The organism is Microcoleus sp. T3_A4 (assembly GCF_036700465.1).
Classification (GTDB): Bacteria; Cyanobacteriota; Cyanobacteriia; order Cyanobacteriales; family Microcoleaceae; genus Microcoleus.
This window is the reverse complement of record NZ_JAUBOY010000035.1, coordinates 1-57,671: the sequence shown is the minus strand read 5'-3', so window position 1 is coordinate 57,671 and position 57,671 is coordinate 1. Positions and strand designations below refer to the sequence as shown.

44 protein-coding genes, 1 other RNA gene and 2 pseudogenes are annotated in these 57,671 nt (G+C 45.9%); 18 read left to right on the top strand and 29 right to left on the bottom strand.

Annotation, left to right across the window (positions count from 1 at the left end; translation table 11 throughout):
- Positions 1–56 precede the first annotated feature (56 nt).
- The 3 genes from dndC to dndB form a co-directional block, all read right to left on the bottom strand.
- On the bottom strand, positions 57–1,772 hold the full coding sequence (dndC, locus tag QUA07_RS20130) for a DNA phosphorothioation system sulfurtransferase DndC (RefSeq protein WP_333328358.1): 1,716 nt from the start codon (positions 1,770–1,772) through the stop codon (positions 57–59).
- Positions 1,773–1,794: 22 nt separating this feature from the next.
- On the bottom strand, positions 1,795–2,763 hold the full coding sequence (locus tag QUA07_RS20125; protein WP_333328355.1) for an HNH endonuclease: 969 nt from the start codon (positions 2,761–2,763) through the stop codon (positions 1,795–1,797).
- A gap of 165 nt (positions 2,764–2,928) precedes the next feature.
- Positions 2,929–4,041: a DNA sulfur modification protein DndB gene (gene dndB, locus QUA07_RS20120; RefSeq protein ID WP_333328352.1), complete on the bottom strand. Its 1,113-nt coding sequence runs from the start codon at positions 4,039–4,041 to the stop codon at positions 2,929–2,931.
- Positions 4,042–4,284: 243 nt separating this feature from the next.
- Here dndB and QUA07_RS20115 point away from each other — a divergent pair, with 243 nt between their 5' ends.
- Positions 4,285–5,877, top strand: coding sequence for a DGQHR domain-containing protein (locus tag QUA07_RS20115; RefSeq protein ID WP_333328349.1), 1,593 nt, complete (start codon positions 4,285–4,287; stop codon positions 5,875–5,877).
- Positions 5,878–6,148: 271 nt separating this feature from the next.
- On the opposite strand, the gene QUA07_RS20110 is transcribed toward QUA07_RS20115, so the two are convergent.
- The gene (locus QUA07_RS20110) at positions 6,149–8,089 is read right to left on the bottom strand and encodes an alpha-amylase family glycosyl hydrolase (protein WP_333328347.1); all 1,941 of its coding nucleotides are present in this window, start codon (positions 8,087–8,089) and stop codon (positions 6,149–6,151) included.
- Positions 8,090–8,146: 57 nt separating this feature from the next.
- Between QUA07_RS20110 and QUA07_RS20105 the strand changes: the two genes are divergently transcribed.
- Entirely contained in the window at positions 8,147–8,401 is a 255-nt protein-coding gene (locus QUA07_RS20105; protein ID WP_333328344.1) for a hypothetical protein, read from the top strand.
- Here the strand turns inward: QUA07_RS20105 and QUA07_RS20100 are convergent.
- The 17 genes from QUA07_RS20100 to QUA07_RS20020 all read right to left on the bottom strand — a co-directional run bounded on the left by QUA07_RS20100 (position 8,345) and on the right by QUA07_RS20020 (position 24,055).
- Positions 8,345–8,923: a hypothetical protein gene (locus QUA07_RS20100; RefSeq protein WP_333328340.1), complete on the bottom strand. Its 579-nt coding sequence runs from the start codon at positions 8,921–8,923 to the stop codon at positions 8,345–8,347. The two genes, QUA07_RS20105 and QUA07_RS20100, sit on opposite strands and share 57 nt — an antisense overlap.
- A 53-nt stretch (positions 8,924–8,976) precedes the next feature.
- Positions 8,977–10,569 (bottom strand): M36 family metallopeptidase, encoded by a 1,593-nt coding sequence (locus QUA07_RS20095; RefSeq protein ID WP_333328337.1) that lies wholly within the window; start codon positions 10,567–10,569, stop codon positions 8,977–8,979.
- Positions 10,570–10,829: 260 nt separating this feature from the next.
- Positions 10,830–11,195: a hypothetical protein gene (locus QUA07_RS20090; RefSeq protein WP_333082408.1), complete on the bottom strand. Its 366-nt coding sequence runs from the start codon at positions 11,193–11,195 to the stop codon at positions 10,830–10,832.
- Between the two features lie 366 nt (positions 11,196–11,561).
- Positions 11,562–13,154 (bottom strand): hypothetical protein, encoded by a 1,593-nt coding sequence (locus QUA07_RS20085; protein WP_333328334.1) that lies wholly within the window; start codon positions 13,152–13,154, stop codon positions 11,562–11,564.
- Between the two features lie 616 nt (positions 13,155–13,770).
- Complete coding sequence (locus QUA07_RS20080; RefSeq protein WP_333328331.1) at positions 13,771–15,222, bottom strand: methyl-accepting chemotaxis protein; 1,452 nt, start codon at positions 15,220–15,222, stop codon at positions 13,771–13,773.
- 319 nt (positions 15,223–15,541) lie between these two features.
- The gene (locus QUA07_RS20075; protein WP_333328329.1) at positions 15,542–16,588 is read right to left on the bottom strand and encodes an endonuclease/exonuclease/phosphatase family protein; all 1,047 of its coding nucleotides are present in this window, start codon (positions 16,586–16,588) and stop codon (positions 15,542–15,544) included.
- A 10-nt stretch (positions 16,589–16,598) separates the two neighbouring features.
- The gene (locus QUA07_RS20070; RefSeq protein ID WP_333082402.1) at positions 16,599–17,069 is read right to left on the bottom strand and encodes a DNA phosphorothioation-associated protein 4; all 471 of its coding nucleotides are present in this window, start codon (positions 17,067–17,069) and stop codon (positions 16,599–16,601) included.
- An 88-nt stretch (positions 17,070–17,157) separates the two neighbouring features.
- Positions 17,158–17,478 carry a nucleoside triphosphate pyrophosphohydrolase gene (locus QUA07_RS20065; RefSeq protein WP_333328326.1) on the bottom strand — a complete coding sequence of 107 codons (321 nt, stop codon included), beginning with the start codon at positions 17,476–17,478 and terminating at the stop codon, positions 17,158–17,160.
- Between the two features lie 12 nt (positions 17,479–17,490).
- The gene (locus tag QUA07_RS20060) at positions 17,491–18,144 is read right to left on the bottom strand and encodes a Uma2 family endonuclease (protein ID WP_333328323.1); all 654 of its coding nucleotides are present in this window, start codon (positions 18,142–18,144) and stop codon (positions 17,491–17,493) included.
- On the bottom strand, positions 18,134–20,197 hold the full coding sequence (locus tag QUA07_RS20055) for an AAA family ATPase (RefSeq protein ID WP_333328320.1): 2,064 nt from the start codon (positions 20,195–20,197) through the stop codon (positions 18,134–18,136). The genes QUA07_RS20060 and QUA07_RS20055 overlap by 11 nt, the downstream gene beginning before the upstream one ends.
- Complete coding sequence (locus tag QUA07_RS20050) at positions 20,194–20,469, bottom strand: hypothetical protein (RefSeq protein ID WP_333328317.1); 276 nt, start codon at positions 20,467–20,469, stop codon at positions 20,194–20,196. Before QUA07_RS20050 ends, QUA07_RS20055 begins: the two co-directional genes overlap by 4 nt.
- 85 nt (positions 20,470–20,554) lie before the next feature.
- Positions 20,555–21,922: a DNA phosphorothioation system restriction enzyme gene (locus QUA07_RS20045; RefSeq protein WP_333328393.1), complete on the bottom strand. Its 1,368-nt coding sequence runs from the start codon at positions 21,920–21,922 to the stop codon at positions 20,555–20,557.
- Between the two features lie 96 nt (positions 21,923–22,018).
- Positions 22,019–22,588, bottom strand: coding sequence for a Uma2 family endonuclease (locus QUA07_RS20040; protein ID WP_333328314.1), 570 nt, complete (start codon positions 22,586–22,588; stop codon positions 22,019–22,021).
- 34 nt (positions 22,589–22,622) lie between these two features.
- On the bottom strand, positions 22,623–23,066 hold the full coding sequence (locus QUA07_RS20035) for a hypothetical protein (RefSeq protein WP_333082395.1): 444 nt from the start codon (positions 23,064–23,066) through the stop codon (positions 22,623–22,625).
- Between the two features lie 198 nt (positions 23,067–23,264).
- Positions 23,265–23,645 (bottom strand): phasin-related domain-containing protein, encoded by a 381-nt coding sequence (locus QUA07_RS20030; RefSeq protein ID WP_333056143.1) that lies wholly within the window; start codon positions 23,643–23,645, stop codon positions 23,265–23,267.
- A gap of 23 nt (positions 23,646–23,668) precedes the next feature.
- Positions 23,669–23,765, bottom strand: an RNA gene (ffs, locus tag QUA07_RS20025) — signal recognition particle sRNA small type.
- 23 nt (positions 23,766–23,788) lie between these two features.
- Positions 23,789–24,055, bottom strand: a complete 267-nt coding sequence (locus tag QUA07_RS20020; RefSeq protein WP_333328310.1) for a YciI family protein — start codon at positions 24,053–24,055, stop codon at positions 23,789–23,791.
- Between the two features lie 120 nt (positions 24,056–24,175).
- Here QUA07_RS20020 and QUA07_RS20015 point away from each other — a divergent pair, with 120 nt between their 5' ends.
- Entirely contained in the window at positions 24,176–24,730 is a 555-nt protein-coding gene (locus tag QUA07_RS20015) for a 2'-5' RNA ligase family protein (protein ID WP_333328307.1), read from the top strand.
- A gap of 134 nt (positions 24,731–24,864) precedes the next feature.
- On the opposite strand, the gene QUA07_RS20010 is transcribed toward QUA07_RS20015, so the two are convergent.
- Positions 24,865–25,551 (bottom strand): ComF family protein, encoded by a 687-nt coding sequence (locus QUA07_RS20010; RefSeq protein ID WP_333328305.1) that lies wholly within the window; start codon positions 25,549–25,551, stop codon positions 24,865–24,867.
- Positions 25,552–25,623: 72 nt separating this feature from the next.
- On the opposite strand from QUA07_RS20010, the gene QUA07_RS20005 reads away from it, so the two are divergent.
- Both QUA07_RS20005 and QUA07_RS20000 read left to right on the top strand, forming a co-directional pair.
- Positions 25,624–28,110, top strand: a complete 2,487-nt coding sequence (locus QUA07_RS20005) for a putative PEP-binding protein (protein ID WP_333328302.1) — start codon at positions 25,624–25,626, stop codon at positions 28,108–28,110.
- A gap of 319 nt (positions 28,111–28,429) precedes the next feature.
- Positions 28,430–28,876: a hypothetical protein gene (locus tag QUA07_RS20000; protein ID WP_333328299.1), complete on the top strand. Its 447-nt coding sequence runs from the start codon at positions 28,430–28,432 to the stop codon at positions 28,874–28,876.
- A 269-nt stretch (positions 28,877–29,145) separates the two neighbouring features.
- On the opposite strand, the gene QUA07_RS19995 is transcribed toward QUA07_RS20000, so the two are convergent.
- Entirely contained in the window at positions 29,146–29,433 is a 288-nt protein-coding gene (locus QUA07_RS19995) for an RNA recognition motif domain-containing protein (RefSeq protein WP_015179076.1), read from the bottom strand.
- Positions 29,434–30,404: 971 nt separating this feature from the next.
- Entirely contained in the window at positions 30,405–30,623 is a 219-nt protein-coding gene (locus QUA07_RS19990) for a hypothetical protein (protein ID WP_333040721.1), read from the bottom strand.
- A gap of 161 nt (positions 30,624–30,784) precedes the next feature.
- On the opposite strand from QUA07_RS19990, the gene egtC reads away from it, so the two are divergent.
- The 3 genes from egtC (at position 30,785) to egtD (ending at position 34,241) form a co-directional block, all read left to right on the top strand.
- A complete protein-coding gene (egtC, locus tag QUA07_RS19985; protein ID WP_333328296.1) occupies positions 30,785–31,573 on the top strand; it encodes an ergothioneine biosynthesis protein EgtC in 789 nt (262 codons plus the stop codon).
- The gene (gene egtB / locus QUA07_RS19980) at positions 31,545–32,816 is read left to right on the top strand and encodes an ergothioneine biosynthesis protein EgtB (RefSeq protein ID WP_333328293.1); all 1,272 of its coding nucleotides are present in this window, start codon (positions 31,545–31,547) and stop codon (positions 32,814–32,816) included. The genes egtC and egtB overlap by 29 nt, the downstream gene beginning before the upstream one ends.
- Positions 32,817–33,197: 381 nt before the next feature.
- Complete coding sequence (gene egtD / locus QUA07_RS19975) at positions 33,198–34,241, top strand: L-histidine N(alpha)-methyltransferase (protein ID WP_333328290.1); 1,044 nt, start codon at positions 33,198–33,200, stop codon at positions 34,239–34,241.
- A 218-nt stretch (positions 34,242–34,459) separates the two neighbouring features.
- On the opposite strand, the gene QUA07_RS19970 is transcribed toward egtD, so the two are convergent.
- On the bottom strand, positions 34,460–35,071 hold the full coding sequence (locus tag QUA07_RS19970) for a hypothetical protein (RefSeq protein ID WP_333328287.1): 612 nt from the start codon (positions 35,069–35,071) through the stop codon (positions 34,460–34,462).
- Between the two features lie 409 nt (positions 35,072–35,480).
- Entirely contained in the window at positions 35,481–35,792 is a 312-nt protein-coding gene (locus QUA07_RS19965) for an RNA-binding protein (protein WP_333082386.1), read from the bottom strand.
- Between the two features lie 942 nt (positions 35,793–36,734).
- Between QUA07_RS19965 and QUA07_RS19960 the strand changes: the two genes are divergently transcribed.
- From QUA07_RS19960 to QUA07_RS30095, 3 genes and pseudogenes are all read left to right on the top strand, one after another.
- The gene (locus QUA07_RS19960; protein WP_333328284.1) at positions 36,735–37,544 is read left to right on the top strand and encodes an SDR family NAD(P)-dependent oxidoreductase; all 810 of its coding nucleotides are present in this window, start codon (positions 36,735–36,737) and stop codon (positions 37,542–37,544) included.
- A gap of 219 nt (positions 37,545–37,763) precedes the next feature.
- Positions 37,764–38,600, top strand: a complete 837-nt coding sequence (locus QUA07_RS19955; protein ID WP_333328281.1) for an MBL fold metallo-hydrolase — start codon at positions 37,764–37,766, stop codon at positions 38,598–38,600.
- Between the two features lie 124 nt (positions 38,601–38,724).
- A pseudogene (locus QUA07_RS30095) lies at positions 38,725–38,865 on the top strand (3,4-dihydroxy-2-butanone-4-phosphate synthase); the annotation flags it as partial.
- Between the two features lie 186 nt (positions 38,866–39,051).
- Here QUA07_RS30095 and QUA07_RS19945 read toward each other — a convergent pair.
- From QUA07_RS19945 to QUA07_RS19935, 3 genes and pseudogenes are all read right to left on the bottom strand, one after another.
- A complete protein-coding gene (locus QUA07_RS19945; RefSeq protein ID WP_333328275.1) occupies positions 39,052–41,208 on the bottom strand; it encodes a caspase family protein in 2,157 nt (718 codons plus the stop codon).
- Between the two features lie 118 nt (positions 41,209–41,326).
- The gene (locus tag QUA07_RS19940) at positions 41,327–45,439 is read right to left on the bottom strand and encodes an nSTAND1 domain-containing NTPase (protein ID WP_333328272.1); all 4,113 of its coding nucleotides are present in this window, start codon (positions 45,437–45,439) and stop codon (positions 41,327–41,329) included.
- Positions 45,440–45,502: 63 nt separating this feature from the next.
- Positions 45,503–45,984, bottom strand: a pseudogene (locus QUA07_RS19935) (DNA-methyltransferase).
- Between the two features lie 242 nt (positions 45,985–46,226).
- Here QUA07_RS19935 and ribBA point away from each other — a divergent pair.
- From ribBA to QUA07_RS19900, 7 genes are all read left to right on the top strand, one after another.
- On the top strand, positions 46,227–47,918 hold the full coding sequence (gene ribBA, locus QUA07_RS19930; protein ID WP_333328269.1) for a bifunctional 3,4-dihydroxy-2-butanone-4-phosphate synthase/GTP cyclohydrolase II: 1,692 nt from the start codon (positions 46,227–46,229) through the stop codon (positions 47,916–47,918).
- Between the two features lie 392 nt (positions 47,919–48,310).
- A complete protein-coding gene (locus QUA07_RS19925; RefSeq protein WP_333328266.1) occupies positions 48,311–48,766 on the top strand; it encodes an HAD domain-containing protein in 456 nt (151 codons plus the stop codon).
- Positions 48,767–48,814: 48 nt separating this feature from the next.
- Positions 48,815–50,254, top strand: coding sequence for a pentapeptide repeat-containing protein (locus tag QUA07_RS19920; protein WP_333328263.1), 1,440 nt, complete (start codon positions 48,815–48,817; stop codon positions 50,252–50,254).
- 98 nt (positions 50,255–50,352) lie between these two features.
- Positions 50,353–52,086 (top strand): ATP-binding protein, encoded by a 1,734-nt coding sequence (locus QUA07_RS19915; protein WP_333328260.1) that lies wholly within the window; start codon positions 50,353–50,355, stop codon positions 52,084–52,086.
- A gap of 878 nt (positions 52,087–52,964) precedes the next feature.
- Complete coding sequence (locus QUA07_RS19910; protein ID WP_333216423.1) at positions 52,965–53,969, top strand: RNA polymerase sigma factor, RpoD/SigA family; 1,005 nt, start codon at positions 52,965–52,967, stop codon at positions 53,967–53,969.
- Positions 53,970–54,357: 388 nt separating this feature from the next.
- Positions 54,358–54,855: a hypothetical protein gene (locus QUA07_RS19905; protein ID WP_333328256.1), complete on the top strand. Its 498-nt coding sequence runs from the start codon at positions 54,358–54,360 to the stop codon at positions 54,853–54,855.
- A gap of 187 nt (positions 54,856–55,042) precedes the next feature.
- Positions 55,043–57,580 carry a CHASE4 domain-containing protein gene (locus tag QUA07_RS19900; protein WP_333328254.1) on the top strand — a complete coding sequence of 846 codons (2,538 nt, stop codon included), beginning with the start codon at positions 55,043–55,045 and terminating at the stop codon, positions 57,578–57,580.
- Positions 57,581–57,671: the final 91 nt, after the last annotated feature.

Sequence of the window (57,671 nt, the reverse complement as noted above, 5' to 3'; positions counted from 1 at the left end):
ATCTCTCGGCGGGGTGGCTGTCAACAAGTTTGGGTTTAACCGCAGGCTAGCGCGTGCTAATCGCTAGGTTTTTCCTCTCCTGAATTGGGCGGTGAAAATTTAATATCCGCCCAAGATAGCTGTCTGCTTTGATTGCTGTTGCTTTCGAGTTCTTCTTTAAGTTTTGCAATATCAACGGTATCGTTTTTGGCGGAACTGTTGGTTTGGGCGATCGCATCTTTGAATTGCTGAATGTTTTCCGTCGGATTGGCTTTAATATCTTCCACCGCTTTTTTTAAATTGCGTTGATAGTGGGCGTTGCCAATCGCTTCTTCCTTCGATCGCGAACTGGTTTCAAAGCATTTGTCCAAATCGGCGTAAATGCCTGTACGGCGGGGTTTTGTGTAGTATTGGCGTTCTGTATCCAGGAGTTTGGCCATCAATTCGAGGTGCATTTTGTCCTCGCTGCAAATCTCTTCGATCGCAGTCCATTCATCGCTACCGAGGAGTTTTCTTTCGGCGGCGGGACGGGAATCTTCAAAAGGTTCGCCCGTGACTTCTTCGTAAATCCGAGGTAAAGAATCGTCGAATTCGTGCTTTTCTTCCAGCCAAATGCGGCGGATTTCGCTAAGTTCTTCTGGGGTAATTAAGGTGATGTCGCGCATTTCTAGGGGTGCGGTTTTGCGGATTTGGGTTTGTGCTTCCAAGACTCGTCTCAGCCAGTGTTCTCGCCAGAATTTGGTGTAGGGCCCTGGGATGGGTTCGACGGAGGTTGTGTCGTCGCCCATGTTGCGTTCAAACAGTTCTACTCTACCGTAAATGCGTCGGAAGTCTCTTTTTGGGCGATCGTCTTTTATGTCTAATTCGTTGCGAATATCGAGGAGAGGCTGCATCCATTCTTTTTCCTCATCGTTTTGAATCATTGCCTCCATAGATTTGTCTTGGCTTACCATTGTGCAAACCCAGCAGCCAAAGCGAGAACTGCCGCAGCTAGGTGTAGACGTATCGACAACTAAAGGACATTCATTGTCTGCTGTTGCGCCTCGATACATGGTAAATAAATCTTTATTGCTATTTTCCCAAGGGTTAGGCCACTGATTCAGATAAATCCAGACTTCATCAGTTCGCCAATCTTCTATCGGACTATAAATTAGGGAATTAGGCAGACTAGGACTCTGATAAAGCAGAGATTTAATGGAACTAGATTTATCATTTAGACGGTCACTCATGCGACCTATTTCATGTTTCTCCATTGAAACAGCGCGTTTAATGCTTTCAGCTTTGCGAGTACCCAATATAAGAATTACTTCTCCATTGATTCTCACCATATCACGAACAAACCGATTAGAAGGAAGGATTTTCAGGCGTTCAGTACACCAGCGAAATCCATGTCTCGGTGCTGGGTAGCCTTTTCCCATCAAGTTGACCCAGAAAGTATCTTTGACATCTGGATAAAGCATATGAGGCTCTATTGGGAGGTGCTGCTTTATAGCCGCAGACTTCATCTGTTTTAATGATTGACGTACCCAAGTAGAAACTATCGGGTTCTCTACCAGTGTATCTGTGGTAATTACATAAATTTTTTTCGTCCTTTTTTCAGGTGGTAATTCTGCTATTGCATACCAGATAAGCTGCACTACCGCAGTGCTGTCTTTCCCACCGGAATATCCTAAAACCCAAGGTAGATCATCTAAACAATATAAATCTCTAATTTCTTGACTTAATTTTTTTATTTCTTCCACTAAGTCCCTAACGGTACGGGGTGGAAAAAGTGGTAGCATTGTTTCTGTCATGTCTTCAACCTCAGTTACTTTATTAAGCTCTAAATACATTCCGCCGATGCCATTCTAGCGATTCAAGTCTTGGTAAATCTTGGTCGGAAGTGGGCAGGAGAATAGTTTCACTATGAAAATCTTTCATACATCTGGCATTGGGGGATGCCTCTTCTAAGTCATGAGCGACGATAATTCTGTAATTATCATCTATAGCAAACCAACCCTGGTCAAAAGCCCAATGATGATTTTTACACAATGATATCCCATTATTAATTTGATTATCATAAAATCTTGAAAACGGCTTAATATGTGAGCCATCTACAATATTCTGAGTTAAACTTCTCATAACTTTCAATCGACAAAATGCACACTTGTAATCATAGGTATGTACTACTGCTTTCCTGAAAAAAGCATTCCTAACAGCAGATTTGGTTAAATAAAATCTCGGTTGTTCGTCCGAAATTCCTGCTGTGGCTGATATTTCTATTTCTGTTTGAGTAACATTTTCAAAGTCTTGATTAACTTGCAAAATCTCTCCCAGAGCGTCCCTATTTAATGAAAACCATTTAGCAATCAGTGTATCTATTAATTCCGCTCTAGAATTTGGGTCTTGGAGTAAATCGAATAATTCATTATCCCAACTACCGTATTCTACAGCTTCTCTTAGCTTGTTAGTTGTTTTAGGCTTTGAACCGTTAAATCCCGATTTCAATGTTTTATGCCAGAATCCATCACCTTCCAAATGCCAAAATGGATAGTACAAACCACGATTGTGAGAGTCAGAACCTAAAATTTCCCAATACTTGTTAAATGTTTTAACCAAGGCGTCCGAAACATAAATTCGATTTTCCCTAATTATTCCTTGAGCAATTAGATCGATGATTGACAATAGTAATATTGGCTTATGATTAGCTTGACCACGTTGGCGTGTGTTATTTACATTAAGAGCTGCAAAACGTTGGCGATAGTATGCTAAATTCTTATTTTTGGACTCTTCTCCTGTAGTCATTTCCTCCTCCAGCTATGATTAAATACAATCAAACCTAAAATTTTACACTCTTTTCAACAAAAAGTTAAGCAGCGCAAGGCACAACCATAACGCAGAAACTAGACAATTAAAGCAGTGTCAGCAGACTAAAAAGTAATTTTATAGCCTAAACAGGAGATAATTATATCACTGTCCGCGTGCCTCTGCGGTTTCCAAACCCAACCGCTTTTTCAAATAATCAGTCATCCAACTAACACTCGCCCTCGACTTAGAAATCCCCCCTTTCAACAAAATCCCTCCCTCCCAATCAGGATTAGAAATCGACCAATCAACCTGCTGCAAAAGGCTCAAACGTTCCTCCCAACTCTCAGGAAAAACCGATCGCAAAGCCGCCCCAACTTCCCCCAAACTCTCAAGCACAACACTGTGACAGTGCACGCAATCCCGGCGCATTTCCCCGGCCGCAACTTGCTTGTGCAGAACTAATTGCCAATCTGGAATAAAACTGCAAACCGCATTCCAATAACTAACCGCCAGTTGTATTTTTTGAGCGAGTTCTTCCTCTTTGTGTTCTTTTTTGGTGCGAGAACCAGAGGGTTTTGCCTGTTCGCTGCGGTGAATATTAGACAGCAAAGCCATGATAGCACGATCGATCGCACTCAGCGTAAACAATTTGTGCGATCGCCCGTTCAAACTCCCCTTCTCCATCTCAGTCAAACACCGGAAAACCTCAACCTGCTTAACAACAGCCTTCACCACAAAAGCGCCATCGTCCCGGTGGTTGTAAAGTAGACTGAGTGACGCCTCCAAAGGAACTTGAAAACCGTTCAAATCAGCAAACATCTGCTGCGATTTTTCCAACCCAATATCGAGAAACAAAATCAGCGCCACCGTCTCATATCCCAACTGCGGATTTTCCCTCAAAGCCATCTCAAAAGCCGCGCGCCGATGCTGTCCGTCATTAATAGTAAACTTAGCATCCATCGGCACTCGCAAGCGACCGATTTTCCGTTCTTCTGCCTCATTTCCCACTGCTTCAAAAGTAATATCCGCATCAATCGAAGCAGCAATAGCCCCACAAGTATAATTTGTAGGATTCTTAACAAAATAATCAGCAATTTCGGGAATCCTAGCTTTGTTAAGCGCCCGTTTCGCCCGCATAGACGGCGGCAAATCTTCAGATTCAAAGGGAAACAATTTCGGCAAAAAACGCACCGGACACATCGACACGTAATATTCGCGGCCCGCTTGAATGCCCCGAATTACCGGCAAAATGTATTCAAAGGAAGGAGTAGACATATTTTAGAATGGGGCATGGGGCATGGGGCATGGGGCATGGGGCATGGGGCATGGGGCATGGGGCATGGGGCATGGGGCATGGGGCATTAATAGCTATTGACTTTTTGCAACTTTTATGATAATGAGGTGGGCAAGGAGGGAATAATTTAAGTATTTCACAATGTTTTTTTAAAAACAAGAGTTGACATAAAATTTAACCCATGATATTTTTGAAAAAATAGCCAAATTATATAAAAACCGCCGATGAATAGCAACCCAGCGGATGACCTCGCTATAAAACTATTAGAAAAAGAAAATAGCGACAGACAGGAAATCGCACTTTTATTAGATAATTATTTAGGAAAGGACGATCGCATTTTCGTACAAAAAACCCAGATGGGAAACAGCGAAGCATACATCGGTTCAGTCACCCTAGAATGGTTAGACTCTCGCGTCCGTTTCGCGTCGCAAATGCCGCTTTTTCGCCAAAAATTCGACCTCCAAACCAACAACATCGTCCGCGACGACGAAACCATTGACGAAATTATCCAGCGTCCCTTAGATTGGTCGCGCCAAGCCACCCTCACTCAATATTTAGCAGCCAGAAAATCGCACAAATTCCCCGCAGTTTTAGTAGTCGTCAGTCCCCCGTGGGTAGACAATCCTCTAGCCGAGGAATGGGATAAAAATGGCGTAGCAACCAAATCAGCGACTGAATTTACATCCTTTGATAAAAACGAGAACTTAGGGCTTTTGAATGTCTCTCAAAAAGTCTCAATTTTTGCCTTAGACGGTCAACATCGGCTGATGGGAGTTCAAGGTTTAATGAGTTTAATTAAAACCGGAATCCTGCAAAGATACAACAAAAATAAAAAACCTGTCGGCGCTGCAATTACTCTGGAAGATTTAGCAGAAGAGTATCAAATCGACCCCGAAACAGTGTATAAATTAGCTCACGAAAAAATCGGGATTGAGTTTATCCCGGCGGCGGTAGCGGGGGAAACGCGACAGCAAGCACAACGGCGCGTGCGATCGATCTTTGTGCACGTTAACCTAATGGCGGTAACGCTGAGTCAGGGCCAGCTAGCATTATTGAACGAGGACAACGGATTTGCGATTTGCGCCCGAAAAATTGCCGTCACCCATCCCTTATTAAAAGAACAAGATGACAGAAACCCCCGCGTCAATTGGGACAGCGCCACAGTCGCAGCAAAATCAACTGTGTTAACCACATTGCAAGCGCTGCAAGATATGTCCGAACGGTATTTAGAATACAAATTCCCCCATTGGAAGCCGGAACGAAAAGGTTTAATTCCCATGCGTCCCGAAGATGAAGAACTAAAAGAGGGAATTGAAGAGTTTAAAAAATTGTTCGATCATTTAGCAACTTTACCCAGCTATCAAAGAATTGAAAGCGGCGAAGAAACGGCAGAATTGCGCCGCTTTAGTTTTGAAAAGCCAGGGGGCGAGGGAAATATTTTGTTCCGTCCAGTCGGTCAAGTTGCTTTAGCTAATGCTTTGGGAATTCTAGTATTTAGAAAGAAACTTTCCCTGAAATCTATTTTCGACAAACTCCGCAGGTACGATGTCGATGAAGGATTTAGCCACATGGACAATCCTGAGTCTGCGTGGTACGGGATTTTGTACGATCCGAACAAAAAGCGAATGCTAGTTTCTGGAAAGGATTTAGCGACGAAGTTAATTGTATATTTGGTGGGGGGAATTCAGGACGATATGGATAGAGCTCATTTGCGGCAAGCGGTGGCGGAAGCGAGAACTTTTGAGGATAAAGCTATTAGTTTTAACGGCAGATTTGTGCAGCCGCAAGAGGTAGGATTGCCGGCAGTGCTGAGTTGATTTTGTTACCGCAGATGCAGGCAGATGTTTTTTCACGATCGGCGATCGACTGCACATAGCTGCGGCAATTTATTGTTTTTTTCGTACTCTAGGGTTTGCGATCGCACGGCGTTGCAAAGTTAATCGAGTCAGTGGAGTTGAAACTGCACTGACTCGATTAACCTTTCGCCCATTCAAGATATGCGATCGCACGGCGTTGCAAAGTTGATTTGCTCAAGATCATGTCACCCACTGGTTGATTGCGACGATCGCACGGCGCCTCAGCTTGACTTTAGGGATGATTCGTCAGAATCAAAAATTCGGATGCGGGAATCGGTTGAATTTCGACATAAGCAATGCCATCTTGTCGCTGCACTGACACCGTTGATCCCACTTTATGAGGACCCGTGTAACCCGGAGTCGCCACTTCAGCGGTATTGAGAATTACCGTCATTGAACTCCCCATCGCGTTGAGATTGGCATCCACCAGAACTCTCGCTCCCCGATCGTCCGTTCCATGACTATTCAGTACACAAACCGCTTCCTCATCATCTAAAACCCGTGACCAACCAATAATTTCTCCACTCAGTCCGTGCTCGCCAAATGGCAAGTTCAAGAAGGGAATCGCGGTTGGTCGCAAATACTGTCGTCCTAACCGCAGCACAGGGAACTTTTTGCGGAGTGCCGCCATTGCCGCAATCCGAACATAGACAGGGTGATTCGGATCGAAACAGTGAGCACCCGCTGTCCCAAACGGCCCAAAACCGGGTAAGTTTTGATCGATGGCTTGTAGTCCTCCTACTCCCGATTGCCGGGGATGGGAGGGGCCAAACATTGCTTCCCGCAAATAGCGATCAGATCCCTTCCAGTCGGGCAACCACTTGCGTTCAGACGGTTCTGGTCCCGCCAATGCCTGCTCGGTTCCCGCGTAAATGCAGGGAATCCCCAAGGTGAACAGTTGCAATGCCACTCCCGCAATCACCTGATGATCCGATGCAGCTTCACTGGAAAAGCGGATTTTTTCACCAAATACATGATCGTGATCGTCCAAAATTGAAACATGACGCCGCCCGAGATTCCGATGTGAACCCATCACCGCGTTCATTGGATCAAACCCATTAAAGTAGGCTCTTGGGTCCATCAGCCCTTTGGCAACCTGGTTAAGATTTCCCCGCATCTCGCCGATATCCAACGCAGCATTTAAGTTTTGCCCTACTACATCCAGATAACGGTCTTCGTTATAGTCTCCGCCTGCTATTTCTCCTACCAAAAAGAAGTCACTCTTACCCAGATTGGCCGCAAACTCCTTAATCGCCCCGCAGAAATTTCGGGCTTGCTCGTAGGTAACGTGCTTGAGGGTATCAATCCGAAAGCCATCGCAGTCTGTCAGGGCAATCCAGTATTTATAGCACCGGGCTAAGTTATCTAAGAGGTGGGGATAGTCCAACTGGAAATCACGCAGCGTAATGAAATCCGATCGCCGGAATTCGGCATTGGGATCATCGAGATCCCCGCGCCCTAAATCGCCCTTTCCGGCACGAGTATAGCAATCTGGTTCCTGGAGTTCGATCGGCCAGACTCCTTCCGCGTCGGTTTGAGGTTGCCCCGCGATGGGTTGTCCGCGATCGCCTACCCACGACCCAAACTGATACCAACCAGGCGTATAGGGTGGTTCCCATTCTCCCCCAGGAGTACCAGGGGCATAGATCCAGTTAGATCCTGAATGGTTAAAAATGATATCAAGGATAATGCGTAGCCCCTGGGAGTGGGCTTTATTGACCAGACTGACCAAATGTTGGCGAGTCCCAAAGCGAGGATCGACCTCTAGAAAATCTTGAATTCCGTAACCGTGATAGCTATCCAAGTGACCCCGTTGCTGAAAGATTGGCCCTACCCAGATCGTCGTCACGCCTAGTTGGTTGAGATAATCCAGCTTTGACTCTAATCCTTTGAGCGTCCCACCCTGCCAGCGATCGCCTCCTGATTGTGCCCACTTGTCAAATCCCCAGGACTGACCATTTGGCAGATTAGGTCGGGCCTGATTCAGTTGCTGCCGATTAAGTAGAGGGCGTGTATCTTCTTTACCATCGCTAAAGCGATCGGGTAAGAGAAAGTAAAGTACCTCATTTCTCCAATCGGGAGAGGAGGGAAAGTAACTCTCACGTCGGGGTAAAGAAAAGTCTTTTAGACTAGCTGGGCGCTGATTAGTGAGATTTTGATCGGTAAATGTCATAGGAATTATCTCAAGATTGGTGAATAGCTTTGCTCGCACTTCTGAAGTTATGTTTTTTTGGTTAATGTGGGGCGATCGCCGATCGCACTGTGTCAAGAATGGACTGGACGAATGCGATCGCCCGATATTGTGTGGACTGAGTTAAACCTCTGTGAAACCCAGATTTTTTGTTGTGGCGATCAGTTTGGGATGATGGGTTTCGGGCCCTCAACCCATCTTGCTAGAAGATGGCGATCGCACTTACTTAGCAGGAGACTAATTGTCCCCGCAATGCTGCCGTACAAGTCGATCGATCGCCTGTGCAATAGTTAGGAATCTCGATCGAGGAGTTTCCGGTTGATTATGCAGTGTTGTCAGAACATTCTCAATACTTTGACCTGTTGGCAATACCAATGTTGATGATTTCTCCCCCAGGCGAATAGTGAGCCGGTGGGGGTTGAGGGTAGGTTCAGATGGGATATCTGAGGGTAGGTCGGCAAAATCCCGATCGGACAGAATATTGGCAAGCATTACTAAATCCTGTCGCTCTAATTGACATATTTGATGGGGAGATGACACTGTATCGTTGATAAAACGACTAGCCTGACAAGTCCCATTAGGGAGAATTGTCCAAGTTATGCCAGAAATCCCCACAAAGCCCATCTGTCCATCTCGGAACTCTAACTCTGCGATCGGGTGACCATCTTCCGTGAGGAAAGGATTGTTACGAGGTGTACTCATCGCCATAGCAGTCATAAACGCTAGAAGTGATACCAGAATGGTGACTGGAATGAGTTTTTGGTAAAAAGGCTTCTCCATAGCAAAAAACCTATCTCTGGGGCATGGTTTCACCATACCCCCAGTCCTAATTAGACTATTCTTCTAGTTGACATAGACAAAGCAAACTACTAAACAGGGATGCCTCGTTCAGTTTCAAAGATCCGCTGGATCGTTGCTTTGTATTCTCCACCACACCAGGATTGGTCAACCGCGAGTAGCATATCCTTGGCATACTTGAAGGTCGGTGAAGTTGTTCCTAGAACCAGCATACTCCCAAAGATCAGGAAGTCTGCCACTTCTTGTCCGAGTTTTTTTCTCAAGTGCCAGCAGGCCCCGGCCCAAGCTTGACCACGGTCATGGGACTCTGTTGAAGTTTCGGAATATTTCAAATCATTATCGCAGTTGCGAATCATCCCCGCTTTTTCAGGAGCAGGTACAACATACTCCCCTAAGTCAGGATCATTCAATAAAGAGCAAGCGAAATAATCAGCGTAACCTTCGTGCAGTGCAGCTCCTTCACTTCCAAACATAGCAGGGTGATATTCATCAATCACGGCATGGGTGAACTCGTGAGCAACTACATCAAATTCCTTGGCTAGGTCGCGAAGTCCACCGGGATTGCCGGGATAACTGCCATCTCCGAAGTAGATCTGCCCCGTACTGGAAGAGTAATAAGCATTATCGTATTTTGTTCCGGTATGGACGTTAGCAGCGAGTTGTCCACTGTTAACTTTGCCATAGGGGTTATTGACAGTAAACCCTCGGAATCCCAGGTCCAAGAAGTATTGATAGACTTTCTCCACAGCATAGTAGACTTGGCATTCATCAAAGTGCGTATCTTCAGGAGGAAAGTCAAATCGGTAATTGCTGCCTACCACTGCGCCGGGCGCATCCTCATTAATTACCTTACAATACCGACCATCTAACTTGTTGTAAGGAGATTTGACATCGCGCAGCATCACAGTTGTTAGGGGCGTTTCCTCGGGATTTTCAGAGTAAACTCGCGCCCGAGGTGCAAAGTAAAATGAGTGAAATTTCATCGAGTTGTAGCTGTCTACAATTTCTCCATTCTGGACATCAATAAAGTATTCCCAGTCACCGAGGGGGGTTTCTGCCGGAACAGTTAAGTGATAGACTCGCACATGACCCTGTTGGGTCGGATAGAGGACGGTTTTATGGGTAATGCCACCCCTCAACTCAACCGCTTCACCGAGATCTTTTCGGGCAATCTGGCGAGCTTCTTTTAGGGAGATAGCTGTCTCGCCCGGTTTGACAGAAATTTGCGATCGCAGACCACTCGTCACTATCCGAACTTGATTTTTGTCATCTACACCTACCAAAACGCTGGCACCAAAGACCGGTAATCCCTGGTGATTTTGCTGGCGACGAATGAATTTCAGCCCGCCCCACTTAAAGGAATCAACTTCAGTCAGTTCTTCAGTATCTTCTGCGCTCAGTCCTAAAATGCCAGGGTTTTCCATCAGGAAGGAACGGCTGGCGTCAGTGGCAGTGCCTGTCATTGTCATGGACAATTTTCCTTCTAAGTAAGCAGGATTTCCGGTCATGGTGTTCACCACCAAGGAAGATCCCGATCGCTGCGCCAGAAATGTTTTCCTCTGGGCCGAAGCAACCGCGACTGACTCAGCGGCTACACCAGAGACGAAGGCATCAACACGATTTCGGTTGGCAGGATGACTAAGGCTAGACTCTTTATGAAACATAAGTTTTTCTCCTTGTCAATTGATGCAATGAATTCTTGAAAATCAGATTTCTAAAAAGGGTGCATGGTACTAAGCTGTCCCGCATCTAAATTGTATTTTTGGGGTTTGACCTCGCATCTCGAATGACCAACCAAGTACATTAGCGCTTGAAGTGGCCGGAGCCTAGGAGTTCGAGGTCAAAAAAGGCGGAACCCACACCAGAATTTGCTCAAACTTGACTGTAAAATTTAGATGCGCCTCAGCTTACCCAACTTCGGTAGCTATTCAATAACCACCATGTCAATCCGAAGATTTTGTCCCCATCCGCTGCCGTTTGAGTCCAATCTACGGATGCGAATCCGCACAAAATCACGCCCGGTTTCGATCACCTGAATCCCAAATTGATCGGGCCACCCGCGATCGAGATTGTCAGCTTGGCGAGGCTGGCACTGTACAATCTGCGGGGTTGGCGTGGTGAAGTTCCAGCCAGTCACTTTCAAGATGAAATCACCAGGGCGACTGCCTGCGAAAACGTATCCGTAGTGTTGCTGTCCGATTGCGCCTGCGGTTACGCCTTTCGGTGTCACCAAATGCACTTTCTCAGTAACTTCGGGAAGAAGAGCACTGCTGTCCATCAACTCGTTCATGATGAATCCTCCGTAAATATTGCTTCACTACTTACTAGACGTAGCCTTCGATCTAATTCTCAGCAAAATAAACTTGGGAAACAATACGACGATCCGCGTATAGGATTATGACGAAATTGCAACAAACTATCGTTTAAGTAGCCCTCTAGCAAAGTTAAATCCGGTCAGTGGAATTTCAACTCAAGTTGCATCCTGTCGATCGCTCTTTTCACATATTCAAGATGTGCGATCGCAGCTTGCCATCAAAACAGCGATCGCATGACCTTCCACTATAGAGTGAACCTTCAAGCAAACTAACACTTTGTATTAATTCCATATCGTGTCGATTACATGACAACGAGTTTCTGGAGCAACTGCTCTTAATGTTCATGCACGATCGATGCCAACTACATAAAGATTTTCAGGATCGTACTGGAATCCCAATGGAACCTCTAGGGGTTGACTAACACTAAACGGTGCGACCCCTGCTCTCCGAAAAGTCACATGGGTTGTGACTTCTTTATAGCCAATATAGCCATATCCGTTAGTTGTCCGCGGATAAGCACTGAGCCGTATTTGATAAGCACAGGTGACAGGCGGAAATTTCGTTGGACTAACCGGACAATCAATCCATTGGTCAGCCACGCCCTGCCAGTTTCCACCTGGATAGGAACCCATACCAGACGGCAATAGGTTAATTGGCGGAGTCCCTGGCCCTCCATAGTATGCCTGTAGTCCAAAGAAAAGGAGATTCCCCTCCGGATCGTAGGCACGGAAGCGCACACGTACAGGATCGGGTGTTTCTGTAATGTCGATGATGGAACAGGGCGCAACTGACGCCCCTTGATAGGTGATGCCATAGATCTGCAACTCCGGCATGGCGTTATCAATGTAGAGTTGCAGTGTTTGGGGTGGTGAAATGATGACAGCACCTACAGCATTTTGAAATTCCACCTGGAACTCATGCACCCCAGTGGGTAGTGGTGCATCGCCCGAGCCACCTGCCGAGTTCAATTGGAATAGCAGATCCTTCGTAGAATAGTCCAACGATGGATTCTGCAATCCATAGCAATCATTGCTATCGGGACCAAAAGAATCCAGCACGTAAGTGCTGCCAGTCCACCGATAGTTTGCCCATGTCCGGCGTAGCGGTACAAAACTGCCACTACTGCCAAATCGATGGAGAATGCGATATTTCCTTGCCCCAGCCCCCCACAAAGCTAGTATGTTGGGACGATTATAGATAAAGTTGAGCGTTCCGCCAAAAGCTGCGTTCGTTACCGTCGGCACATAGGGGGCTGTCGTGGTGGCTCGTCCGCCACTGATAGTGGTAGCGGGAATCAGACCCACGCCACCGATGACAGGTCCAGCCATCCCCGGCGGATAGATCGCATCTGGACCCGTAGCTAAATAGATCTGGTGCAGGGATGCAAAGTTGGTAAAGAACGCTGGTGGAAAATCGGTCACAAACGAAGGCGACGTTGAGGCGACCCTTAGCCCAAAACGCACGTAGGGTAGCGTCATACCTCCCAATCCAGCGATCCCAATTTCCGATAACGCAATCCGCATCTCCCAAATTCGGTGAGGGGTCGCCGAATTCGGAGAGGGTCCAAATCCTTGCCGAACTACAGACGAGGTGGACGTACCGAGAATGCCTGTCCAGCTTCCTGGTCCCAGATAGTATTGTCTTGCAATTTTGATGGGTAGGGACGGATAAATCCCATAATTCACATCAAAATTTGGTGTAATGCTGGTGCTCCGGTCAACATCGAAGCTTAACCAGAAATAGTCATCTACCCCGGGTGAATTACCAGTGTCACCGATCAGGTCTAGAGCCAGATAAAGAAATGTAGCATCATTCTTGAGCAGAATTACTCCATTGGGCATTGGCATGACACCAGCGTCTGTCCATTCTCCTGGAGAGAAACTGCCAGATAGCGAGATCGGTGTTGTGGCCCAATGACTAGTTACAGTTGTCATTTTTACTCCTTCTCAAATATTGTCTTCATTTTGTCCATTCAAAAATGCAGATTTCATTGAATAGCCTTTGCTTTCATACTCCTCCAAATAAACTTGAGAAACAATACGACGATCAGCGTATAGGATTATGAAGATATTGCAACAAATTACCATTTGAGTAGCCCCAACTTTTCTCTTGGCAACCATCACCGCACCCGTTCGAGTTTGTATAGTTTTTTGTAAAGATTATCCAAATGTTTTCGCACTGTTTCTTCACAGCAACCCAGCACTTTAGCTATAGCAGTTTTCAATCGGACATCTGTACTTAACTCAACTGAGAAATGCTATATTCCGGCATTGCTATTATTTTTGGCAATCCAAAACAACACCGGGGCCTCGCGTTTGGTGAGTCTTAGGAATTCCCAAGCAGCAATAGAGAAGGATTGCGGTTGTTGTTCTTCCCGTAGCAAGAAATATTGCTTCCCGCTTTGATCGGGAATGAGACGGATGATCAGTCGTCTGAGTAATTTTAGGAATATTTAGCTAAGTTTTTGCGAACAGTCGCTACCAGCCATGAAAAAGGGGGATTGAATTCGTTAAGTCCCCCTTGAGAACGGAGATGCTGAAGGCTGGAGGATCAAACAACTGCTTGCAGCTTTTGAGCAGCAGAATTGAGTTGGTGCGTGCTGACTTTGATTTGCGATACACCCGAAGCCGTCTCCCGCGCACCGTGATTAATCGCATTCATCGCTTCGACGACTTGATTAATCGCAACTGCTTGTTGTTTGGCATTCAGCGAAATCTGTTGACTGCTGATGAAAACTTTGTTAATCGAGTTAGATACACCTGTGAATGCCTCTGCCATGCTATGGGCAAGGGACAAGCCTTCATTCACTGTCTTGTTGCCTTCATCGGTGACCATCACGGTGGAGTCGATCGCCGTTTGGATGTCCGATACCAGCCTGTTGATCTTGACCGCAGACTTCTTACTTTCGTCAGCAAGTTTGCGAATTTCTCGAGCAACTACCGCAAAGCCTTTGCCATGATCGCCAGCACGGGCGGCTTCTACGGCGGCACTCACGGCCAGCATATTGGTTTGATTAGCTAAGTCACCCACCAAGCCCGAAATATTGCCAATCTGGTTGGTTTGTTCGCTCAGGCGCAAAATTTGTTGGGCGATCGCCCCCACTTTGTCCTTAAGGGTAGTCATCTCATCAAGAGTTTGGCGCACCGCTTCTGTACCGCCTTCAGTCAGCGAGAGGGCGTGACGTGCCCCTGAAGCAGAGACTTCAGCCTGTTGGGCCGATTGGCGCGAAGATGCGCCGAGTTCGTCCATCGTGGTCGAGGTTTCATTCACTGAGCTAGCTTGTTGCGAGACGGTGCGTTCTTGCTCTTCGACCGCACTGACGATTTGTGCCGAGGAGCTAGCAATTTCGCCGGCAGTTTGGTTGAGGGTGTTGGCGATCGCCGTGGATATCAAGTATGCCACCACCAACGCAATAACTAAAGAAGCAACAGCACCCAATACCGACATCATGACCAACACACCGAGCGCATTTTTGGTGTTAGTTTCCGACTGCTTGACTAGCTTAGCTTGCTGAGTGTCAAACTCCGTCATAACAGCCTCGAAAGCCTTGAGATTTTCTGCACCCTGCTCTGCTGTGTCCATTACCAATTTACGGTTACCAGCTTTGGCCGCTTCAATCAGATTGCGGGCGCTCTTGTCATACTGGGTGGAAAATTCAATCATCTTGGTCATCCGTTCTTTTTGTTCATTGCTGAGGTTGTGAGTCAGATCTGAGGCTTGATCTTCAGTTTCCTTCAGCTTCTTGACACCCGCTTCGTAGCGATCGAGCGCTTCTTTGTCAAGGGTCAGAGCATAACCCCTTGACTGTCGGGCAATTTCTGACACTCTCAATTCAATGTAGTCTGACATCCTAGCAGCTTGTACTGCTTGCAATGCTTCCTCAAAGTTTTTACTAACTGTTTGCGATGTACTATAGACACCGATCGCTAGTCCTGCGATTAATCCTACTGGCACTGAGTAGCCAAGTAGCATTTTTCCTCTGAGTTTAAAGCTGTTCAACATAGATTTGATCCAAAATTTGACTTCAATCAATAGCTACACTTCGGTAGGAAATGATCGATGGCGGGTGGCGCCATTAATCGCCACCTACTCAACTTCTTCATCTCAACATCCCAGGAGACCCGCACTCCCTTTCACTGCGTAAGGGGTCTTCTGCGAGTAGGGGTCTATAATACTGGATACCAAATTTTGCACGGGTAGATGTAAATTATACCATTATGTACTGTGGTATTACCTTGAGTAGTTAGTGGAGTTTTCCCAGGAGTTTTCCGAGAGCAGGCGATCGATCTTAAGTTTGGTTGATGCTGTGGCTTACACCGCTTCATTTTAACAAAATAAGTTCAGCTCCTACAGGCAAATGATCGGACTCGGTTGCCTCCAAAACCGAACTAGATTTAGCACCCCAATGATTTGAATACCAAATATAATCAATCCGGCAAACGGGATAATTTAATCTCCAATTCGACCTTTTTACCAATAACTTAAGTTCCCAACCGTTAGGCCAGGTAAAACCAAACCCCAGTCCAGATTTTCGGAAGGAATCTTGCATGACTTTCTGCACCCTGTCATAGTCTTGAGTTTCGTCTGTCATATTAAAATCGCCCGCGACAATTACGGGCAGATTTTCTCGTTCAACTCGCTCCACTAAGTCTTGAATTTCAGGCGCTCGTTTGCCATATTTGTAAACTGGAATTTTGAGAAAACGGCCGAGTCTCGATTTCTTAAACCACGGGCCGGTAGCTTGCATATTGTAAATCACTACTTCTTGTTCGTTAAATTTAATAATTGCCCGTTGCTGCGTTTCTCGATGGCCGGCTAAGTGCAGTATTTCGCTGGATACAATCGGATATTTACTGAGAATTCCTACAGGGGGAGTGCCAATTTGATAGGGGTAGTCTGCTTTTAACCAGGTGAAAGCTCTTTCGGTATGTTTCCTAACGATTTCTTGTAAAAATATAATATCTGGTTTTTGCTGGTGAATCAGTTTAAATAAAGTAGGTGACTGAGTTGCATACCAACCGACGTTATGGGATAAAATTTTGAGACTGGGCTGCGAATTTGTAAGATTTATGGGTGCGGGAGAAAAGTATTTAATGTGCATCCAACTTATTAGGAAAATGCAGGCAATCGCAGAAATAATAGTGAACCATCTTTTTTTGATAATTAACAATCCGATGATGGCAATCAGGAAAGTGGGGAAGAAAATTAAGGGAATAAAAGTGCTAATTAAGCCAACAATCCACAGTCTATCCCAAAAAAATAGTTTGAGAATGAAATAGCAGATAATGAATCCTGAGTAGCTGTAAGCGAAAATTTTGGCAGATTCTTTAAGCCCTTTGTTTATTAAATCCGCTACTACATATTTCATTGGGAACCTATTAAAATAAAAACTTGCTTAAATCGAATTCTTCATTTGACCGATGTTGGTTGTCTCTTTCAGAAATCAACACCAACAAAAGGCGATCGGTATAATCCGCCGCACCCCGCAACTCTTCGCGCAAAATCTCCAGTCCGCCATTAGCATATTCTTCAAAAATTTGCAAGCGTTCTGCTTCCAATTTTTCGTCGAGATGGGAGAGAATTTGAGGATTTTTGGTTTCGGCGATCGCAATTAATTTAATCGCCATATCGTAGCCCCTCGATACAAAAATATCAACATCTATCGCCCCCGGTTCTCGTTTAGAAATTTCCCCTAAAGGCGATCGTTTTTTCCGCTGCTTTCCCAATGATGCAGCGAAGGCGATGACATCAGCGTAAGTCTGAAATGGCGCGGAGTTGTTATCCGATAAAGTTAATGATTTGACTAACTCCGCTTTATCTTTAGCAATTCTAATTTTGTTAGCAGCCATTGGGATTAATATGTAATTTTTAAGTGAGTAATTTGATAGAGTAACCGCAGATTTGAGGCAGATAAACACAGATTAACGCAGATAATTTTCAGAATGTCCGCAACAACATAATTTTTTGTGCAAAACCTCCTCTTGCTTCCCGCCGCTTCGTTTGTTCGTCCAAAAGTCGATCGCCCGAAATGCCAAAACTCGCCATCACCGCATCTATCACCTCATACAAATCCGCCAATTCCGCCACCAAATCTTCCTCGTGGGCCTCCGCCGCTTCCCCCGCTTCTTCAATCAATTTCTGCAGCAAAGCTTGACGGTATTCTGCCTCAGACAAAATTACAAACTCGCATTCATTCCCGCTTTGGCGAATAATGTCAGGAATGCGATCGCGCACCAACTTATGATACTCTTTTTTCACGTCAAACTCCTTTCAACCTTGACTAAAAGTTTGAATCAACCAGCGATTAATTTCCCCATCATCTTCTGTTTGACTCCGGTTCAAAGCTTCCTCTATTAACGCTATTTCTAAGCCAGGTAAAACCAGTGAATTTTGAATTGTCCCACTCCCTCCAGCAGTAATAGCTAATGCAAATACTGCATTCGTATTTGCATTAGCTGCCCAATATTCTTGGACTTCAGAATGTTCGTAAATTAAACGCTTTACTCCCAAATCATCGGCACTAGAAGATGCTCCTATTTCCACTACTAAAGCTGGAGGTGCAAACACATTCAAATTAATTGGCGTATTCGTGCGAGGAGGCAATTCAAAATCTGCACCTATATAATAAGACAAATCAGGTTGAAATTCCCGAATACCTGTTTTGCGAAAACTGGCATTAATTAACTCCACTATTCGGATATTTCTAAAAGCAGTATAAAAATTGACAACTCTCGAAACTACTGAATTATGACGACTGTGCAATGGCCCTACTGGTGACATTTCTACCCTCATACGTTCTTGGTAGTAATAAAACTTGCCCTTTTCCCATGCTGAATCCTCAGCAAAATTCAGAAACTCTTCCCACGTCGCCTTCACCCAAATATCTGTTTCCAAAACCTGCGTAATTGCCGAATTAGAAGTCATAATCCACCTCTACAATTTCCGTATATTCAAATTCATTTGGACTCCGCCTAACTAAAGGATAGCGCGTCCCCCCCAGTTCGATCGCATCTTCTTCACAATCAGCTTTCGGAGAATTGTACACCAGGACGTATTCCCTGCCGGTGCAACTTTCCATCTCTTGAGCAACTTCTCCGCGCCACTGAGTTTTTGTCACCAAAACCACCAATTGATTCGCCAATTTCGGCAGCTTATTTGCAATTTGCTTGCGATAAATCTCGTCCAAACTACCAAAGGGAGAATCCATCACAATTGGAAACGTACTGCTATCCGGGCCCATCAAAGTATTTTTTTGACTCCACTCCCGCACGCCCTCAATAATCCCGCCGATAAACGATAAACTGAGAATTTGATTTTCTCCTGTAGAAGCTGCAACCAAAGATTCTTTACCAGACGTATTTTCTACTAGCGTCAGTTCGTATTTATCGCTCAACTTGGGGATATAAGGAGTAAAAGAAATGTGACTGAAAATATCTTGCACCCGCTTTTCCAACTGAGAACAAAACTGTTTTTCTAAGCGCGATCGCACTTCAGTTAGGCGATCGATCGCATCTTGAGTCGCGGCAATCCGGCGCTGGGCCAATACTTGCCTTTGCTCATTCAGTTGCTGCTTATCGATTTGCTTGTCCAGATTGGCGATCGACGCATTCAAACTCTCAATCTGCTGCTGGTTAGAGCCTGTTTCCCGGTGCAAATCGCCAATTTTTGCCTCAATTTCATCCAAGCGCTTTTGCAAGCGGCTGACATCGCCTTCAGGAAAATTTCGCAGCTTGTTGTGAATATCGTCTAACTGATTTTCCACCCTAGAAAGTTCGGTTCTATCGCGGCTGATATTGCCTTGCTGTCTGTCAATTTCCTCCCAAAAATCAGCCACTTGCCTATCAATTTCATTTACCCGATCGCTAATCCGAATAGTTGTTTCTTCCACATCGCCAACACCCGCCTTATCCATCCAACCGCTAACCTGTTGGTGAGATTCAGAACCCTCCACTAATTCCGCACCGCAGATACACCGCTGCTGCGCTAATAACTCTTCCAAAAACGGCCGCTGAATCCCCGAAAGCAACGAGCCACATTCTCGTAAACTCCCGACAATAGCTTCAAATTCAACCGCCGCATCTGACAGAAATACCGCGTAACCGCGCATAGATATTGAGCGTTTTAGAGCATCTGTAGCTTCTGAAATTTGTTGCTTAAATAAATGGCGCTGCTTTTCCAATTCGTCTCGCAAATTTTGCAATTCGGCGGCACCGCCCAGTAGCAGCAAATCACCGTTAACTGCTTTTCTTAACTCGCCTTGATGAATCAATTCTTGCTCAATTTCTAATTTTCTTTGCAAAAATTGTTCTGCCTCTTTTTGAGATTTTTGCTTTTCTTTCAAAAGTTTCTTAATTTCGGAACTGCCAATCATTCTTAAATCTGTTTCTAGAGACTTTCTGGCATCTCCCAAATGTCTAATCGAGCGATTCAGCACCTCTACTCCCAGCAATTCCTTAGTAGCTTCAGCAATTTCTGCTTTCTTATCGTGGCGGACAATTTGCTCGATTCGCTCTCCGTCAAAAAAGAAATATTGATGCAAACTTTCCGGCAAAATTCGTCCGATAATATCATCAGGATGCTGGGGCGGTAGCATCCAGCGGCCGTCATCTTTTGCTACCTGCATAAACAATTCGCCTTTGCTGTGTTCGACACTATGTTGACTTTTGTAAGCATGACAACTGCGCCTTACTTGGTAGCGCTTGCTGTCGTGTTCAAACACGATTTCCACCCAACAAGGTACTCGTTTGCCCGGTTTGGCTTCCGCAATAGCGCGTTTATTTACTGATTGTTCTTCCGTAAAACCCGCGCTCAGATTTCCGTAAAGTCCCCAAGTAAAGGCATTCATCAAAGCTGTTTTTCCAGCACCGTTATTGCCGTGAATCACTGTAATATTTTGCGCGCCCCAGGCCAGCTTAATTTCGGGTGTTTGGCCGAAAAACTGCCGGAAATTGCACAGACTAATTGAAATCAGTTTCATACAATTGCTTCCTTAATAACTTTCAAAATGTCATCGCTAATATAGCGGGGAGCCCTCATGTACAGTTTATCTTTTTCAATTTCTAATACCCGTTCGATAATTTGTCGGACTTCGGGCGGCGCGCTAGTAATTGGTTCCTGTACGTCGCTCAATTCCTGATGAGTTTGATAAGAAGAACGATTTTCTGCTAAAATACTTTTTGGTACGGCTGCGATCGCACTATCTTCATATCTAAAAGCCATAATCAGATTTTCATGCAGATTTTCAGTCATTTTTTTTCAAATATTAAAAACTAGCAACTCAAACTGCGTTCGAATAATTCTCTATTCTCAAACATAAACCGAAGCTTAATAAATGTCAAATGTCTAATAGCCCGTAACGCCTCTGAATTTGCAGCAATTTCACTCTCGCTTCCCCAGCATTGTCGGCTAAATCCGCAAATTCCAAGAACCGCTTTAACTCTTTTCGCAGCAAATTGCGCTCGACTTCTAATGTTTCCCGACCTAAATCTGGAGGCAAAACTATCATGTCAAATAAAGTTGCCCTTTCCTTCCCCGGATGCGGCCGCAAAATCCGTCCCCGGCGCTGAATAAACTGGCGCGGATTGCTGCTGCTTGCTAAAATTACAGCATTGCGAATTGCTGGAATATCAACGCCTTCATCCAAACAGCGAATCGCGACTAAACCTTGCAATTCTCCACTCTCAAATTGTTGGCGCAATCGTTCTCTTTCTGCTAAAGGAGTTGCCGCAGTATAAGTGTTAACTCGGTAGCCTAATTCTGAACCCAATAACTTCGCGGTTTCTGTTAGTTGGCGGTTGTTATTTCGGCGGGCACCTCCTTCAATCGCACCATCGCCGCAGTAAAATAAAGTATGGGCTGTGTCGAGACGGTGAATCATTAATTCTCGCAAAGCTGTTAATTTATTAGCCGCTGCCCCAATTAACCGGGCTCGCTGCATTAATAAAGTCGTTAAAGCATCGTTTTCTTCTACTTTTTCATCGCCCCAAAGCGCCCAGCCAATTTTTTTAGTTAAGTAGGAATATTTGCGGGTTTCGGCTTCGGTCAATTCTACTAAAATTGGATAGTATAAATAATGTACTAATGCTTTTTGGCGGATAGCATCAGCCAGGGTGAGTTCAGGCTGCAAAACAGGGCCGAAATAATCTAAAATAGCTTCGGTTCCTTGTTCGTCGAAATGCCTTTCTGGAGTGGCGGAAAGGGCGAGTCGCAGTCCAATATTGCGCGGCAAACTTTCTCCTAAACGCGGCGCGCCTAAGTTGTGAACTTCGTCTCCAATAATCAGGGTTTTTTCTGGGAAATAGCGCAGTTGCGATCGCAAACTATCTCCCATTAAGGTAGCATTAGTAGTGATGATTGTGAGAAATGTTCGTTCGCCCGTTAGCGAAGCCCTCGAAGAGGATCGCACTTCATACAAACCCCCAGCCAGCTTATTCTGCCAAGTGCGGGCGCTATCAAAAGCCAAAATAGGTTTTAAACCAAATTTCTCCGATTCCCGCGCCCACTGATTCACCAGGTGGCAGTAAGGGCAAATTACGAGCAGGACTTGCAGGTTAATTTTATTGTATAATTCAGTGGCGATCGCCAGTGCAGTAATCGTCTTGCCACTACCCGTCGCCATCTTCAGCGTACCGCGTCCCTGATTCGCAAACCAATTAGCAACCGCCACTCGCTGATACTGTCGCAATTGCAGCGATGGCGGCATCTTCGGAAACCCAAATTGCGAATTATCAGCCGTTGAGCGATTCACCTTTAAATGCCGTTAGATGCCAACTTACCCTGACTCAACTGTAACTCATTTCTAATTAAAACTTAACAGCTCAAACAAATTTGCCACCGAAAGTTGCAAATCCGACAGCACATCCAGTACAGGTAAAATATCTTCATTCTCTTTAATCTCAGGTTCCTGCTGCGGTTTAAAAACAATTACCAATTCTTCTTCCGGGTCAATCAGCCAACCTAATTTAGTATGATTCTTGAGGCAAAACAGAATCTTATTAATTACGCGAGTTGAACTTTGCTCCGGCGATAAAATCTCAATTGTCCAATCCGGCGCAATTTCAAACCTATTTTCAATCTTTCCCTGAGAATTCAGAGGAATGCGCGGCCACTCGAACACTGCTATGTCTGGAACAATAGAACGCCCCCCAAAAGTGCAGCGCAATTCTGGAAACGCATAAGCTAATTTCTGCGGCTTGCCAACTCGATTAATAACAGATGGAAACTCGAATTGTAACGTACTGTGTTTTCCTTGTGGCATAGCTTTTTGATAAATTTGACCATCAACATACTCGCTAGCCGGCTTAGTCTCTGGCAATAGCAGAAACTCTTCCAGAGAAATCTTTGACGGAGACTGAATTGACGTTACCATAAGCCATTAAACCCTCAACAACTCAACTGGGTCATTAAAAATCTGCATCGCCGTCTGTTTCCCAATCCGCACAACTCTCCGATTCCACACCAGTAGGGTGCATCGCACAAACCAACAAATTGCCACCGTAAACTTGACCGTGATAGTTGCGACAACCGCGACAAGCCGGCTGCTGCGTCGGCGAAGGGTCTACATAAGTAACCATCGACAAATCTATCTCATCAAACTCCGGGTCGAAGTCGCGGCAAATTTCAATTATCGGTTCGATAAATTCATTAAATAAACCGTCAAATTCATTGAAATAACCGTCTATGTCGTTAATCAGATTATTTTGTACTTGTTCTGTAAACTCTTCCGACATTTTTGCCAAAACGTCCAGCATTTCGACAAACTCTTCGCCCATTTCGGTGAAAAAATGCTCTACTTCAGAAACAGCATTTTCCATTACTCCAAAAAAATCTTTAGACCAATCTTCCATGAATTTGACAGCTTGCTATTACAAAATATTTTACAGACAAGTGCAGCCAGCCTCAAGTGAAGTGCTTGCACCTACTTTCAATTCTATTACCTATTGCCTGATATCCGTCCACCTCTGAGAGGGCAGATATTCAAAAAGGGAACTCAAGATTATTATCCTGAGTTCCCTTCATGCTTTGCTGAGCGAGCTTTTTCCTGCTTAATCCCGCTTCAGCCGCCGCAATTCCTCTTGTAAATTCTGCACCTGTTCGCGGAGCTTGTCTACGCCGCCTGTCTCTTTAGCATCTTTTGCCGAGACATCTTCTTCCTCAGAAACAATTTCAATCCGCCGAGGTTCAGCGGGTTTTTCGTTCCCAGCCGAGGCTACGGGGGGCTGCTGCTGAGCCTGTTGCACCATGTCATCAACAAAGCGGCGAGCTTCTTCCGTGGACATCTCGCCCCGCTTCACCAATTCGTCTGCCAGCTTTTGGGCTTCAGTGCGTAATTCAGTTAACTTGCTGCCAGCTTTTTCACCCGCATAGGAAGCGAGCCCGACACCAAGGTAAACTGCTTTTTGTAAAATATCTCCGAAACCAGGCATAGGAGCTACACCTCATAAAACTGGGTGAACCGGAGACCACGCCTATTACAAGCATCCCGTGTTGCTGCTACCTTCCGGTCCTGACAAGATTTGGGCGTTGGAATCGCGTGGGTCCAGTTCATAAATGAGTATAACACAGTTATTTATTCTTCAACCACACACCAGTGATAAATTTCATAAATAACGCAACCGTTCTTCACCAGCGGGTCTTCAGCGACGATCGCCTTCGCCTCATCCATCGAATCCGCCTCAAACATCAACATACCGCCGCCCCGCCGCGCCCAGTAGCCAGTTTTCGCTCGGTGTCCTTTAGAAATCAACTCTCGGACATAAGCTCTGTGAGCTGGCACGTATTGGTCAAAAACAGGCTTTTCGACAATTCCTTGCTCAATTTTGACAAACCAAGGCATTTTTATTTGGGATTTTAGATTTTATATTTTAGATTGGGAATGGGCGATCAGCAATGGGATCTAGGGCAAATGCTCTATATTCCATTTTGCACCATCCTTTCTCAACTGCGATGTTATCCTATGAACCAGTCAAAACAGCGATTTTTTATTGCCCTAGTGCCGCCTCCCGATATTGAACACCAGATTACTGAGATTAAACTGTATTTTGCGGAACATTACAACAGCCGCGGAGCTTTGAATTCGCCGCCGCACATCACGCTACAACCTCCTTTTCACTCGTTAGCGAAGGATGTTCCCAAATTAGAGGAAAGTTTGAACCAGTTTTCTGCAAATCGGCTGCCAATTCCCGTTACTCTATCCGGTTTTGCTGCTTTCGCGCCCCGCGTCATTTACGCTGATGTTGTCAAATCACCCGAATTGCTGGAGATTCACAAAGATTTGATGAGTTATATGGAGGCAAATTTGGGAATAGTCGATCGAGTTTCTCAAAGTCGCCCATTTGTACCACACATGACAGTAGCCTTTCGCGATTTAACTAAAGAGAATTTTCAAACGGCTTGGTTGGAATTCTCCGGGCGATCGCTCCACTTTGAGTTTACCGCTTCGGCGTTAACTTTACTGCTTCACGACGGCAGCCGCTGGAACATCAGCAATCAATTCCCACTTTCCGCCTAAACTCTCTCCCTTCTTTCTCTTCCTTCGCGGACTTCGCGTCTTCGCGGTTCGTTTTCCCAAAAAATCTTGTTAGCAAATTCTGATTAATATCATGTCCTCACTACAAACATTTTTAAACTAAAAGACAAAATAGCCTACCGATCGCCCTTATTCGGAGTTGCAAGTGCCACAGTTCCATAAACCGAAATTCCCGACAGTTTCAATATTTGAATTGCCGACTTAACCGTAGTACCGCTAGTGTAAATATCATCAACTAACAGCACTCGATCGCGCGGGAGGCGACGACGAAAATCTTTCCCCAAACTTAAAGCATTTTTCATTTCCGCTTGCCGCTGCTGTGGCGTCAGAGCGAATAAAGCCTGAGTATTTTTCACCCGCTCCAAACCGTGCCGCTGCAAAGGCAAACCAGTCACCTCGCAAAAACTTTCAGCCAACAGTTCTGCTTGGTTAAAACCGCGCTCCTTGACCTTTTCTTTGTGCATGGGAATCGGTACAACTGTTAGATTGTCTATAGCTAATTCGGGAAAACTCAGCCAAGATTCTGCCAGCCAGCCGCCTAGAGGTTTTGCTAATTGCGGATTGCCGTCATATTTCAAAGCTGCGATCGCCCGTTTGAGAGCCCCGCCATACTCACCCCACACAAAAACACGCTGCTCTGAATGCCAAAATCGACCAGGATCGCTTAACTGACATCGCTGAAGTTGCTTGTGACAGTACGGACAAAACTCTCCGGCGGCCGGTCGCTGACAAAGAGGACAGTTAGACTTAAGAAATAGATTGAGAAAAGATTTGACTAATCCCGTCCATTTTCGCTTGTTCATCCTAAAATTGTCGTAAGTGATTAATGGGAAAAACTTTCAACTTCAATCAGTTTCCACCGACAGGCTCGCAGCGTGAAAAACCTCTACTGGTTAGACAAAATTCAACCTTCAGACAGAGATGCAGTGGGAGAAAAAGCATTTTACTTGAGCTGTTTGCTCCAGAAAAATCATCCCGTTGTACCGGGTTTTGTCGTACCGGCTACCACATTCTGGCAGTTTTTAGAGTCGATCGAGTGCCTAGAACCGCTGTTTGCTGACTGGCCACACTCTTCACTGCACTTGAATGTCGATGAACCCAGACAACTGCAATCGATCGCCCGCAGCATCCGCCACCAAATCCTCGCCGGCAAACTACCAGATTCACTGCTCTCCACCCTAGAGTCTGCTGTTTCTCAACTCAACTCCAAGTCAAACTTAAACTCCACAGCCTTAATTTTTCGCCCTTCCCTGACTTCCTGGAACCCGAAAACAGTCGGCATTCTGGCGTCTCAGGCAGTACGGGCAGAACCCGAAGCCATTGGGGACGGACTCAAACGAGCTTGGGCAGAAATGTTCAGAGCCCGAAGTCTATTTTACTGGCAGCGGTGCGGTCTGCGGGTACAGCAAATCAATCCCGCAGTTTTGGTGCAGCCACTTCAAGAAGCCATCGCCGCGGGCGAGGTAAAAATAAAGGCGGGTGCACAGTGGGAAATCCAAGCCACCAGCGGTTTGGGATTGTCCCTCGCTAGGGGAGAAACCATCCCCGATTACTATCAAGTGCAGCCAGAAACAAGCGCTGTTAAATTCCAGCGGATCGGTTACAAAACATTAGCCTACAATCTCAAAGTCGGCGATGGTGAACCGAAAAAAAAACTGCTACTGGGCAAGTTTGCTGCTTTCCCAATTCCCGATTCTCCATTTATAATTCCTGATTTTGCTGATTGTTGCGTGCAAGTTTTAGCGCTGGGAGAGGAAGCACAAACAGAATACGTTTTAGAGGAATCGCAACTGCAAGAAATCATTGAATTGAGTAAAAAAGCGATCGCCGAATTTGACTCGGATTTAATTTTCGAGTGGACGCTAAATCAGACAGCAAACAGCGGGAAAGCGCAGTTTTATTTCACTCAAGTTCGTCTTGTCAAAGGGGAAAAAGTCGCGCCACTAGAGGAAAATTCGAGATCCCTCCCGCACCCAAACTCGATCGCCCCAGCCCGAACTCCTGCCATACTCAGAGGTGTGGCAGCAGCATCAGGAAAAGCCGAAGCAATTGCCCAAGTTATGACTAATTCCCACCCAGAAAACGCGGAATTCTTAGCCGGAGGCATTTTGGTAGCCCGGACAATCGAGCCGAATTGGCTGCCTTGGCTGAAGATTGCTGCTGGAGTGATTGCGGAACAAGGAGGCATGACATGCCACGGCGCCATTTTAGCGAGAGAATTGGGGATTCCCGCCGTTGTGGGAGTGACCGGGGCGACGCGGGCGATCGCCTCGGGCGATTCGGTTTTGGTAGACGGCGATAGCGGAGAAGTTTTTGCCCTCGCCCAACAGGATGCGATCGAGACAGGAGACAGCAGCCGACTTCGGGACACAGCAAAAAAGGCAAATGTATACAGTACAGCAGCGAAAATGTCAATAGCTAAGCACCAATCTTCTACCTCCGATCGATCGTCCAATTGGGCGTCTAAATCTCGACAATCTGAGTCTACTCAATATGTTTGGGGCCCACCAACGGCGACTCAACTGCTAGTTAATGTCAGCCAAACAAGTTCGATTGACCGCCTCAAAAATCTGCCAATAGACGGCATCGGATTGCTGCGATCGGAATTAATGGCATTAGAAGCTTTGGACTGTCAAAACCCCAAAGTTTGGCTACAAGACGGCCGCCAATCGGAATTTGTCGATCGCATGGCGGATTGCCTCAGCTTATTTGCTGCTGCCGTTTCGCCGCGGCCAATATTTTATCGATCTCTCGATTTACGGGAGTCAGGCGCCCACGGCAGTTTCAGTTATACCTTTGAACCAGAATTATTTGATTGGGAACTCTGCGTACTTCAAAAAGTCGGCGAGTCAGGTCATACCAATGTTAATTTAATTTTGCCTTTCGTGCGCTCTGTTGACGAGTTTATATACTGCCGCCAGCGCTTAGAAACAGTTTGGAAAAACCGCTCAAGCGAGTTTAAAATGTGGATTATGGCGGAAGTTCCTTCGGTGTTATTTTTATTGCCCGATTACGTAAAAGCCGGAGTTCAAGGAGTTTCTATCGGCACTAACGATTTAACTCAATTGCTGTTAGGAATTCACCGCCACTCCGACCAGGTGGCAGGTGCTTTCAACGGGCGCGATCCAGCAGTGATGAGGGCGATCGAACAATTAATCAAACAGGCCCGGGCCGCCGGCATTCCTTGCTCAATCTGCGGCGACGCTCCCGCATTGTATCCCGACACAGTTGAATCCTTCGTGCGGTGGGGAATTTCGTCTATTTCGGTCAATGTCGATGCTGCAGAACAAACTTCCAGGGCGATCGTCCGCGCCGAACAGCGCCTACTCCTAGAACTCGCTCGATCGATAATTAACAATTAACAACTCCCGGACTCACTTGACCCCAGAAATCCGGTTTCTACTCTAAATCATAGCTTTGGCAAGCAGCCACCCGCTCAGAAACCCGGTTTCTAGACAACCCATGCGTCCAGGACTATTAACAACTACAGAAACCCTGTTTCTAATTAGATATATCAACCGCGCAGACAGTGAGGACATTTGTAATTGGTGAAACCCTTTTTTTTATTGCTTATTGCTTATTCCTTCTTCCTTCTTCATTCTTTTTCCTTCCGCTATCAAAATCTCCGATTTTAAAGCTAGGATAGAAATATCACCAATTCTTGACCCGGAGGTACAAACCGTGAAATCAAAAATTATTGCAACCGCAGCAATACTTGCCGCCCTAGCCTTTCTGCATCCTCACCCAGCATTATCTCAACCTGCAACTGACGGCGGGACAAAACCCGGATTTTGGCAACCTCAAGCGCAGGTTGACAATACTCGCAACATTACCCTCAGACTGTTAAATGAAACGGGATTGAACCTAGAATACGGTGAATCAGGTGGCAGCTTGTCATCCTTGCCAGTCGGAGCCAGCAGAAACATCAGTGTTCGCATCAGCAATCGTACCGGGGACATTGCCAATATTCCGATTAATGCCACAACAGCAACCGCAACTTTGAAATACGACTATAACGTTGACTCGCAGACAAACATTTTGACGATTCGCATCACTAGATCAGACGGCCGCACTAGGCAAGACCGGTCAGTTTATATTGATGAAAAAGGGCGAGTTTACTCTTTCTAAGATAAACGCTCATCAACCCGGTTTCTCCTGATAAATTTTGCTTTTACCAGCGAGGTATCGCGGCAGAAATCGGGTTTCTAGACTAGCGTGTATAAATTCTGTCTTTCTCAAAAAGTTAGGAATCAAGTGCAGCCCATAAAGAAGCGATATTTTTGTGCAGCGGATTTGACATTTCATCCCCAAAATCAACTGCTGCTTGCAATTCGGCGCTAGTGGCGTACTGGTGCATCAGGTGGGTTTCGAGAGGATGTCAACCGCCGCATCGCGGACTAATATCCGTCGTTTCTCTTGATACCAGCGCCTCGATTTCCCTCTTCTTTGGGTTTAGCTTTGTTCACTCGCAAGGGGCGCCCCATCCACTCTGCACCGTCTAATTCGGCAATTGCAGCGTCTTCTTGGGCATCCTCCATCATCTCAACAAATGCAAAACCGCGCATCCGACCGGTTTCCCTGTCGGTAGGCAAGACAACTCGCTTGACTGTGCCGTATTCTGCAAATACTGCTTTGAGGTCTTCTTCGGTGGCGCGGTAAGACAGATTTCCAATGTAGATAGTCATGTCGATCGAACTGAACTTGTTGTGGTATACATAATAACCTTTTAATTTAACTGTCAAGTGCTATCTAGCATACAACTGGGCGATCGACTCTGACTAAAAGGATTTGCCGCACTCACCAACCCTTGGTACTGGCTGCAATAGTTAGTTTAATCAAAACTCATATCCTCACTCGCCCTGCGGATGAGTGAGGATATAAGTTTTGGGGCGGCGAGGAATCCCACCCCTGAACAATACTTGATTTTAATCAGATCACTGATGGGTGGGCGAGGAATCACCAAGCATCTTCGGAAACAAAGCGACTAACAAGGTATAGCATTCCTAAATCATTTGTGAATTTCTTACTCCCTCAGAGCGGCTAAGGCGAGGGTTGGGGTGGGGTAAAAAAATTACGACTCCTGCAAGGATTGCTATATAAGAGTTCATAAAGTTCTAATATAAGTTAATTAAAAAAAAATGATACAATTACATTTGAGACATTTATGATGCGACAACCTACCCAAACCATGGAAAAATGCTTTGTTAGTGATGGAAAATAGTCATATAAATAGAGAAAACAAGTAAAGAAACTAATCAAAAAAAAGGGGCGAAAGTAATATAATTGTCGCCCCCTTCGCGCCATGGATCACAAACCTGAGAATTTATGGTCAAAACTTAAATATATTTTCAGTTTTATCAACATAACAAATTATCAATAATTAGGAAAGGCGATCGACTTTGCATTCCGTCAACTTTCTCAGCACAATATTTGGAACTGGTTTACACACTGCTGTTATTGTACTTCATCTATCTGAGAAAGGCTCTGCAGGAATCGCTTGTGTCTGTGCAGACTTTCTAGCGGGGACTGAGCAATTCAATCTACCCCAGTGTGGAAATCCCGTAAGGGAAAAACGCGAAAAGCCAAACTGTGAAGTTTGGAAGCCCACGCCATAACTGTAATCAGTTTGGCGTTGGGAGGATGTTACTGCTTTTCCTTAGTCGATCGAGATTGACTGAGGCCCCGTGCTTTTACCGTTGGTGGGTTCGGCTGGGGGAGTAGTGTAGGAAGTTGAACCAGCTTGCTCGTCGATCCAGCTTTTAACGGGATCTTCGTGAAGGTTGAGTCGAAGCAGGCCAGATAAAAATCCGCCCGCGAAGGCGATCGGCTGTTCGATCAATTCTTTCGCCATTGGGATGAGTTCGTCGATGAACATTCAAGAGTCTCCTTGTGTTGCAGGGGTTATACCTTAACTGTATCGTTTGTACTGCGATGCTGGCAGCGGGCTACAAAAAACCTTCCAGCGCTGAAGATGCGCGATCGGGCAATTTTTCGGCTCATGACTTACAATGCTAATCAAATTGCTGCAAAAATTTTATGTGCCGTTTGCTTGGCTACCTAGGGGAGCCGATTTTACTTGATGCTATTCTGTACAAGCCGGAACATTCCCTAATTGTGCAGAGTTACCAGCCCCGCGAAATGACTTCTGGTCTACTCAATGCTGACGGTTTTGGTATTGGTTGGTATCACCCGCACCTAGATACTGACCCGTTTACCTATAAAAATGTACAGCCAATTTGGAGCGACATTAACCTTCCGAGTATCAGTCGATACGTTGAATCTGGATGCGCGATCGGATATGTTCGCAGTGCAACTTCAGGACAAGCTGTAGATTTGAGCAACTGTCAGCCGTTTCAGAACGATCGCCTGCTGTTCGTACACAACGGCTTCGTGAAGAATTTTCGGCAAACTCTTTACAGACCAATTCGCGATCGACTCAGCGATACGCTTTATCAATCAATTAACGGTACTACAGATTCAGAGCATATTTTCGGCTTGTTTGTCAATGAATTGACAGCCACCAATGTGACTCTAGAAGCTGCTTTGCAAAACACGCTGAAAACTGTGGCAGAGCTAGCAAACTTTCACCAAGTAGAATTTTCAGCTAATATAATTATCAGCGACGGACACCAGCTTGTTGCCTCTCGCTTTGCTTCCCAAAAAACCCCTCCTTCCCTCTATTGGCTGCGGGACGATTTAAATTTCCCGGATTCTGTCATCATTGCTTCTGAACCTTTATTTGCAGGCAATTGGCACGAGTGCCCAGTCCAGAGCATTATCAGTACCGGAGTAGAGCGTGATATTGAAATCTATCCAATCTTGTAGAAAGGCAATTTATCGCGATTTGCAGCAGTGTCGCAGCGGCACTTTCAAGCTATTTGCAGACATCGATTATGATACTTTTTGCCGTCAAGCTCATCCTGATTTCAGTCCAGTTGGCTGGCACTTAGGTCACATTGCTTATACTGAGGATTTGTGGCTGTTGCAACGGTGCGCTGGCTTGAAACCTGTCTTTCCTCAGTATCACCAACTGTTTGCTGCTGATATTTTGCCCAAAAAACAACGGGTTTTTCTGCCGACGTTACCAGAAGTTGAATTATATCTGGACGAGGTGAGAAAAAAGGTGTTCGATTATTTGGAAGTAGCGCCGATCGACGAGCAAGAAGGTCTCTGGCGGTTTATTATTCAGCACGAAAGCCAGCACTGCGAAACTGTTGCTTTCGTGTTGCAAATGCACAGGAATAAGGCAGAAAAAAGAGGGAAGAAAGAAGAAGGAATATTAATGCCCAATGCCCAATTCCCGATGCCCCATGCCCCATTCCCCATTCCCAATTCAGCGATTGAAGTTCCGGGCGGGGAATTTTACATGGGAAGCGATGCTGCTGAGGCTTTGGATAACGAGCGATCGCGCCACCTATGTTATTTAGAAGCATACTCGATCGATCGCTACCCCGTCACTTGCCGTCAATACCGAGAGTTCATGGAATCCGGCGGCTATCAAAACCCTGATTGGTGGTCAGCGGACGGCTGGAAATGGCTGCAAGGCGAAGCCGTCTCTCAACCGCTTTACTGGTCAGAAAATTCAGCTTTCAACAACCATCCAGTTTGCGGGGTGAGTTGGTATGAAGCCGAAGCTTACTGCAACTTTATCGGCAAGCGTTTGCCATCGGAAGCCGAATGGGAAAAAGCTGCCAGTTGGGATGCCACAAATCAAACATATCGCATCTATCCTTGGGGAGAAGAACCGCCAAACGGCAGCCTGTGCAATCACGGCAATAATATTGCCAATACCTCGCCAGTCGATGCCTTTCCCAAAGGAGCAAGTGCGATCGGCTGCTATGATATGTTGGGCAATGTTTGGGAGTGGACTGCTTCAACCTTTGACGCCTATCCGGGATTTGAAAGTTACCCTTACAGGGGATATTCTCAAGTTTATTTTGATGGAAAACACCGGGTTTTAAAAGGGGGGAGTTGGGCGACTTTTCCGCAGGCACTGCGATCGACCTTTCGGAATTGGTATTATCCCGGCGTGCGGCAAATTATTGCTGGTTTTCGCTGCGCTAAGTAGTTCGCTAGGTAATTATAATTACCATCAAATTTCTTCATACTGAAAAATTTATTCATCGGACTTTGCCTATGAACAAATTCCTTCATACTTGCATTACAAATGCTTATTTGACAAACATCAGATAAATGGCTGGAGAGGGAATTGGGGACAAAATTTGTTTGTGAAATGCCCAACTTTTTTCCATGTAACAAGCTCAAGTAAAACAAGATTTGTTAATTATTTAATAATTTTTGTGGATAAACTTTAAGTTTTAATTGTGGATGCGAGATCCATCCGGTGAGAAAATACAGAATCCAGAGCCGCATGAAAAATCTGACTTGAGCGCGATATTTGGCAACGCGACTGCGTGCTATACCGATATGTGCATCTAAAAATTACTTTATGAAATCCCCAAGACTGTCCGATACGACAAACTCAGCCTTAACAAAGGAAAACCGGCTGCACTTAGAGCGCCTGGTGAGCGCTGCGGCACTGACACCAGCAGAAATCAATGCTGGCAGCGATGCAGTTAGCGGGTTGACTCAAACCCCCAAATTCCTGCCTCCCAAGTATTTCTACGACGATCGCGGCTCAAACCTGTTCGAGTTGATTTGCCAGTTGCCGGAATACTACCTGACACGCACTGAGACGGCTATTTTGCAGGGGTGCGCGGGGGCGATCGCCAATTTAACTGGCCCCTGCGAAATCGTCGAACTCGGCAGCGGCAGTTCCACCAAAACTCGGATTCTCCTCGATGCTTACAGTCAACTGGAATATCCCCTGCACTATTTGCCGATCGACATCAGTCCTACTATCCTAGAAAGCAGCGCTTGTCAACTGTTAGCAGATTATCCGTCGCTCCAGATTCACGGACTTGTCAGCACTTACGAATTAGCCTTAGCTAAAATTGCACCGTCGCCGTTGCCAACCCGAATGATTTGCTTTCTAGGCAGTACCCTCGGCAATCTCAACGCTCAAGAATGCGATTTATTCTTCTCGCAAATTGTCGGTGCATTGCAGCCGGGAGAGTATTTTTTGCTGGGAATTGACTTGGACAAATCTAAGGATATTTTAGAGCCTGCCTACGATGACAGTCAAGGAGTAACAGCGGCATTTAACTTGAATATGCTGCGGCATTTAAATCGAAAATATGAGGGAAATTTTGATTTAGCACAGTTCGAGCATTGGGCTTTTTACAATCAAGAGGAATGTCAAATTGAAATGCACTTAAAAAGTAAAAAAGCGCAAACAGTGCAGTTGCGTTCTCTCAATTTAACGGTTGAATTTGCAGCGGGAGAAACTATCCGCAGCGAAATATCGCGCAAGTTTAATCTCAATACTGTAAAAAAAGAACTTTCGCAGCGTGGTTTAATGCCTATGCAGGTTTGGACAGATCCAAATCAGTGGTTTGGCTTGATGCTTTGTCAGATGTCAGTTGACAGTTGACGGTTGACAGTTGACAGTTGACAGTTGACAGTTGGCAGTTGCCAATTGCCAATTGCCAATTGTTATTTGTTATTTGTTTTGAATATCTCGCAATAATTAGTAACTACTGACTACTGACTAATAACGTTCGCGAGCGGGGACAGCACTATGACTACTGACTACTGACTACTGACTACTGACTACTGACTGCTGACTACTGACTACTGACTACTGACTAATTAACAAATCGGCCGCTGTCCGGGTTTTACGGCGTGAATGTACTCACTGCCCGAGGTCGGCCATCCCCTCTTATAATAAGCTTCCTCCGGCTTCCCCCAGCCCAACTGCAACAAAATTTCTAGGAAATCCAACTTTTCCCACTTCGAGAGACTGGCCCATTCTGTGCGCTGGGCTATAGCCTCTACATCAACCGACTCGATTGATCGAAAATCCTTTCCGCTGTTAACACTTAAATACAAATCCATCCCGGCAGTTACCTGCTGCCAGAATTCCAACATAGCAATCTTAGCTGCCTTCAACGTAATCAAATCAACCGGTAGAGCTATTAATTCGTCATCCACTGCCGGATAGCGTAGAGTATTGCCTTTAACCGCAATTTCCCGCCAGACAATCCCAGAAACTTGATGTTCCCGCTGGTATTCGTGTACGGCTGCCTTAAAATTTTGATAAGCAGTGAACTTCTGTACGCCCTCAGATTTGAGAAAGCGGTCAATCACGGGGTTGCCTGTAGCAGGAGTTTCAGTCAAGTTGAGGCGCCGCCCATACAAGCAGGCTTGGCGCTCTTCTTCGAGGATTTTAATGAGTTCCGCCGTGCTGTAGACCTTGGACATCTTTATTCAGGCAAAATCAAGATATTGGCTGATATTCGGCTGGTTTTCTCGACTAATCTTCGGTAAAGATAGTTTTGCTGTTCTAGGCAATATTCAGTTTTGCCGTTATTCTAGCTTTTCTTGCTGCTTAATTCTAGTTTGATAGTTTACAGGCGTCGAGCCGCGAAATCCCGACAGCCTCTTAAAAAAAGCAGTTAAGAGGGTACTGAATCACGAACTAGAGTGGGAACTGCACCGCGGGCGTATCTCGCGGGATTTTTCGCCAAAAACAAAGCCCCCTCCAAGGAGGGGGCAAAACTGATTTAGAGGTTTGGGAGTTTTATTGGATGGGTCGATCGAACAACCCGAAAAAAAAGCAGCATTCGCACCTGCCGTCAACTACCAAAACTCAAATTTTCAGTCTCAAAGCTTAGTAGCGTCGAGAAGAGCGATCTTTGTCGCCCCAGCCGCCGCCGCCACCCGATGAGCGTTTGTTGTCTTCGCGAGGTTTGGCTTTGTTGACTTTCAAGTCACGGCCCATCCACTCAGCACCGTCTAAAGCTGCGATGGCTGCTGCTTCTTCTGCCTCGCTTGCCATTTCCACAAAAGCAAAACCCCGCATCCTGCCTGTTTCCCGGTCCATTGGCACTTGGACGCGGCTTACAGTACCGTACTCGGCAAATACTTCGTTGAGGTCATCTGATGTTACCTCATATGAAAGATTACCCACGTAAATCGACATAAAATCTCCAGAATCATTAGGGTGCAGAGACTTAGATTCGGAGAGACGCTTGTAAATAAACACCAACAAACTACGCAACCGAATTTAATTCTTGGAAAACCACTATAACATGAAGCCAGCAGAATCAGCAATTGGCTGTCATAATTTTCAATGTTGGGTGCCGAGCGCGCAATCGGCAACCGAAAGTATTCTTGATAAATGACATCTTACACTCTTGGCATCCTCCGCTTGGTTTCTTGCTGCGCGATCGACCTGATATCTGAGATTTTTTGTCGCTGTTACCAGATTGATTGGGTCTGATTGAGACCAGTGCCTGAGATTCAGTTATAACTGACATCCGGCACTGTTCTCCTTGGACAAGCCTCCTGCCCGTTCCACCAGAGATAAATGTTTTTAGCCCAGGATTAATCTTCCGAGTCAATCTCCCATCTTCCATCTCCCGTCTCTCATCGCATCCGATTTAGCGCCCGATAATGGCGGCTCCCCAATAATTATCAAAAGAGTTATTAGCCATATCTACGCGCATTTTATACTTAGATAGCAATCCTCGCATCATTTGTGAATTTCTTACTCGCTCCCCGATCTCGCGGGGAGGGTTGGGGTGGGGTAAAAATTTTACGACTCCTGCAAGGATTGCTATCTAAGTATAATTATTTCTTTAATATTTCCATTTTATTCATTTTTTAAGGCTTTATGTAGTTTCTCTATTTGCTCTTTCTCTAAGATGATTCTCGGCTGTGATTTTTACACTAATTGCATGAAGTTTGTTTTCGATTCTACCGTATTTAAATGCCTAAAAGTTTATGTCCTGGGAAAGATGCGATCGCACTCCTACCTCCCTAGCATTGTAAAAGTTGAACGTCCACAGTCCACAAAGATTGTCTAGTACAGACAGAAGCAAGCCTAGACAAAAGAGCGTGGAGCAGTTACAGAGGATTTTAAATGGTTATAAACAGTTCGTTGACCCGGCCCTTGGCTGTCGTGACGGGTGCCTCTAACGGTATCGGCTACGAACTCGCCAAACAGTTCGCTCAAAACGGCTTCGATCTCCTAGTCACCGCCACCGGAGCGAGCATCAATGAAGCGGCTCAAGCCTTTGAGGGGCTCGGTGCCAAAGTCGATACAGTGCAGGCAGACCTCGCTACCTACGACGGTGTTGAGACGCTCTACAACCAGATAAAAGCGACTAATCGGCCAGTGGATGCGATCGCAATTAATGCCGGTGTCGGCGTCGGGGGCGACTTTGCCCGCGAGACAGACTTGAAGGACGAACTAAATCTGATTAACCTCAACGTTGTCTCGTCTGTGCATTTGGCTAAACGGGTAGTTAAGGATATGGTCGATCGAGGCCAAGGTCGGATTCTATTCACTTCGTCGATTGCCGCCCTAATGCCGGGGCCATTCGAGGCAGTCTATGCAGCATCTAAAGCATTTATACACTCCTTCTCAGAAGGGCTGCGTAACGAGTTAAAGGACACAGGCGTCACCGTTACCGCGCTGATGCCAGGGCCGACGGATACCAACTTCTTCCATCGGGCGGGAATGGACGACACGAAGGCGGGCGCAGACAAGAAAGACGACCCGGCCGAAGTTGCCAAGCAGGGCTTCGAGGCGCTGATGGCGGGTAAGGACGACATTATCGCCGGTTCACTCAAGACAAAGATTCTCGCCAGCGCAAGCAAAGTTTTACCTGATACCGTTAATGCCGAAATGCACCGCCAGCTTACTGAACCGGGTTCTGCTAACAAATAATTCACGCCCGTCTTACTATTCTTATGTGCAGATTTAAAGAAAGTAAACATCGCAGATAATGGCCTGATTGCAGCCGATAAAAGCGTGTTTACTTCTCCCAGTATTGGCGATTTAGCAAAGTTTTCTCAGGCGTTCATCGAGGGCATTATGCAGCATCGGCCTTGGATGCGAACTGAGGAATAAATGGTTCCCGCCTAAGTAATTTAGTGCAGCACATTTATGCAAATTCATCATCTCAATTGTGGCTGTATGTGTCCCATTGGAGGGGCGCTTTTCGATGGCTTCAGTCGCGGCTTGACGGCTAACCTCGTCTGCCACTGTCTGCTTGTTGAAACGAATCAGGGACTGGTTCTGATTGATACCGGCTTCGGATTGCGGGATATTCAGTCCCCTTACTCCCGGCTCAGCCCGTTTTTCGTTTATTTTAATAACATCCAGTTCGATCGCAAGTACACGGCAATCCATCAAATTGAACAGCTAGGATTTTCACCAAGCGATGTGCGCCATATTGTGCTAACCCACCTCGACTTCGATCATGCCGGTGGTCTAGAGGATTTCCCGGAAGCAACGGTACACGTCATGCAGGCTGAAATCGATGCCGCACAGGATCGGCACGGTTTCATCACAAAAAGGCGCTATCGTCCGGGGCAGTGGGATGAAGTCAAACGCTGGAAATACTATTCGGCGGGTGGCGAACCTTGGTTCGGTTTTGAAGCAGTCCGCGACCTCGACGGGTTGCCGCCGGAGATTTTGCTAATCCCGTTGGTGGGCCACACGCGCGGTCATGCTGGCATTGCCATTGATACACCCGATGGCTGGCTTCTGCACGCAGGTGATGCCTATTTCTACCGACACGAGATGGATGCCGCTAACCGACGCTGCACGCCCGGTCTGCGCGCCTACCAATGGATGATGGAGGTCGATCGCAAGGCTAGGTTGCTCAATCAAGGTCGGCTGCACGCATTATCGGTGCAGCATAGTAAAGATGTGCGCGTGTTTTGCAGTCACGATGCTATTGAGTTAAAAGCCTTCGTTGACGAGTCTAGGAACTCTTAAAACTAGAAATTTCATCCTTCGTTCGGAATTGCTTTTGCCCGATCGCGAATTGACAAATAACCTAAATTCAGCCACAATTCTCCTCGATCGATCGTTACCCGGTAAACCTCCCCTATCCACTGCAACCGTCAGCATCGATGCAGTCAACGGCGTCAGTACCGGCATCTCGGTCGAAGACCGCGCCCGCACCATCCAAGTAGCCATCCACCCGGACACCAATCCTCAAGACTTGCGCCGTCCCGGTCACATTTTTCCCCTGCGGGCGATCGGACTCATCACCATGTGCCAGTTGCGTAAGTCTTGTTTAACTTTTTATGTTGAAAAAGGATTGAGATTAGGATGAGGCTAATCTTTTCCACGAATAACAAGTTTTTGACTTACAACCGCAGATAAACACAAATGACCGCAGATGGATATAGGCTTTGGGAGCATTCTTAAAAAATTATCTAAATCAAACCACACTCTTTTTCACCACCACTTCCACCTTTTCTGTCGTCCATTCCTCACTCGCATCAGTGACAACCGTAATCTTTCGTTGAGGGTTATTTTCATCCACAACCGCCGCCAATAATTGTTCTAAGGCATTCTTAGGTTCTGGATGCTCAACCCCTTTCCGAGATTGGTCTAATGCTGGTAATTCCAAAAAATTAAAATTTGTTCCATCCACCGTTGCAAATAATTTAATGATATATACTCCTTCTTGATAATTTTCTGGCAGTCCAAGTTTAATGCTAGTTCCTTTATGTTGTCCGAGATTTACAGGTTCATAAGTAATACGTTCAGGATAGAATTTGATAATACTGAAATCTGGCTGAAGTATCAAAACCGCAATATTTAATGTGCCATTATATTCATGGTAAATTCGCACGAAAAACTGTTCCTCTTCTTCCAATATAGGAACATTATCTCCCGTATTAAAAGGGATAAATTTTCGTTTTTCTGATTTACCCAATTCAACCTTAAGTTTACCATTTAAGGTTGCAAAAGCATCCTCATTATCCAAAGCCAAAATACTCTCATATCTGGCCACATGGATTAATCGATTAATTAGCTTTTCTTCTGCTTTAGGCTCATCAACTTTGATCGGAAAAAGAAGATTTTTGAGCTGTTGTTTTTGAGCATCTAAAATTAGATATTCCCCTGCTGGATTTAGAGAAACAAAATAATCTACATTTTCATCTTTTTCTGTTTCAGAGCATAATTCTATCCAGAGATGACCGTCAACTTTATTTTTTTCTGTTTCGAGCCTAGCCGGAACGAATGCCACATCTACACCCGGAAATTGCGGTAACGGGTCAGGCAAAATAACCCGAACTTTGCGAATTTGTTTCAAGCCTGGGGTTAAATATACAGCAGGTGAACCTATTTCAATCATTCCTTCTTCTAATTTATGATGGATGGTTCTGAAAACGAATTGCTCTGTTAATTTTGCCCAACAGTCAGATGCTCCCAATTCTACTACTTTAACCCTCGCAATACGGTTGTCGCTATCCTTAAAATCCCTCGTTCTGAATTTAAAAATCTCGAATTCTGCTCCTTCTTTAATACCGCTAGCTTCACCGATTTGCAATTGAAGTTGGTTTTTGGGAATATCTACTTGCATCACGGGCACAGTGCGGGTAGTGCGGGTAACGGGTACGCTACGCAGAAGGGATGCGCCAGGAGTGAAGGAGGCAGATTGACCGCCAAAAAATGTGCGCTCAGTCTCGCCAATCAACATTGGGGTTTGTCGTCCAAAGTCATTGTTAACTTGAATAGAAATTTTATTGAACAGATCCTCTACAGAAATTTCTGTGCCGTATTGCCGCAAAGCTTTTAATAAAAAATAAGTCAAAGCACCGTTGCGTTCCGTTCCTTCAAAAACCTTTTCATAAGCAAATTCATGATCCCGACAAGCTGCGATTAAGGTATAACCTTTCGGTTCGGGTAACAAACCATTGACAACCGTAATATTGCGGCTATTTTCTGTTGCTGTTTGCCAATTTTTGGCTAATTCCTGAAGCGATGCGACTAAACTATCCGTAGGTCGAGGAGTGGTGTCAATAAACCCTTCCCCGCGAATCCGGTCATCTCCGCTCATTTCTCTCGTTGCACCACCGGAATGACAGCTATCGAGTACGAGGGTGACAACCAACTCTTTTTCCACCATTTCTTCCAGCAATTTAGCAAATTCTATATCGCGCAAATAGCGGGAATTTGGTTGACCGATATCTGTGGGAACTAAGGCTTCATCTAATGCACCAAAACCTTTGAGGCTTTCAAAAATCGTTTTCGCCCGTCCGCCGTGACCAGAGTAGTGAATATAGACTTGATCTTGCGGTTGGGCTTTGGCTGTTAGTTCCTTGAATTTGGCAACAATATTTTCATACGTGGGTAAAAGTTCCGGGGGTTCTTGGGGTTGATTTGGATTCTCGGAAGCAGTGGCAGTGAGTTTAATGATTTGGTCGGGGGTGAGGTTAAAAGTGGTTTTTAAATAGGTTTCGACATGGTTAATATCTTGAACACATCCCCGCAAGTTTTTGTAGTAGTTACCTTCTGGTAAGCGATGGGGGAAATAGAAATTGATACCGATGAGGAGGGCGTAGAAGTTGGGGGTTTGATTTGTCATGGTTGATGCTGGGTAAGGGGTTTTAGAAAGGTTTGATTTTTATCTGAGGTTGAGGTGGGAGTTTTTATGCAGTTTTTGAGATTAACTTGTTATTTTAAACAAACTTTCTGGCAAAAGCCTATTGATTTGTGGGAATACCATCACACAGGTGCCTGTCGCTATCGCTAACATTGGGACTGCTTTCTAAATAGCCACGTACCCAGTCACAACCACGCTTGACTAAATCATCAAAATCGAAATTCCATAAAATTATTGTCTTGTCATAGCTGGTGGAAGCCAAAGTCTTGCCATCTGGACTCCAGGCGACGCTATTGACCAAATCGTTATGGCCGGCAAGGGTGGCAATCGGTTTTTGGCTTTGCAAGTTCCACAGTTTGATGGTCTTGTCACCGCTGGCGGAAGCCAAAGTCTTGCCATCTGGACTCCAGGCGACGCTACTGACCCCAATTCTGCTGAGGCTACGGACCCCATTGCTATGGCCGGCAAGGGTGGCAATCGGTTTTTGGCTTTGCAAGTTCCACAGTTTGATGGTCTCGTCATCGCTGCTGGCGGAAACCAAAGTCTTGCCATCTGGACTCCAGGCCACGCTCCTGAGCCCAAAGCTGAGGCTAATGAGCCCACTACTGACGCTATTGACCAAATCGTTATGGCCGGCAAGGGTGGCAATCGGTTTTTGGCTTTGCAAGTTCCACAGTTTGATGGTCTTGTCAAGGCTGGCGGAAGCCAAAGTCTTGCCATCTGAACTAAAGGCGACGCTACGGACCCCATTGCTATGGCCGGCAAGGGTGGCAATCGGTTTTTGGCTTTGCAAGTTCCACAGTTTGATGGTCTTGTCATCGCTGGCGGAAGCCAAAGTCTTGCCATCTGGACTCCAGGCGACGCTATGGACCAAACTGCTATGACCGGTAAGGGTGGCAATCGGTTTTTGGCTTTGCAAGTTCCACAGTTTGATGGTCTTGTCAATGCTTGCGGAAGCCAAAGTCTTGCCATCTGGACTCCAGGCGACGCTAAAAACCGAATCGCTATGGCCGGCAAGGGTGGCAATCGGTTTTTGGCTTTGCAAGTTCCACAGTTTGATGGTCTTGTCATCGCTGGCGGAAGCCAAAGTCTTGCCATCTGGACTAAAGGCGACGCTACAGGCCCCATTGCTGAAGCTAATGCCCTCACTGCTGAGGCTAATGGCCCCATTGCTATGGCCGGCAAGGGTGGCAATCGGTTTTTGGCTTTGCAAGTTCCACAGTTTGATGGTCTTGTCAATGCTTGCGGAAGCTAAAGTCTTGCCATCTGAACTAAATGCGACGCTATTGACCGACTCGCTATGGCCGGCAAGGGTAGCAATCGGTTTTTGGCTTTGCAAGTTCCACAGTTTGATGGTCTTGTCACCGCTGGCGGAAGCCAAAGTCTTGCCATCTGGACTCCAGGCGACGCTATTGACCAAACTGCTATGACCGGCAAGGGTAGCAATTGGTTTTTGGCTTTGCAAGTTCCACAGTTTGATGGTCTTGTCATCGCTGGCGGAAGCCAAAGTCTTGCCATCTGGACTCCAGGCGACGCTAGTGACCCCATTGCTATGGCCGGCAAGGGTGGCAATCGGTTTTTGGCTTTGCAAGTTCCACAGTTTGATGGTGTTGTCATCGCTGCTGGCGGAAGCCAAAGTCTTGCCATCTGGACTAAAGGCGACGCTACGGACCCCATTGCTGAACCTAATGACCCCATTGCTAAAGACCCGATGGCTAGGGACCCCATTGCTATGGCCGGCAAGGGTGGCAATCGGTTTTTGGCTTTGCAAGTTCCACAGTTTAATGGTCTTGTCATCGCTGGCGGAAGCCAAAGTCTTGCCATCTGGACTCCAGGCGACGCTATTGACAAAACTGCTATGGCCGGCAAGGGTGGCAATCGGTTTTTGGCTTTGCAAGTTCCACAGTTTGATGGTCTTGTCATCGTTGGCGGAAGCCAAAGTCTTGCCATCTGGACTCCAGGCGACGCTAAAAACCGAATCGCTATGGCCTTCTAAACGGTGTTCGTTCACTCCATAAACTGCTTGTCGCAAAGCAGTCAAAACTTGCATTGAAGGTTGAGCTTTTGTGCGTTTAATTGGTATGGCTCCTCGTAAACTTGCTATAAGTGCCTCGAACTCTTGATTTTTATTAAAAAGTTCGTTTGAATACTGACTGAGAGCATCACTTTGACCTAACTGAACTCTTTGTACTTGCCACCACTGCCAATTAGCAAAAATAGCCAAACTAGAAACAACGATAAAAGCACCAGACACTCCAAAAGTAGTAAATTGCCGCCTACGTTTTTGCATCCGAACGCTAACCTGAATAAAATCTCGTTCCTCCTGCGTCATTTCACCGGCGCGTTTACGCAACCACTCTGCTGCCACATTTAACGGTACACCTCGCAACAACGCCCCAGAGTCATGATTGTTATTTTTCCACTCCCGCAGGGCCACTTTCAGCCGTTCTTGCCAAGTCCGAAAATCACGGTTGGCATTGACCCACTCACGCAGTGTTCCCCATTCCCGAATCAGTGCTTCATGCACCACTTCTACCGTATCTTGCGGTTCTTGCCGGCCAGTTACCACCAAACGCGCTTGATATCCCGCTAAATAACTAACCAAATTCCAGTTATCTTCCCCCACTTCCGCACGAGTAGCAATGCGTCTGGTATCCTCCGTTCCTTCCCCTGGACGCACTAATTGCACAAAGATTCGCTGTGTCTGCTTTTTCTCGGTTTCACTTAGTTTTTGATAAATTTGCTCGGCATGATTAGCAATTGCTTTTTTTACCCCACCAATTTCTTCGTAAGCTTGGTGAGTTAACTCTCGGTTGATTTGCTTTTCCCACAAACGAGTCAGGGCAAATTCTAATAAAGGTAAATTTCCCGGTTCTTCCCCCACATCATCAAGAATGCGTTGGGTTAATTGAGCCTCTAACTGTACTGCCAATTTTTGAGCAGGCAATTCAATGGCTTGTTGTAATTCCTCCCGTTTCATGGAACTAAGCAATTGTGGTGTAAATTCCTGCAAAGCATCCCGAAACGGACGATAGGAAAGCACATAAGCGTAAAAGTCAGCGCGTAAAGTCAAAACTAATGTAATATTTTGTTGAGCAATCGCCGTTAGCAACTCATTCACAAAACGTTCCTGTTCTTCTTTCACCCGACAAAGGGTGTACAGTTCCTCAAATTGATCGGCAACTAACAACAACCTTTTACCTGGGTTACGCTCTAAAATGCGAGATACAACTTGCTGTAAAGTGATTCTCCCATTTTGTAAATCGCCGGCTAGTCCTACCGCTTCCCGGAATTTTTGAGTTTCACCAGCTTCTGGTTCTAATTGCCGCACTAAGGCAGAAGCCAAAGGCAAAAACGGTTCTTGTCCGGGACGAAATGATTCAATTAACCAATTTCCTTCTTTTCGCAATTTGGGAATTAAGCCGGCATACACCACAGAAGATTTACCACTTCCACTTGGCCCAACGACAGCTACTAAGGGTTGTGTCTGAGTGACTTCTACTAAATTATTTACAAATTTTTCTTGTCCAAAAAAGAAATTTGCATCTTCTTCACTAAATGCAGACAATCCTTGGTAAGGGTTAGGCGGGATAACTTCTTCAAAATTAATTAAAATCTCATCAATGGCAGAATCAGTTAACTTTTTCCTCTTAAAAAAAACAGGAGTTTCATGCTCTAGGAAACTCCTCATCTGCGAACGACCTAATTCATAGGCTTCTTCAACTTCACATCCTGCGAAAATCCCATCATAAAATGCCACCGCAAAGGCAAGTGCTGCTCTATCTCCCACGGCTCTATTCATGCCAACTACATACTTAACGTATTGGCTAATTGCATCAGCTTGTACTTCCGAATAACAAGCATTGAGAATTACGCACTCTACCCCTTTTTTGGAAAATATTTTAAACATACTAGCGAGGGCATTTGTCTGCACCAGCGCCATTTTTCCCGTATCATCTTCTAGGACAATTCCATCTTCTCCCGCACCATGCCCGCAAAAGTGAACAGTGTGCGGTTGATAATCTAAAATAGCCCGGTAAAAGTCACGGGAACGCACTGCCCATTTTTGTTCTAATTTATACTGTTCTCGTTTGTTTGCCCTTCGCAATCCTTCGTCAATTTCCCGGATTTCGTGATCCAATCGCAAGGGAACCGTATTTTTGGGATTAGCTGCCAGAATCAGAATTGTTTTGACCGGGGCGTTATTACTCATAAGACAAACGAATGATAGGATAATTTTTTAATAGCCTATACGGTTCTCCCGAGTTTTAGGTGATTATAAAAATAAAACTTCCCGTGGTACAGGCCCGAAAGCCTGCGCGAGCGAGACGCTCACACTACCGTTTCCACCACAAACCCAGAATAGCCCTTCATCCAAATTAAATGTATACTTGTATTGATTTTTTACATACCAGAGAAACTTTTCATTGCGGGGTGAAAAGAACTTGCTGCCCGCAACTCCCGCGCCGTAGTTCCAGACAACTTCTTGAATTAGATAAAAAGGCACTTTGTCCCAAAGCAGATAGGAAATCGGAATTGCTTTTGCCCGATCGCGAATTGACAAATAACCTAAATTCAGCCAAAATGCTCCTCGATCGTTACCCGGTAAACCTCTGCTATCCACTGCTCGCACCAGTTTAAATACTCATCTAACACCAAGGATTTTTCGTACTCTTTGCCGATGTTATAAGGCGGGCTGGTAACGGTTAAATCTACAAATTGATCGGGCAGCAGCTTCAATCCTTCCAAGCAATCCATGTTATAAATTAAGCAATTAGGAGCTTGAAAGTACGGTTTACCTAAAATATTCGCGATATCAGTCAAGCTCATGAAATATTGGGGAGATATTTTGTTGACAAAGTGTAAAATTTATAGTAAGTGAGTTTAGAAATATTGTCAAACTCATCTGGATTGGCCGATCGCCCTGTGGGAAACAAAAGGTTACAATCACAAATACATTCTATTTCCATAACATTACTGTTTATAGCTTGAACTTCTCTGTGCCCAATAACAACACCTCAACTCAATCCTTTCAATTTGACTCGATCGACAGCGCCCTCGCAGACCTCAAAGCAGGTCGCATCGTGGTAGTAGTCGATGACGAAAATCGCGAAAACGAAGGCGACGTGATTTGTGCCGCCCAATTCGCCACCCCCGACAACATCAATTTCATGGCCGTGAACGCGCGCGGTTTGATTTGTCTGGCCTTGAGCGGCGAAAGGCTCGATCGCCTGGAACTGCCCCTCATGGTCAGCAAAAACACTGACAACAACCAAACAGCCTTCACCGTCAGCATCGATGCAGTCAACGGCGTCAGTACCGGTATCTCCGCCGAAGACAGAGCCCGCACCATCCAAGTAGCCATCCACCCTGACACCAAACCTCAAGACTTGCGGCGTCCCGGTCACATTTTCCCCCTGCGGGCGATCGACGGTGGCGTCCTCAAACGCGCCGGCCACACCGAGGCCTCGGTTGACCTCGCCAGACTCGCTGGCCTGTATCCCAGTGGCGTCATCTGCGAAATTCAAAACCCCGACGGTTCGATGGCGAGGTTGCCGGAATTAATCGAGTACGCTAAACTCCACAACCTCAAAATAATCAGTATTGCCGACTTAATTAGCTACCGACTCAAGCACGATCGATTTGTCCGCCGCGAAACCGTCGCCAAATTGCCCACTCAATTCGGCGATTTTATGATTTACGCCTACCGCGACACCCAAGACAATTCAGAACACGTTGCTATTGTCAAGGGCGACCCGGCAGAATTTAAAGATAAACCCGTGATGGTGCGGGTGCATTCCGAATGCCTGACCGGCGATGCTTTGGGTTCCCTGCGCTGCGACTGCCGGATGCAACTGCAAGCGGCACTGAAAATGATCGAAAATGTCGGTTCTGGCGTCATAGTTTACTTGCGCCAAGAAGGTCGGGGTATTGGATTGGTAAATAAACTAAAAGCTTACTCGCTGCAAGATTTGGGATTGGATACGGTAGAAGCCAACGAACGGTTGGGATTTCCCGCCGACTTGCGGAACTACGGCGTCGGAGCACAAATGCTCAACGATTTGGGAGTAAAAAAAATTCGGTTGATTACCAACAACCCGCGCAAGATTGCGGGTTTGAAAGGTTACGGGATTGAAGTAGCCGATCGCGTCCCCTTACTAATTGAAGCCACAGATTACAACTCGATCTATTTGGCAACAAAAGCCGAAAAACTCGGTCATATGCTCCTGCAAACTTATTTAGTAACAGTGGCGATTCAGTGGAACGAAAAAGGAGAAGGAAAAGAGGAAGATTCTGCCATTCAAAATCGGTACGAACACCTCGAAAAACTGCGGCATTTGGCGGCTAGCCAGCACTTGCTGCTGCAAGAAGAAGCGCGACCGGTGGGAATAGCCCTTTTCGGAGAAGGCTCCCTCATCGTTCACCTGGGCTTCGATCAAGCCGGACTCGCAGCCCCCGACTGGTACTCGGATCTAAACCATCCTTACGTCAGGGCGATCGGTCAAATTCTCGGCGAAATCAGCATTGAGCCGAATTTGCAAACATTAGAATTCATGGTTTCCTCCGGTGGAGATCCGCTCAAAACCCTGCAAGTCCAGCTCGATCGCCAGACATTCCTGTTGTCGGAATTAACCGGAATTTGCGATCGGCTCGAACCTCAAAAAATCTACAGTTTTGCTCCTCTTGCCTGAAGGCAGAAGGTAGAACCCTTCCCCCCTACCCCAGCAGGGGGGAAGGCAGAAGCCAAGAAAAACTGTGAATTTCAGAATAATACTTGTTGATACCGGCATCTTCCTTTCGTCAGAAAGCAGCCACCCATAAAAACAGTGAATAACAATGTTGATTGCAGTCTAATATTATGTCGGGTCGATTACCCGAAATCAGGTAGGGGCGGGTAAACCTGCCAATATCTGCCAATAATGGACAATCTCAAAAACCCGCCGGACCGACATATTGTGGTCAATTGATCGGACATGATATAACAAGCCGATGTAGCGAACAATTGAGAGAGCATCGTCAATGCACATTGATATTATTAAGCAGTATTAATAGTCATTAAATCATTCAAGAGGCTTTTTAGTTAATGTTAATTTTTTTAGACATTGATGGTGTACTTATTCCTGACAGAAGACATGAAACATCGCGCTTGCCAACCGATATAATGAAATTTAATTCAGGTTGCCTTAATCACTTTGAAAATGTCCTTCGTTCCTCTCCTAATGCGCGAGTAGTAATTTCATCTTCCTGGCGTGAAATATTCCCCTTCGAGGTAATACCGCCATTATTTTCACCAGATATCGCTATCCGTATTATCGGATTCACCCCTTTTCTAAGCCCCAAAAATATTCATCAACACAAATATTTACGACACCAGGAAGTTCTTGAGTATCTTCGACAAAATCAAGCAGAAAACTCACCTTGGGTAGCCATTGACGATATTCCAGAACACTATCCGCCAGATGCGCCAGTTGTGGCTATTGATGATTACAATGGTTTTGACCAGAACTCAGCAAAGATACTTTCAGAATATCTAACTTGATTTCAAAGGTTAGGAAAAAAGTATCCGAATAGAGAGGGTAAATTTGACATGGAAATGAACGTTGGTGACTTTCTGCACCGACTCGATCTCAGGGGACAAGCACTTAAAGGCACCAACCTTGGCGGTGCGGAACTCCGGGGAGCCAACCTCCGAGGCACGGATCTCCGAGAAACTAACCTCAGCGGCGCTATGCTCAGGTATGCAGACCTGATTGAAGCCGACCTCACCGGCGCCAATCTCAGCGGGGCGGATTTAGCTGAATCATTTCTTAATTTAGCTAACCTCACTAGAGCTAATTTGACTGGTGCTGTCCTCCGAGAAGCTAATCTCGTAGGAGCCGAATTCACGGGCGCCAACCTCAAACAAGCAAGTTTGATCAAGGCTAATTTAGTAGGAGCAAATCTCCACGAAGCCAACTTAACCAGAGCCAACCTTAGCGGGGCGGATTTACGCGGTTCTCAGTTGAGCGGCGCCATTTTAGACAAGGCCGTATACAACAACCGGACTATCTTTCCCGAAGATATTGATCCGGGTGCAATGGGAGCATTTTTGCTAGCTCCCAATGCTTCTCTCCCTGGCTTAAATCTGGCTATGGTAGATTTGACCGAAGCGGATTTAAAAGGAGCCGATTTGCGGCGGACAAACTTATACCAAGCTATTTTATTTGGCGCAAAACTCGATCGGGCAAACTTAGCAGGAGCCAACCTCAGCGGAGCGGACTTGAGGGAAGCCAGTTTGAACGCCACGATTTTAGAAAAAGCTGTTTACAGCAACAAGACTTTGTTTTCCGAAGGCATTGACCCCGCTCTGGGCGGAGCTTATTTAATTGCTCCCAATGTATCGCTGCAAGGGGTAAATTTAACCGGAGCCGACTTAAACGGGTCAGATTTAAGCGGAGCTAATTTGAGCGCTTCTAACTTAACTTCGGTCAATCTCAAAAATGTAGACCTCAGCAGAGCTAGCTTAAAAAAAGCTTACCTCAAAGGTGCAAACTTGGAGGGAACTGATTTAAGAGGAGCCGATTTAAGCGGCGCAATTTTACACCAAGTAAACTTGAGTTCTGCTGACCTCCGGGGTGTAGACTTAACAAGGGCTGACCTCAGCGGCGCTAATTTAAGGGATGCCGATTTGAGGGAGACAGATTTCACCGGAGCTACTTTGCTGTTCGCTAACTTGAGCGGGTCTGACTTGAGAGGTGTAGACTTGACAAAAGCTGACCTCAGTGGCGCTAAGTTAAACGAAGCTGATCTCCGAAAAGCAGATTTGATGAGAGTAAATTTGGAGGGAGCAGATTTAACTGAGGCCGACTTGAGCGATGCTCATTTATTCCGAGTTAATCTCAGAGGTGCTAACCTGAAAGGTACTAACCTCAAAGGCGCAAGTTTAAAAGGGGTATTTTTGACTGACGCTTATTTGAGCGAAACGGATTTGACAGATCTAGATCTGAGTCCAAGTTTTTTTGAATTGCCGCTAGAATCGGAATGGTAATTAGTTGACTGTTAACAATCAAAAATCTACAATCAAAACTCGCCCCGCGAAAATTGCTCGATTATTAACAATCGAAAATCTAAAATCTAAAATCTAAAATGGATCGACCGTTAGGCTCTGTTATTCAAGGTTCCCTGAGCAAGGGATTAGAAGTGCGACTGCACGCCGATGTTTCGGTGGAAGATATGAGGGTGGGGAAATTTCTAGTAGTGCGGGGGGTGCGATCGCACTTTTTCTGTATGCTCACCGACGTGTCTCTCGGAACTTCTAGCGCTCGCATTTTATCGAATCCTCCCAATCCCGACGACGATTTTCTGCTCGCAGTGCTAGCCGGTAGCAGCACCTACGGTACGATCGAACTGTCGCCGATGTTGATGTTGACTGCTGAGAAAGAAAAACAGCAGGCAATTTTCGACCCGACGAAAAACGGCGGAGTTCGCGAGAATAAGTTGGCGTTAGGAAATTTGGCTTCTTTTGAGTCACAAACGGGCGCGGATATTGAGTTGCTGCCGGTCAAAACTATTCCCAGCCACTTTTCCCAGGTGTTTGATGCCAAAGAAACGGATTTTCGGGCAGTTTTTGGCTGGGAAGATGACCCGTATCGCCGCAATTTTGCGATCGGCAAACCGATTGACATGGACGTTGCTGTGTGCTTGGATTTAGACCGATTTGTGGAACGCAGCAACGGAGTTTTTGGCAAGTCGGGAACGGGAAAATCTTTCCTGACGCGCTTGCTTCTATCGGGAATTATTCGCAAGCAAGCTGCTGTCAACCTAATTTTTGATATGCACTCGGAGTACGGGTGGGAAGCTGTTTCGGAAGGGAAACAGTTCAGCACCGTTAAAGGTTTGCGGCAGTTGTTTCCCGATAAAATGCAGATTTATACCCTCGATCCAGAATCGACCAAACGCCGGGGAGTCCGCGACGCTCAAGAGTTGTTTTTAAGTTTCGATCAAATTGAAGTGGAAGATATCGCGCTGGTGCAGCGCGAGTTAAATTTGTCGGAAGCTAGTATCGAAAATGCAATTATTTTGCGAAATGAGTTGGGCAGTGGTTGGATCAACAAGTTGCTGGAAATGACCAACGAAGATATCCAAATGTTTTGCGAAGAAAAACGGGGAAATAAGTCTTCAATTATGGCTTTGCAGCGAAAGTTAGAGCGATTAAACGATTTGAAATACATTCGGAAACGCTGTCCAAAAAATTATGTAACTGAAGTTTTGCAGTGTTTAGATGGTGGAAAAAATGTAGTAATTGAGTTCGGTTCCCACTCGGATTTGCTGTCCTATATGTTGGCGGCAAATGTGATTACTCGCCGCATTCACCAAGCTTACGTGCGGAAAGCTGAGAAGTTTTTGCAGAGCAAAAATCCGTGCGATCGCCCGCAGCCATTGGTGATTACCATAGAGGAAGCTCACCGCTTTCTCGATCCGGCGATCGTGCGATCGACTATTTTCGGTACGATCGCCAGAGAAATGCGAAAATACTTTGTCACCCTGCTGATTGTAGACCAGCGTCCTTCTGGCATCGACGCCGAAGTCATGTCGCAAGTCGGAACACGCATCACAGCCTTGCTAAACGATGATAAAGACATCGATGCTATTTTTACCGGCGTTTCGGGAGGGCAGAGTTTGCGATCGGTTTTGGCAAAACTCGACTCCAAACAGCAAGCATTAGTTTTGGGGCACGCTGTACCGATGCCCGTAGTCGTGCAAACTCGCCCCTATGACGAGCAATTCTACAGAGAAATTGGGGATATTGACTGGCAAGAAATGCCCGATGAACAAGTATTTGCCGAGGCAGAAGCTGCTAAAATGGATTTGGGATTTTAGATGGACAACTGCTAGATTCATTACAGAACTTAGGCAAATGTTACTGTAAATTAATCCTTGCAAAAAATTGGCGATCGCTGGCAATGACAGAAATATCAGATTTTTGCCTCAGTTATAAACGAAAAAGTGCGATCGAACGTCCAAAAAATTAGGCCCCAGCTTTGAGTCAGAAGCTCTTCCCCTTTCACCCCCTCACCCCTCATCCCTAACTGCCCAAAATTTGCATAAGGTTAAACATGATGGAGATCATGGAGCCTCGCAGCACAATGAAAGTCAAACAGGGCAACAGCCAGCCTTTATACACCTTGTCGTTACTCGTAGCAGAATTTGCTTAGCATATTTAAAGGAAAATGTCAATAAATATTTTAAACAGTTACTCACATCTAATAGGGCGATCGAGTTCGGTTATCTCGCATCCCACCATCTAGGCAGCGAGAAAATTTCAAGCGATGATGGAACAGAGAGCAAAACAAAGCCCTCGAATTGCATGAGTCTGTTTGCATGAGTATTGTGAAGTTGAGTGGCAGTTAAAACTAACAGGGAATTCAAAACCTTAAGGAAAAATGTAGAATCTTGACCTTAAGACAGAGGTTTTTACTCTTTACGATCCTCAAAATTGGGAATAATATTGAGAAAACTAAACTCTTGCTTCACTTCGCCTTGAACTAGCCGTTAAAGCTAGCGAGCTACCGAAAATCGAGGGGGATTACTGGAAAATCCAGCACAAAAGTAATCCCAAACAAAAAGCTTCTACCGATCGTCACCGATAAACAAGAGGGGAAATATCCCCCTTGTCGCAGTCTTTATCCCACTTGTAAAAGTGGGACAGGGTATCACCAACTTTTTATCTGTTGTTACAAGGAGTGCAATACTCACCCATGTCCACCACAACCCCCAAAAACAAAACAGTGAAAGCCGATCGCATGGGCAGCCGGCCATACTCCTCAACGGATACGGTTCGTACCTATCTGCACGAGATCGGTCGCGTACCCCTGCTAACCCGAGAAGAAGAAATTGTTTTCGGGAAGCAGGTGCAGCAAATGATGAAATTAATCGAAGCAAAACAAGCACTTGCTAAAGAATGGCAGCGGGATCTGACGAATCAAGAGTGGGCTGCCGAAATGGAGTTGACCGAACCTGAACTTAGCCGCATCTTACAAATAGGGCGGCGGGCCAAGCAAAAGATGATTGAAGCCAATTTGCGGCTAGTAGTGGCGATCGCCAAAAAATACCAGAAACGCAATATGGAATTCTTGGATTTAATTCAAGAAGGCACCCTCGGTTTAGAACGAGGAGTCGAAAAATTTGACCCGATGCGGGGATACAAATTTTCTACCTATGCCTACTGGTGGATTCGCCAAGCAATTACCCGCGCGATCGCCCAACACGCCCGCACGATTCGATTGCCAATTCACATCACCGAAAAACTCAACAAAATCAAAAAAGTGCAGCGGGAACTTACCCAGCAGTTGGGCCGGTCTCCCTCCCCTGCCGAAATTGCTGCCGCTTTGGAACTGCACCCTTCCCAAATTCGGGAATACCTGCTGATGGCAAGACATCCAGTTTCTTTGGACTTGCGCGTAGGAGACAACCAAGATACCGAACTGCAAGAACTCTTAGAAGACGAAACGGCATCTCCAGACAACTACATTACCTCGGAATTACTGCGGCAAGACCTCAATACTTTGATATCAGAACTTACCCCCCAGCAGCGAGATGTAATAATTTTGCGCTTCGGTTTGGAAGACGGCACAGAAATGTCTCTGGCGAAAGTCGGAGAACGGTTAAATCTCAGCCGGGAACGGGTGCGGCAGCTAGAACATCAAGCCCTTGCCCACCTGCGGCGCCGCCAATCTCAAGTCCGAGAATACTTGGCTAGTTAGTCACTAAAAAAGTTGAGATTTCCCAAAATCTCAACTTTTTTTTCGTGTTGGCGCTGCTGGGAAGGATACTTTTATAGCAGTTAAAAAAAAGAATGCAACGGTAGGCCTGTTCTCCAAACCCTTATGGAATAGGTCACGCCAAATTATTCAATTCTTTAATCTAAAATTTAAAATCAAAAATGGTATTATTTGAGGGGTCGATCGCCCGATCGGGGCGGACGCAAAATTTATCAAAACTAATCTTAGATTTAACTTCAGGAACCGGGCGGGCGATCGTTCCTTTAAGTTTATAGTCAACATTAAGCCAAATACCCGGTTTCTCTACAATCTTTGTGAAACTGGTACAAGAGGCGCTTGGAACCAGCTATTTTAAATTTTGGGGTCTGGAGTGGTTTTGACTTATTTCATATTGACAGGAAGTTTAGAAGCGATCGCGATCGTGCTGGCTCTCTCGCCCGGTAACTTCAGCATCGCATTCCCCGCACGCCGGGCACACAACTCGGACATCAAATCCGGCGTTTTAAGCTCGCAATCTCCGCCAAATCCTGGGGCAGATACAGCTAGCACAGGTTTAGCAGATGGCATTTACCTCTACGGCCAGTCGAGCCAGCCAGAGGAAATTAAACAAGAATATTTTGTATTTGAAATGCGGCAGAGTAAGGTAGTCGGCGCTTTTTACCTGCCTCGGTCTGCTTTTTACTGTTTTTACGGCACGGGCGATCGAACTCAGTTAAATTTAACAGTAGTGGATAGTTACGACGGCAGTCGCTCTCCCTACTCGGTAAACCTGCAACAGTATTACCCAATTTCTACCATCAGCGAGAACGATCGGCGCATCTTGGGAATTTGCAAAGAATCTCACAAACAGCAGGTGTGGGAAAAGTAGGAAACACGCGCTGCGCCACCAGTCAATCGATTTTAGATTTTAGATTTTAGATTTTAGAATTGAAGAAAGCAACCCGACTGATACATCGGACGCCCCCGGAGCAAATTGCTTTCGGTCAGGGTTCAGGAAACAGTAGTAAAATTGCTCCTGAGTTGAGATTTCGGACGGACACCACACACATGGCAAGATGAAACTGCGTCGGAAAACACTATCGATCGTTGGCATTACCATCGCTGCATTGACTGGCATTCTGTATGTCGCCTCCTCAAGCATCCTCTTGGGCAGCCTGATCAAAGCAGAGGAACAAGAAGCCACACAGGTTGTCAAGGGAGTGCTCAGCGTGTTCGGGCAAACCGCAGATGACTTCAACTCGCGCTTTGCCGACTGGTCGTCCTGGGACGACACCTACACTTTCATCCAAAACCGCAACTCAAAATTCATTGCCTCCAATTTAATTCCAGAAGGGCTGGCTAATATAAGAGTTAATATAGCCATTTTTGTCAATACTTCTGGCAAAATAGTTTACAGTACGGGTTTCGACAGCCAAAAGCTGAAACTAACGCCTGTTCCAGAAGCATTAAAACGCCGCATTTCTCTGAGCGACCCGCTGTTGCAGCACCCCAACGCCAAAAGCAGCCTCGCTGGTATCCTGCTACTACCGTCAGGGCCAATACTGATTACTTCCCGCCCAATTCTCACGACTAAAAGCACCGGCCCGATCCGAGGTACGCTGGTATTCGGGCGCAATTTGGATGCTGCGAGCATTGCGAAGGTTTCTAAAATTACTCGCTTGCCACTCATTGTACACAGCGTTAATGAGGCTCAGTTGCCTGCAGACTTCGAGAAAGCACGGGAGAAACTGTCGGAAAAAAAACCGATTTTTGTGCGTCCTTTAAGCGAAGAGTCGATCGCGGGTTACACTTTGATCCGGGATATTTACAACCAACCTGCGCTGCTATTGCGGGTGGATATCCCCAGAGAAATATATCGGCAAGGTCAAATTAGTTTACTGTACCTGCTGGGGTCTGTAGCGCTAGCGGGAGTTGGGTTGGTCGGCTGCACTCTGCTGCTGCTAGAGGGTCTGGTGCTGTCTCGGTTGAGCGGTTTGGCGAAAGCAGTCAACCACGTCAGCAGCAGCCAAGACCTCTCGGTGCGACTACCTGTGACGGGTGAAGATGAGTTGTCCGACCTTGCCCATACTATCAACGGAATGTTGAGTGCGATCGCCCAAGCCGAAAGCGAACAACTTGAGGAAAAAGCCCGCTACCGAGCTGTCGTGGAGCAAGCTACAGATTGCATTTTCCTGTGGGACGCTCAAACCAAACGTCTTTTGGAAGCCAATACAGCGTTTACAGACTTGCTCGATTACAGTCTTGATGCGATTTCGCAACTGACTATTTACGATATCATCGCTTACTCTAAAGACCTAATTGACAACAATATCGAGTTGCTGCTGACGGACAAACAATTCAGGATTGGCGAAGTTCTCTACCGCCGCCGAGACGGTTCCTGCGTGGATGTAGAAGTGAGCGGGAGCGTGATTTCCTACGGAGGCCGCGAGATTATTTGCACTGTTGTCCGCGACATTACCGAGCGCAAGCAAGCAGAAGCCGAACTGCGAGCCTCGGAAGAACGCTACAGACTTTTGTTTAAAAATAACCCCCATCCGATGTGGGTTTACGATTTAGAAACTCAGGAATTTATAGCCGTCAATCAAGCTGCTATCGAACACTACGGCTACACTCGCGACGAATTTCTCAACATGACCGTTGCGGACATTCGTCCCTCCCAAGAGCTGCCGAAATTGCTAGAAAATATATCCCCAGTAGATGCTGGTATTGAGTTTGCAGGTGTGTGGCAGCACCTGAAAAAAGACGGAACAATTATTGATGTAGAAATTACTTCTTATGCCATGCTATTTGATAGCAGAAATGCTGAATTAGTGCTTGCTCACGACGTGACCGACCGCTTGCAAGCGGAGGCCGAACTCTACAAGGCCAAGGAAGCAGCAGAAGCAGCTAGTTTGGCTAAAAGTCAGTTTTTGGCTAACATGAGCCACGAACTACGAACTCCTCTGAATGCGATTATCGGTTACAGCGAGATTCTGCAAGAAGAGGCTTTAGATTTGGGCGCAGAAAATTTTGTGTCTGATTTAGAGAGAATTCACAATTCAGGCCAGCTTTTACTAACCTTAATTAATGATATTCTGGACTTGTCGAAGATTGAAGCCGGTCACGCGGAAGTGGAATTAGAAACTTTTGACGTGTCGGAGGTCGTTCAAGATGTAGCTAGAACTGTTGAACCGCTATTTTTGCGAAACACAAATCGCCTGAATGTGGAGTGTCCTAATAATATTGGCGAATTGTATTCCGATCAAATTAAGCTTACTCAAATTTTGTTTAATTTGCTCAGCAATGCAGCTAAGTTCACTCATAAAGGAACAATTATACTCAGCGTTGAAAGAATTAAAAATGACGAGAATAGTTGGGATTCTGAACAGTTAATTTTTAATTGTAGTGATACTGGGATTGGGATGACTCCTGAACAGCTACAAAAGTTATTTCAACCTTTTACGCAAGCTGATGCTTCGACTACCCGCAAGTACGGAGGTACGGGCTTGGGTTTGGCAATAGCGCAGAAATACTCTCAGATGCTGGGGGGAGAAATTACTGTGGCTAGCGAGTTTGGCAAGGGGTCAACTTTTACCTTAACCTTACCAGCATAGCTCTCTTTTAAATTTTACAGCAGATTCCATGTATATATGATACAGTTTATTTAGTATATAAGCTAAAAAAATGAAACCTTATTCGATTGAG

Excerpts from the sequence above, each read along its gene's own strand:
- QUA07_RS19965 (WP_333082386.1), bottom strand. The coding sequence starts at position 35,792 with ATGTCGATTTACGTGGGTAATCTTTCATATGAGGTAACATCAGATGAC.
- QUA07_RS20125 (WP_333328355.1), bottom strand. The coding sequence starts at position 2,763 with ATGACTACAGGAGAAGAGTCCAAAAATAAGAATTTAGCATACTATCGC.
- QUA07_RS20055 (WP_333328320.1), bottom strand. The coding sequence starts at position 20,197 with ATGAAACTGATTTCAATTAGTCTGTGCAATTTCCGGCAGTTTTTCGGC.
- QUA07_RS20010 (WP_333328305.1), bottom strand. The coding sequence starts at position 25,551 with ATGAACAAGCGAAAATGGACGGGATTAGTCAAATCTTTTCTCAATCTA.
- dndC (WP_333328358.1), bottom strand. The coding sequence starts at position 1,772 with ATGACAGAAACAATGCTACCACTTTTTCCACCCCGTACCGTTAGGGAC.
- QUA07_RS20095 (WP_333328337.1), bottom strand. The coding sequence starts at position 10,569 with ATGTTTCATAAAGAGTCTAGCCTTAGTCATCCTGCCAACCGAAATCGT.
- QUA07_RS19915 (WP_333328260.1), top strand. The coding sequence starts at position 50,353 with ATGGATCGACCGTTAGGCTCTGTTATTCAAGGTTCCCTGAGCAAGGGA.
- QUA07_RS20075 (WP_333328329.1), bottom strand. The coding sequence starts at position 16,588 with ATGAAATATGTAGTAGCGGATTTAATAAACAAAGGGCTTAAAGAATCT.
- QUA07_RS19955 (WP_333328281.1), top strand. The coding sequence starts at position 37,764 with ATGCAAATTCATCATCTCAATTGTGGCTGTATGTGTCCCATTGGAGGG.
- QUA07_RS20115 (WP_333328349.1), top strand. The coding sequence starts at position 4,285 with ATGAATAGCAACCCAGCGGATGACCTCGCTATAAAACTATTAGAAAAA.
- egtD (WP_333328290.1), top strand. The coding sequence starts at position 33,198 with ATGAAATCCCCAAGACTGTCCGATACGACAAACTCAGCCTTAACAAAG.
- QUA07_RS20045 (WP_333328393.1), bottom strand. The coding sequence starts at position 21,922 with ATGCCGCCATCGCTGCAATTGCGACAGTATCAGCGAGTGGCGGTTGCT.
- QUA07_RS20070 (WP_333082402.1), bottom strand. The coding sequence starts at position 17,069 with ATGGCTGCTAACAAAATTAGAATTGCTAAAGATAAAGCGGAGTTAGTC.
- QUA07_RS20030 (WP_333056143.1), bottom strand. The coding sequence starts at position 23,645 with ATGCCTGGTTTCGGAGATATTTTACAAAAAGCAGTTTACCTTGGTGTC.
- QUA07_RS20085 (WP_333328334.1), bottom strand. The coding sequence starts at position 13,154 with ATGACAACTGTAACTAGTCATTGGGCCACAACACCGATCTCGCTATCT.
- QUA07_RS19970 (WP_333328287.1), bottom strand. The coding sequence starts at position 35,071 with ATGTCCAAGGTCTACAGCACGGCGGAACTCATTAAAATCCTCGAAGAA.
- QUA07_RS20020 (WP_333328310.1), bottom strand. The coding sequence starts at position 24,055 with ATGCCTTGGTTTGTCAAAATTGAGCAAGGAATTGTCGAAAAGCCTGTT.
- QUA07_RS19945 (WP_333328275.1), bottom strand. The coding sequence starts at position 41,208 with ATGACAAATCAAACCCCCAACTTCTACGCCCTCCTCATCGGTATCAAT.
- QUA07_RS19900 (WP_333328254.1), top strand. The coding sequence starts at position 55,043 with ATGAAACTGCGTCGGAAAACACTATCGATCGTTGGCATTACCATCGCT.
- QUA07_RS20050 (WP_333328317.1), bottom strand. The coding sequence starts at position 20,469 with ATGACTGAAAATCTGCATGAAAATCTGATTATGGCTTTTAGATATGAA.
- QUA07_RS20100 (WP_333328340.1), bottom strand. The coding sequence starts at position 8,923 with ATGGTGAAACCATGCCCCAGAGATAGGTTTTTTGCTATGGAGAAGCCT.
- QUA07_RS20035 (WP_333082395.1), bottom strand. The coding sequence starts at position 23,066 with ATGGAAGATTGGTCTAAAGATTTTTTTGGAGTAATGGAAAATGCTGTT.
- QUA07_RS19940 (WP_333328272.1), bottom strand. The coding sequence starts at position 45,439 with ATGAGTAATAACGCCCCGGTCAAAACAATTCTGATTCTGGCAGCTAAT.
- QUA07_RS19920 (WP_333328263.1), top strand. The coding sequence starts at position 48,815 with ATGGAAATGAACGTTGGTGACTTTCTGCACCGACTCGATCTCAGGGGA.
- QUA07_RS20080 (WP_333328331.1), bottom strand. The coding sequence starts at position 15,222 with ATGTTGAACAGCTTTAAACTCAGAGGAAAAATGCTACTTGGCTACTCA.
- QUA07_RS19960 (WP_333328284.1), top strand. The coding sequence starts at position 36,735 with ATGGTTATAAACAGTTCGTTGACCCGGCCCTTGGCTGTCGTGACGGGT.
- QUA07_RS19925 (WP_333328266.1), top strand. The coding sequence starts at position 48,311 with ATGTTAATTTTTTTAGACATTGATGGTGTACTTATTCCTGACAGAAGA.
- QUA07_RS19995 (WP_015179076.1), bottom strand. The coding sequence starts at position 29,433 with ATGACTATCTACATTGGAAATCTGTCTTACCGCGCCACCGAAGAAGAC.
- QUA07_RS20015 (WP_333328307.1), top strand. The coding sequence starts at position 24,176 with ATGAACCAGTCAAAACAGCGATTTTTTATTGCCCTAGTGCCGCCTCCC.
- QUA07_RS19910 (WP_333216423.1), top strand. The coding sequence starts at position 52,965 with ATGTCCACCACAACCCCCAAAAACAAAACAGTGAAAGCCGATCGCATG.
- QUA07_RS19990 (WP_333040721.1), bottom strand. The coding sequence starts at position 30,623 with ATGTTCATCGACGAACTCATCCCAATGGCGAAAGAATTGATCGAACAG.
- dndB (WP_333328352.1), bottom strand. The coding sequence starts at position 4,041 with ATGTCTACTCCTTCCTTTGAATACATTTTGCCGGTAATTCGGGGCATT.
- QUA07_RS20040 (WP_333328314.1), bottom strand. The coding sequence starts at position 22,588 with ATGGTAACGTCAATTCAGTCTCCGTCAAAGATTTCTCTGGAAGAGTTT.
- QUA07_RS20110 (WP_333328347.1), bottom strand. The coding sequence starts at position 8,089 with ATGACATTTACCGATCAAAATCTCACTAATCAGCGCCCAGCTAGTCTA.
- QUA07_RS20060 (WP_333328323.1), bottom strand. The coding sequence starts at position 18,144 with ATGACTTCTAATTCGGCAATTACGCAGGTTTTGGAAACAGATATTTGG.
- egtC (WP_333328296.1), top strand. The coding sequence starts at position 30,785 with ATGTGCCGTTTGCTTGGCTACCTAGGGGAGCCGATTTTACTTGATGCT.
- QUA07_RS20090 (WP_333082408.1), bottom strand. The coding sequence starts at position 11,195 with ATGAACGAGTTGATGGACAGCAGTGCTCTTCTTCCCGAAGTTACTGAG.